Below are 56896 nucleotides of genomic sequence, written 5' to 3'. Positions count from 1 at the left end.
CAGTGATGACCGCCCGGGGCGCACCACATGGTGAGCCATGAGGAACAAGGTCATTGGCTTTTGAAGATCATTGATACTGGCGTCCGGCGACGCCGCTGCGATTGGACAAAGATTAAGTGGCCGACCATGCTGAACCCGGCGTCGCACACTGCTTTCCAGGCCAGCCACCCGCGTGACGCGCGCGCGCGTCCGCCAATCCAGGTGGGCTAGATGCAGGCATCCGAGCAGCAAGCGCCGGTTGATGCGCCGCCACCGCGCAAGGGGGCGGTCCGGCCGATGACCGCTGCGGATTTACCCGCGGTCGCCCGACTTTTCATGAAGATTTACAGAGGCTCAGATCGTCCGGCGGATTTGGACCTTCAGAACTATCTGAAGGTGATTACCCTGGAGGCTCCATCCTACAGCGAAGCCGCGGGCGCGCAGGTCTACGAGCAGCAGGATGGGCGCATCCCGAGCGCGATGCTCGCGGTGCCGATGCGTTTCATCGCCTGCGGCACTGTCGTGCCTGGCCGGTTGGTCTGTACACTGATGACTGACAAGGAGGCCGCCGGTGCGGCGCAGCTCGTTCTGACCTTGCGGCCGAGGCGTCCCGACATTCAATTCAGCGACACGGCGTCGCCCACCACCTTTAATCACTGGCGGGCAATTGGTGCAAAGCCGATCCCCGTCCACAATCTGGAATGGACGCGCAGCTTTCGTCCTTTAGGTGCGCTGGCCGGCCGACTTGAAGACCGGTTCTTCCGCGGCAGGAGCCTTGGTCTTGCGACGTTCGCGCGACCCATCGACACGTTGCTACTGCGCCGCTTCAGCGAAAAGAACGCAGCGGAGCCCGGCGGGGCCAAGGTCACGGACATGTCCGTCAAGGCCTTTCTTGAGCAGGCGCCGGGCCTCATCGCCCACTATGCTGTTCGACCTCTGTGGTCGGAAGAGGAGCTCGGCTGGCTCGTGTCGCTCGCGGCGCAGAACACGACACGCGGCACGTTGACGATTCGCTCGGTCGAAGATCGCGTGGGCAAATTGATTGGTTGTTTCGTCTACTACGCGGTACCGGGGCGGACAGCGCAAGTTCTCAATGTGCTGTCGGAGCGCGGCCAGGAGATCGTAGTGCTGAATGCGATGTTCCATCATCTCGAAAGCTCCGGCCACGTCGAAGCCCGCGGTCGCGCGCACCCCGCTTTGATGGCGGGACTGTCGCTGCAACGCTGGCTCGTCTTCCGGCACAAGGCCTTCGCAGTGGTGCTTACACGACTGCCCGACGCAAACGATGCCGTTGCGCGTGGCGACATCTTCGTTGGTGGCCTCGCCAGCGAAGACTGGAGCCGGTTGATGTCCGATTTCCACTGAGGCGGGTGCAGAGATGTCGGTATCGGTTATCCTCAAGGCGCTCAACGAGGAGGCGCGGATCGGTCCGGCGATCGAGAGCGTGCTGGCTGCGCTCGAGGGGATCGGCGGCGAAGTCATCGTGGCCGACGGCGGTTCGCGCGATCAGACGCTCGCCGTCGCCGGCAGATACCCCGTTCGCGTCGTGCAGCTCGAACCTGAGATTGCGCCGAGCTGCGGCATAGGTGCGCAACTCGGCTTCCAGTACAGCCGCGAGCCATTCATCTGCCTGATGGACGGCGACATGCTGCTCGATTCCGGCTTCCTACGCGAAGCGCTCGCCTGGCTCGCCGACAATCCGGATGCCGCCGGCGTGACGGGTCATGTCGTGGAGATGAACGACACCAGCCTTGAATATGTCCGGCGCGGCCGCAGGATCTCGCCCGAGAACCGGATCGGGGACATCGATCGCATGAATGGCGGCGGCCTCTATCGGCGGGCGGCCATCGAGCAGGTCGGCTATTTGTCGGACCGCAATCTGCACGGCTATGAGGAGTTCGACCTCGGCGTGCGGCTGCGCGCGCGCGGCTGGACGCTGCACCGCCTCGACCGCAGCTTCGTCCGGCATTTCGGGCACGCGATCAACGCCTATGCGCTGCTGGTGCGACGCTGGAAGTCGGGTTATCTGCGCGGCATCGGGGAACTGCTGCGAGCGGCGTTCGGCAAGCCGCAGTGGAAGCAACTGGTTCAGGAATTGCCCGAACTGAAGCTCTGGGGCGCAGTTTATCTCTGGCTCGCCGTGATGGTGGCGCTGCCGTTCCTGATCTCACCGCCCGGATTGGGGCTTGCGATCGATGTGGCCGTGATTGCCGGCGTCGTCGGATTGATGAGCCTGCGCCAGCGCAGCCTGACGCTCGGCTTCTACGCGGTCGTCGCGTGGTTGTTCCACGCCGCGGCGTTACCGCTCGGCTTCTTCCACGGCCGCAAGGCTCCGGCGGACTGGATTGACAGCCGGGTCGTCCAGGATAGTCGCTGAGTGCGCAGCAATGCTGCCGGATCCGTCTGCGTCCAGGCGGCTCCGACGCGCGAGCCGCAGCAGAACCAGCCACGCCGAGACCACGAGAGATGCTTCGATCACGTAAAGCGCGACGAAGGTGCCGATCGGAGCGGCGAACCACGTCGCAACGGCGATGAGGCCGCTGCCCGCCAGATTGGTGCTGTTCATGATCAAGGCGCGCGTGCCCTGCCGTCCTGAAGCGCCCAGCAAGTCCATCGCGACCGCCCAGGCGCCGATCAGGACAACCGTGCCGGACAGGCAGCGCACGAAGAACGGAAGATCGTGATACGCGCGGCCGAACAGAAGCGGCAACTCCGGCGCCAGCACGAACAGGATGAGGAATGTCGCAACGCCAAGGCCGAGCGCCGCGATCAAGGCGCGTTTCGCCGCCGGCAGCGCCAGGTGCAGGCCGTCGCGGCTGGCGCGCGCAAAGCGCGGATAGACCAGGCGGTTGAAAGCGTCGATCGAGAGATAGCTGCTGTCCATGATGCGCCGGGCGACGCCATAGCTGCCGACGGTCTCGATCGGCGTGAACAGGCCGATCACGAACAGGTCGACGTTGGAGCGGATCGCCCGAACCACGAACTGGGAGCTGAACAGGGCGCCGGAGCGCAATTCTTCGCGTATGATCTTGAACCGCGGCCGGCCGAGCGGCCGCAGCCACATCAGTCCGACCAGCGCATAGAGCAGGTGCCCGCAGAATTGCCACACGGCCCATTCCGCCAGGCTCGATGCGTGGAACCCGATGCAGGCAAGCGCGGCCGTGGCAGTGCGCGCGATCGCAAATCCGACCACCGAGCGATTTGCCGAGCGAACCTGGCCGAGGCCAAGAAACACGGTCTCGACGAGAAGAATCACGCGGACCAGCACGACGTTAGCGAGGAACAGCAGGGCGATGCTCGAGACGGCGATCGACGGGCCGGAGCCCATGCGCGTCCAGGCCGCCATCGCCGCGACGCCGCCGAGCACGAGCACTGCGCCGGTTGTTCCAATCAGGAGAAAGTTGTGGCCGAGCAGGTCCGGATAGCTCGCGGGCTCGCGCGCAACCCTGCGCAGCAGGCAGTCGGAGGCGCCGAGGCCGCAGATCTGCGCGGCAATCGCGGTCACCGCCGTGATCTGCACGAACAGGCCGAACTCCGCCGGTCCGAGCGCGCGCGCCAGGATCGCAAACGTCACGAGCTGTGCAAGGCTCGCCGCCGCCAGCGATCCGCTCGACAGCAGATAGCTGACGATCATCGGCGTGGCGGTCGAGAATGTCCGGCTAACGGCATTGATGTGCAGCAATGATCCACGGCCTCTGTTGGCGGTCGATCCCCACGATGCACTCTATCAGGCTCGCATACGCGGCGTATCGCGCGCGGCACGCTGTTCGCGAATTGACGTTAACGTCGGCGCGACGGTGCAATCGGCCGTCGTCATCGGCACGCTGATGATGCATCCTTTGTTCGTGAATGCGGTGACGTCCGCAGTGCATCGATGTCTGAAGCGCTTCGACTCCGAGCGCAGATGATTGAATGGTCGTTGCATGGACATGACGTCGACCGACGTGTTGCCGGCGTCATTTCTCGCACGCGCCGCTGGCATAAATCATACGGTCGCCGATTCAATTAAAGGTTGATATTGCCTCACCCATAAGTTCGACGTTCGGCATCAGCTTTTATGGATCTATAATCATGCATGTATTTATCTGCAGAATCGATAGTAAGGTTAACGCTAACACCTAACTCTAAAAACTACTCAAGGTTGTCTGCTCTTTCGAGAGGAGGATAGTGGCCCCAGCCGAGCGAAATCACTGCTTGGGACAGGACATGGAGGTCGTCATGAACGACTTGGCCCCGATCGCCGCTCTGAACGCCAAGGGACTCATCGGCGTGCCGGTGTCGCGTCGCGACACGATCGACGGACCCGGCTCCGCACCGATCGCGCCGAACAACGACAGCATGGCTTCGGATGCCGACGTCCCGTCCAGCAGCAACTAGGCCGAACTTATCCGGCCAGCATGCCCTCCCAGGGAAGTCGACTGACATGTACACAGCAACCGACAATTCAAGGTCACGGCGAAGCGACGCCGCCTATGTCACCGTGAGCGGAGCGGCATCTGCGCCTGCGGCCCTGATCAGCCCGATACAGATCGCGGTCTGGCTGCTGCAAGGCTGGCGGTGGATTCTGGTTGCCGCGCTCGTCGGCGCGATCGCCGCTGTCGGCGCGACGCAACTCGTGACGCCCCGCTTCACCGCGATCACCGATCTCACGATCTCGCCGTCCAACCTGGTGGTGACCCCGAACGATCTCTACGTGACGAACATCCAGAGCGACAGCCAGATCCTGGATGTCGAGAGCAAGATGCGGACGATTACGTCAGGCAACGTCCTGCGCCGCGTCATCGACAAGCTCGGTCTCAGGAACGATCCGGAATTCTCCGACAAGTGGCGCCTGTTCGATCTCAGCTGGCTGTTCGATCGCCGGGCGCCAGACGCCGCCGAACGCAACGATCTGATGGCGGCGCTGGCCAAGCGCATCAACGTGACGCGACAGGAGCGCTCCTATGTCGTGACGATGTCGGTCTGGGCCAGTGAGCCGGCGATGTCGGCGCGGCTTGCAAATTCAATTGCCCAGACGTTCCGCGAGGAGGTCGTTCGCGCCGACGCGGAGCGCGCCGGACGCGCGGCGCAAGGGCTGACGGCAAGGCTGGGCGAGCTCAAGGCCGCGGCGACTGAGGCGGAAGACCGCACCGAGGCGTTCCGCCGTGCCAATGGCTTGCAGCAGGGGCCGTCCGGGCAGCCGCTGAGCTCGGAAGCGATGGAGCGCATGAACGGCAAGCTGACCGATGCCAAGGCGCGCCTCGCCGAGGCGGAGGCCCGCTACAACGAGCTGTCGCGCGCCGTGTCGCTCTATGGCGTGCAAGCCGGCGCGGTCCAGTCCCAGACCCTGTCGGGATTGCTGGCCGACGAGGCGGCGCTGCGCCGGCAGATCGCGACCCTCACGCAGACACTGGGTCCGCGCCATCCGGCGATGCTGAACGCGGTGGCCGAATCGGATGCCCTCACGAAGGCGATCAAGTCCGAGACCGAGCGGCTGCGCCGTGCCGCGCGTTTCGAGGTCGATCAGGCCAAGGTGGCACTCGACACGCTGAACGAGGAAACGCGTACCCTGCGCGGCAATGTGTCGATCGATGACCAGGCCCAGGTCAAGCTGCGCGAGCTCGAGCGCGAGGCAAGCGCCAAGACCGCACTCTACCAGACCTTCCTGACGCGCTCCGGCGAGGCCGCCGAGCGCCAGCAGATCGACGCCACCGACGTACGCGTGATCTCGCCGGCCGTCGCACCGTTCCGCCCGACCTGGCCGCCGCGTCCGATCATCGCCGCCGCTGCCGGAGCGGCGCTGGGCCTGCTGCTGTGCGCGGCCGCGCTCGCCGGCTTCGGCTATCTCGGTGCGCTTCGTCTCGCCAGGAGCAGGGCGACATGATGCGATCGGGCGAGACGCGCGAGGGCGGAACGATCTGCGTGCTCGGGCCGCCGCTGTTCGTGGCAACGCTGCTGTTCTATCTGATCACGCTGACGCCGTTCATCGACCTGTCCGCGGCCGATGCAGGCGATCCCGCCGCCGACAGGTCGAGCACGATCAACCAGATCGTCTTTCTCGGCCTGACCGCAAGCCTTTGGCTGATCGCCATCAGCTCGCCGGCGCGTCATCTCGCGGTGCGTCCGCGCGGCCTCCTGATCGCGACGCTGCTGTGGTTCGCGTTCGTCTCGGCGATGTCGGCGCATCCCGACCTCGCGGTGAAGCGCGTCGTACTGGCGACGCTCACGATCGTCAATGCCGGCATCTTCCTGCTGCTGCCGCGATCGGAGCGGCAGTTCGCCGGCATGCTGTCGATGTGCTGCATCGGCACGCTGGCGCTGGCCTATATCGGCGTCGCGTTGTGGCCGCAGCTAGCGATCCACCAGGCGAGCGAGGTGCGCGAGCCGATGAATGCCGGGATGTGGCGGGGTCATTTCGCACACAAGAACGTCGCGGCGGCGGCGATGGTGATCATCAGCTTCGCCGGGCTCTATCTCTACGGCACCGGCCGGCGCATCGTCGGCGCGGCGATCACGCTGCTTGCGGTCTTGTTCCTCAGTCACACCGGCGGCAAGTCGTCGACCGCGGCGCTGCCCGGCATCCTCGTGATCGCTTGGATCTTCGAGCGCTGGCGGGCGATCCGGATTCCGATGGTGTTTCTCGGGATCGCGGCCTTCAACGTCATCACGATCGGCTGCTCGATCTCGCCTGAGATGCGCGAGCTGGTCGCAAGCCTCGGGATCGATCCGACCTTCACCCACCGCATCGACATCTGGCGGCTTGGCGCCTCCGCGGTCGCGCAAGCGCCGCTCACCGGCTATGGCTTCCAGCTGTTCTGGCAGACCGACGAGATGGTCTACAAGGCCGGCGGCGGCGCCAGCTGGGCGGTCGCTGCCTTCAACGCGCACAACGCCTATCTCGATGCCGCGATCACGACCGGCATTCCCGGCCTGATCCTCACGGTCGCTTTGCTGGTCTGGCTGCCGCTCCGCGACGTGTCGCGCGCGGAGGCGCACGGCAACGATCCCGCGCTGACCCGTCTGTTCACCCGGATCTGGCTCTACGGCGTGTTCACCGCCTGCGTCGAAAGCATGTTCTTCCAATCCGGCAGTCTTGCCTGGTTCATGGTGATCGTCTCGATCTTCGGCCTTCGCCTGCAGGCGAGCGCTCATGAGATTCGCGAGCAGGACGCCGTGATGCATGTCGGGGAGACCGCCCATGCATAGTCCCGCCGTCGCACCCTGCGCGCCGGAGGCTGCATCCCGCCGGCCAGGGACGATCGACCGGCTCGCCGGACGTCTGACCAACGGCTTGATCCGGGCAACGCCGTGGCAGGTCATCCAGGTCCCGACGCGCAAGCCGATCGTCTCCTTCACGTTCGACGACGTGCCGGATTCCGCGCTCCGCGTCGGTGCTGCGGTCCTGGAGGCGCGCGGCGTACGCGGCACCTTCTACATCTCCGGCGGCCTCCAGGGGCGCGTCGAGCCGGACCGCACCCTGATCGATGCGGCCGGTTGCAGGGAGCTCACCGCGCGCGGTCACGAGATCGGCTGCCATACCTACGGCCATCGGGACATCAGGCACGTCGATCGCGCTGAGTTCGTCGCGGACCTCGCGGACAACGCACGCTATCTCGACACGGTCGACCCGCGCCCGGGTCGGCGCAATTTCGCCTATCCCTACAACAGCGGCTGCCTCGGCAAGCGGCCGATCCTGGCGCATGCATACCGGAGCTGCCGCGCCGGCGGCGAAGCGATCAACCGCGGGCCGACCGACCCGACCTTTCTGAAGGCCGTCGAGATCCGCCAGCCCGAGACGCATGTGGCGGGATTGACGCACTGGATCGACGCGCTGGTCGCCAAACCGGGCTGGCTGATCTTCTTCACGCACGACATTGCGCCGATGCCGACGCCCTATGGCTGTACGCCGGCGGGCTTCGAACGGCTGGTCGCGCATGCGATCGAGCGCGGCTGCTGCGTGCTCACCGTCGATGCTGCGCTCAACCGCATGGGACTCCGGGAGGATGGGCGATGACGACCGAGCGGCGGCTGCTGGCGATCAACAATTACTTCTATCGGCGCGGCGGCGCCGAGAGCGTATTCCTCGACCAGATCGACCTGTTCGCCGCGGCCGGCTGGGATGTCGTGCCCTTTGCGATGGAGCATCCCGACAATCTGCCGAGCCCGTGGTCCGACTATTTCGTCTCCGAGATCGAGTATGGCCGGATCAACGGACCGCTCACCAAAGCCAGGCAGGCGGCCAAGATCATCTTCTCGCTGGAGGCGCGCCGCAAGATCCGCGCCCTGATCGGCCGCGTGCGGCCGTCGGTGGCGCACGCCCACAATGTGTACCATCACATTTCACCCTCGATCTTCGACGTGCTCAAGGCCGAGGGCGTGCCTGTCGTGATGACGGCACACGACCTGAAGCTCGCCTGTCCCGCCTACAAGATGCTGAGCCAGGGCGAAGTCTGCGAGCGTTGCCGCGGCGGACGGATCCATAACCTGCTGCTGCGTCGCTGCGTCAAGGATTCGGCCGTGGTGAGCGGGCTGGTCTTCCTCGAGACGCTGGTTCATCGCAGCTTCGGCCTTTACCGCGACACGCTCGACTGCCTCGTCGCGCCGAGCCGCTTCTACCGCGACAAGCTGATCGAGTGGGGGTGGGACGCGAGCCGCATCGCATACATCCCGAATTTCGTCGACGCCGAGCAGTTCACGCCCTGGTGCCACGAGGGCAATTACTTCGTCTATGCGGGACGGCTCGCGCCGGAGAAGGGACTGGCCACGCTGGTGCGCGCCGCCGCACTCGCGCATCAGCGGCTGATCCTGGTCGGCAGCGGCCCCGAAGAACCGGCCTTGCGCCAGCTCGCGTTCGAGCTCGACTCCGACGTCGTGTTTGCCGGCCATATGGCCAAGTCGGAGTTGAAGCAGCTGATCGGAGAATCGCGTGCATTGGTGCTCGCCTCCGAATGGTACGAGAACGCGCCGATCAGCATCCTTGAAGCCTATGCGCTCGGACGCCCGGTGATCGGGACGCGGATCGGCGGCATTCCGGAGCTTATCGTTCACAACAAGACCGGCGCGCTGGTGGAGCCGGGCAATGTCGGCATGCTGGCCGAAGCGTTGGCCGCCATGGCGAAGCTGCCCCGAACCGCAAGGAACAGGCTGGGGGCCGCAGGTCGCGACTGGGTGCTGCGCGACTTCTCACCCGACAAGTACCGCGACCGCACGACGGAGCTCTATGGGACGGTGGTGCACTGATGTACACGTTGATACCAACCGGAGGAGCGCAGCGTCCGCCGAGAAAGGTGATCTTCCTCGGTCTGCGCGGCATTCCCGAGATTCAGGGCGGGGTCGAAACCCATGTCGCCGCGCTCGCGGTGCGAATCGCCCAGCGCGGCTGGCAGGTCGAAGTGCTCGGACGCAAGCCCTACCTTCCGTCGCCTGAGCCTTACGTCTGGAAGAACGTGACCGTGACGCCGGTCTGGGCGCCGCGTTCGAAGAATGTCGAGGCGCTGCTGCATACCACGCTCGGACTGTTCGCCGCAGCCCGGCGCAATCCGGACCTCGTTCATATCCATGCGATCGGGCCCGCGCTGCTGACGCCGCTTGCCCGCCTGCTCGGCCTTCGCATCGTGGTGACGCATCACGGCTTCGACTACGAACGCCAGAAATGGGGACGGGTGGCGAAGGCGGTGCTGCGCAGCGGCGAATGGATGGGAATGAAGTTCGCGCATGCCCGGATCGGCGTGGCGAAAGGCATCGTCGATCAGGTCCGCGCCCGGTTCGCTGTCGGGGCGACCTTCATCCCGAACGGCGTCGAGAGCAACCTGCCGAAGCTCGGGACCTCCTATCTCGACCATATCGAGGTGATCCCGAATCGCTACATCCTGTGCGTCGGCCGAATTGTCGAGGAGAAGCGGCAACTCGATCTGATCGACGCGTTCGCGCGCCTCGGCGATCCCGACAGGAAATTGATCATCGTCGGCACGGCCGATCACAACGGCAGCTATCTGCACGCGGTCGAGAAGGCGGCGGCTGCGACGCCGGGCGTGGTGATGACCGGCTTCCAGTCCGGCGAGAGCCTTGCGCAGCTCTATCGGCACGCCGCGCTGTTCGTGCTTCCGTCGAGCCATGAAGGCATGCCGATGGTGCTGCTCGAGGCGCTGAGCCACGGGGTGCCGTGTCTGGCGAGCGACATCGATGCCAATCTCGCGCTCGAGCTCGGGCCGGACAGTTACTTTCCGCTCGGCAGGATCGAGGCGCTGACCGAAGCGATCCGGCTGAAGCTCGTTGCACCCGACAGCGCGCCGGAACGGGCTACGCGCGCGGCGCGGGCGCTCGACTGCTTCGGCTGGGATCCGATCGTCGACCGGACCGTCGAGGTCTATGAGAGCGCGTTGGTCGCCGTGACGCCGCGCAATGCACATCACGGCAGTGCCGATCTCAAGAACCACCTCGGATTTGGAGGCCGACAGTGACGCCTGCTCTTCGCAAGCTCGAGATGACGGTGCTGGGGCTCGGCTTCCTCGGCCTTGCCTGGAGCAAGGACAAGCTGCGCGGCTATGCCACGCCGAACACGGTGTCGAAATTCGATGTCGAGGGCCAGATCGCCTATCTGCTCGACATCTTCGGCTCGCTTCGCCGCTTCATGCCGCCGGATTTCGATCTGCGCGGACGTGATGTGCTGGAGCTCAGCCCCGGCGCGTCGCGCGGCAACGGCGTGCTGTTCCTCGCTCTCGGCGCCCGATCCTATCATGCCATCGACGTGTTCAATCTCGCCGGCGACGAGGATCCTGTGTTCTACGAGGTGCTGCTTGATCGCTTCACCGAAGGCACCGCGGCGGATCGTCAGCGGGCACGCACCATCGCGTCGACGTCCGGCTCCCGCGATTTCGGCTATGCCGTCGGGCGGGACTTCGACATTCCGCGCCTCGCCGAGGGACGCAGCTTCGATTTGATCGTGAGCTGCGCGGCGTTCGAGCACTATGACAGCGTTCCGGATGCCGTTGCCGGGCTCACACAGGTGGCCCGGCCCGGCTGCGAGGCGATCCACATCATCGATCTCCAGACGCATTCGCGCTGGATTCGCGAGCACGACCCCAACAATATCTATCGCTATCCCGAGACGCTCTACCGGCTGTTCCGCTTTCCCGGGCAGCCGAACCGGCTGCGCCCCGCCGACTATATCGCCGCGTTCGGCGCCGAAGCCTGGAACGACGTCCGGTTCGTGCCGTCGCGGACCATCGATCCTGCGCTCCGCGATATCTCGCTCGACGGTCTTGCCGCGCCCTTTGCCGGCCAGGAGGACATGATCGTGCTCGATGGCGCCTTGACGGCGCGCCATCCCGGCTGGTTTGGCGGTTGAGCGCGATCGGGAGAAGTGCCGTGGCCAGCCGCCGTTCCATTCTCCGCAGCATCGCCGGCGCAGCGATGCTCCTCCCGTTCGGAATGCGGCGCGCTGCGTCCGATCCCGTCAGCCACATCCCCACCTTTCGTCGCGGCATCGCCGTGTCGCATGCGTTCGGATGGGCCGACGTGCAGGCCGACGGCTCCTATGTGGACCCGCCGTTCACGGCGTCGCGGTTTCAGTTCGGCGCGGAGCAGCGGCAAGCGATCCGAGCTGCGGGGTTCGACTTCGTGCGTCTTGTCATCGATGTCGGTCCCTTCCTGGCGTCTGACGGCGCGAGGCGCGATCGGCTGGACAATCTTGTCATCGCGACGGTCCGTGACCTGCTCGCCGCCGATCTCGGCGTGATCGTCGATCTGCATCCGAGCGCGATGAGTCCGGCCTATCGGCCCGCCGAGCTGACGGCAGGCGTCAACACGCCGAAATTTCAGGCCGTGCTCGCATTGCTGACGCGCCTCGCCGGACGTCTGAGCGAGCTCATTGCGGAGCCGGGCAATGCCACTCCGCCGCGGATCGCGCTCGAGCTGATGAACGAGCCGGAGATTCCGGCGGCAGCATGGCAGCCGATGCTGGAGGCCGCTTACGCCGCCGCGCGCCGCGGCTCAGTGACGCTGCCGCTCGTGATCGGCGGCGGCTCGATGAACGCTCCCGGTGCGCTGGCGCAGATCGACATGCGCCGGTTCGCCGGCGATCGGCGCCTGATCTACACCTATCACGACTATTCGCCGTGGCAGTTCACCCATCAGGGTTTGCTCGGCAGTCCTGCCTATGCGCTGGATGCGATCGTCTATCCGGCCCCCACGTCGGCCGACGCGATGATCCGGGCGACCGATGCGCGGGTGATGGCGCTCGGCCTCAGCGGCCAACAACTGGACCTTGCGCGGCAAGCCAGGCGGACGCTCACGAGTTATGTCAATTCCGGCTTCAACCGATCGGCGCTGGAACGGACGTTTCAGCAGGTCACGGCCTGGCGCAAGGCGAATGATCTGCCGGCGCAGGCGATCCTGCTGGGCGAGTTCGGCGTGCGCAAGACGCCTTATCAACACACTGACGCGGGCGAGGTCGCCCGCGCGCGCTGGCTGCGCGACATGCGTGAGCTCGCCGAGACATATGGCTTTGCCTGGTCGTGCTGGACCTATCTGGCGGTCGGCGGCTTCGCGCTGGCCGAGCACGAGACCGGCCCTGGCTTCGACGCAGCGACCCGCGGCGCACTCGGGCTCCGACCTGCGGGAGCACCGCAATGAAACCGCAGCGCTATGCCAACATCGACGGCTTGCGTGCGATCGCAGCGCTCGGCGTCATGGTCGAGCACATGTTCGGCGATCTGCTCAGGCTGACGCCGCATGCCGCCGGGCCGATGAATGCGGCGGGCGATCTGCTGGTTCAGAATGTCAGCCTGGGCCGGTTCGGGGTGGCGCTGTTCTTCCTGATCAGCGGTTTCGTGGTGCCGTTCAGCATCGGCGGCGAACGGCCGCTGTTTCAGTTCGCCGTTTCGCGGGCGTTCCGGCTCTATCCCGCGCTGTGGCTTGCGCTCGCGGTGCTTGCGACCATGGCGTGGCTTGCCGGCGAGCCGCCGCGCGCGGTGACCGTGCTTGCCAACATGACGATGGCGCCGGCGTTGTTCGGGCAGCCCTGGCTGTCGCCGATCTACTGGACCCTGTTCATCGAGCTGGTGTTCTATATCTTGATCGCGCTGCTGTTCGCGGCCGGCACGCTGCGGCGTGTCGGGGTGCTGTCGCTCCTGAGCCTTGCACTCGTCGCCGCGACGGCGCTGCCGGTTCAGTTGCGGACGCATGGCATGGCCAATCTGCCGGTGCAGTATCTCGGCATGCACCTCTCATTCCTGTTCCTCGGCCTGCTGTTGCGGCTCTGGCTGGTCGAGCGGGTGCCGGGCGCGCGGATTGCCGCGCTGGCGCTGGTCCTTGCGCAAATCGTCGCGGTGCCGTCGGTTGCAGCGTTCTCGCTGGCGCGCGGCGACAATTTCATCATGGAGGGCTTGAGGCCCGTCCTTGTCGCCTATGCGCTCGCCTTCGTGATGTTCCTTGCCGCCGCCAGGTTCGATCGGCCGCGCTCGCTGCTGCTGTCGCGGATCGGGCTGATCAGCTATTCGATGTATCTGTTCCACTGGCCGGTGAATGTCACGGTCTACCGGTTCCTGCCGTTGACCGGACAGATCGGCGACATCGCCACGATGCTGGTCTGCACCGGCCTCACTCTGCTGGTGTCCTGGATGGTCTACCGGCTGGTGGAGCGCCCGATGATCATGTTCGGGCGCGCCATCGTCTTGCGGCACGGCGTGGCGAGCCGGCCGTGACGCGTTGCGGCATCAGTGGATCGCCGCGTACATGATCTTCTCCTCGGTGGCTTCGAGCGCGGAGAATTCCTCGACCACCTTGCCTTGGCGCGAGACCAGGATGCGGTCTGACAGCGCCATGATCTCGGGCAGATAGGATGAGATCACCACCACTGCCTTGCCCTCGTCGGCGAGCTGGTTGATCAGCTCGTGGATCTCAACGATGGCGCCGACGTCGACGCCGCGGGTCGGCTCGTCGAAGATGATCAGCTCGGGCTCCTGCACCAGCGACTTGGCGATCACCACCTTCTGCTGGTTGCCGCCCGACAGCTCGACCACCTTGGCCTCGTCGCCGATGGCGCGGACCTTCAGCCGCTGGGTCCAGGTCTTGCCGACCGTGTTGGTCTCGCGTCGCGACAGCAGCATCCGGCCGCCCGGAAATTTCGAGAGCAGGCCGAGATAGATGTTGCGGGCGATCGAGGCGGTCTCGAAGAAGCCCTCGACCTTGCGATCCTCGGTGACATAGGCGATGCCGGCCTTGACCGCCGGCGCCGGCACCCGGTAGCGCACCGGCTTGTCATGCAGCAGGATCTCGCCGCCGTGGAAGAAGTCGCGCTTCAGGACGCCGGACACGATCTTGAAGGTCTCGGTACGGCCCGCGCCGACCAGGCCGAACACGCCGGTTATCTGGCCGGCAAATACCGACAGCGAATTGTTCTTCACCATCGGCGCCATCTTGAGATTCTGCACCGTCAGCACGCGCGCCCCGGCCGAGCGGACGCTGGTCTTACGCGCGCCATACAGCGTGTTGGACAAATCGCGGCCGACCATCGCCTGCACGATCGCGGCGCGGTCGAATTTCGCCGCATCATCGGTGATGACGTGCTTGCCGTCGCGCAGCACGGTGATCCGGTCCGCCAGCAGCAAGGCCTCTTCCAGCGCATGCGAGATGAAGACGATCGAGACGCCGCGCTTCTTGAGGTCGCGGACCAAATCGAAGAAATACTTCTTCTCTTCCGGCGTCAGCGACGCGGTCGGCTCGTCGAAGATGATGACCTTGGCCTTGTGCAGGACGGCGCGCGCGATCTCCACCATCTGCTTCTTGGCCGCGCCGAGCCCGCTCACGGTCGCGGTCGGCGTCACGTCGAAATTGAGCGATTGGAGGAATTGCTGGGCAGCGATGTAGATGCCGCGCAGCCGGTTGTAGAACTTCTCCTGCCCGAGAAACAGGTTCTGCGCCACGGTCATCGTCGGCACCAGGCTGTTCTCCTGAAACACCATGGCGATGCCGAGATTGCGCGCCTCGAGCGGCGTGCGCGGCGCGACCGCTGCGCCGTCGACCGTCATGTCGCCGGAGGTCAGCGTCACGACGCCGGCCATGACCTTGGTCAGCGTCGACTTGCCGGCGCCGTTCTCGCCGACCAGCGCGTGGATTTCGCCGCGGCGAAGGTCGAAATCGACGCCCTCGATCGCGGGGACGCCGGCATAGAGCTTGGTGGCCTTGCGCAGCGAAAGCACGGTGTCGCTCATGAGCCTGTCTCCTCGGCAAGCCCGGCGAGGGGTAGTTTCAGCACGCGGCCCGGTCCCTTGGCGATCAGCACGAGGTCGCCGCCCAGTTCGAGCGCGGCGACGACGCCGTGATTGACGCCGTCGACCCGGCTGTGCAGCGAATAGAGCGGCTTGCCGTCCTCGCCCAGCCGGATGACGAGGCCGTAGGAGCGTGGCGGCGCCCATGGCTTGATGACGCCCATCGTCTTGATGTGCGCGCCCTGCATCGGCTCCTTGAACGAAAAGCCCGAGCGCAGCCGCGGCGCCACCCAATAGGCCGGGTCGATCTCGGCCATCATGCGGCGCCTGTAGGCGGGCTCGCGCAGCACGAATTCGATCAGCTGGGTGCGTGCGGTGAACGCGGTGAGCCAGTAGCCGCCGCCTGTGGCCTTCGAGAGCCGCGATGGATAGACGGGCAGGTGGCCGAGCACGATCTGCGGCGCCTTGCGGTCCGCGACGAGCACGAGACGATGCCGCCAGCTCTCGCTGACCAGCACGCCATCGTCGCGGGCGCAGGCGCCGAAGGCGTAGCCGAGTTTTGAGGCCAGCAGTCTCACCGATCTCGTCTTGGGATCGAGCCGGAACACGCGGCCGCTGCGGTTGAGCTCCATCAGGTCGCGCGCCCAATCGTCGACGCCGCAGGTCGCCGAACCGTCGGTCGCGATCAGAGTACCGTCGCCCGCCGGCGCCAGCGCGTTGATCGCATGGAAGGCGGCGTCGCTGAACGTCACGCTCGGCTCGCTCGCCGAAGGATTGGCATAAAGGTGTACCTCGCGGCCGCCAAGCGCGACGGCGATGCCGCCGTCAGCGAGCGCGCACAGCGCCGAGATCGGCAGCGCGAAGCTGCGGAACTCGGTCGCCGCGCTACCGTCGAGGCGCAGCAGACGCCGGCCGTCGGCAACGTAGAGGTTGCGGCCGTCGGTTGCGAGGTCTTCCGGCGCCTCGCATTCCAGCAACGTGGTCGCGGACTCCAGTTTCTGATTGGGCTTGAGTGCGCCGTCGAACGACGGCACGGTGATGGTGGCCTCGCCGCGGCCGAGAAAGCGGTTAGCGAATTCCCTGACGGCCGCGATCACGACAGCCTCCCCCAGCGCTTGTCATACTGCACGAAGTTCGGATCGGCATTCTCGAGCTTGTAGCGGCCGATCCGGTTGTTCATGATGCCGCCGAGATAGAGGTAGCCGCGATGCTCGCGCATCGAGGTGATCATCGGATGGTTCTCGCCGCGCAGGTCCCAGAACGATTCGAGGATCTTGCCCTGCTCGTTGAACTTGACGACGCAGCCGGTGTTGATGTTCGGGAATAGCCATTCGTCGACCGGGACGCGCTTGGCCATGCGGCGGCGGAAGCCCGGCATCTTCCAGGCGAGGTCGAGCGAAGGGCTGCGCATGCCGACCAGCGCCAGCCAGTAATTGCCGTCGGAGGCGAGATTGATGTTGTCGGGATAGCCCGGCAGATTGTCCATCACCACTTCCACCCGGCCCTTTTTCGGTCCGGCGAACCACAGCCGCTTGATCGAGCAGCCGAAGGTTTCCGCGAACAGGATCGATTGGCCGTCGCTGGCGACGCAGATGCCGTTGGGGAATTTGAGGCCGCGCAGCGCGGTATGCGTGGCGCCGGTCTTGGTGTCGTAACAGATGATGCGGCCGTTGCCGCGGGCCTCGAGACCGTCGATCGGCCATTCGTCCATCTCGTAGCGCACGGTCGCTTCCGAGAAGAAGATCAGGCCGTCGTCGGTGATGTCGAGGTCGTCGGCGAGCCGCAGGCGGCTATCGTCGTTGACCGAATGCATGCTGCGGTTGGTCTCGTCGGTCGCCTTCTCCACGGCGCCGTCGGGCGTGATGCGGTAGAGGCCCATGCCGCCGATGCAGACATAGAGATTGTCCTGCCGGTCGAACGCCATACCGAGCGGCTGGCCGCCGATATGGGCGAACACCTCCATCCGTTGATAGTCGGGCGCGAAGAAGCGCATGATGTCGCCATGGCGCGAGCCGGCGTAGAGATTGTTGTTGCGATCGAGGATCACGTCCTCCGGCGCCTCGATACGGCCGAGCCCGATCAGTTCGACGTCGCGCAGCTTGTCGTTCTGCTCGAACGGTCCGCCCTGGCCGATCTCGGTGGCCGGTGGCGGCGGTAGCGCATGATAGGTCGGTGCGACATAGACCTTGCTGATGATGCGGGTGCGGTTCTTCTGCCAGCGGATGTCGACCATCGCGGCGACCAGCAGGATGCCGGCGAGCGCCATGCGGTTGATGCCGCCGCGCGCATTGAGCGTGGTCAGGCCGTTGGTGATCAGGAGCACGATCAGCACGCCGACCAGCGATTTGGCGACCGAGCCCTTGCCGCCGCCGAGCGTGATGCCGCCGAGCACGGTTGCCGTCAGCACGATCACCTCGAGACCGACGCCGATGTCGCCGCCGACGGTACCGAGCCGTGCGGCAAAGAACAGTGCGGCGATGCTGGTCAGCGCGCCGCTTGCGACGTAGCAGAGCGCGATGGTGCGGCGGACCGGAATGCCGGAATTGTAAGCCGAGCGGCGCGAGCCGCCGATCGCCGTGATGTGCCAGCCAGGCCGCAGCCGGGTCATGAAGATATGGCCGAAGATCGCGATCGCGATATAGACCAGCGCAACGCTCGGAATCCCGAACACGTCGCCGCCGCCGATGAAATTCCAAGACGGGATATCGGGAAAGGCCGCGGCGATCGCGTTGGAGTAGCGCTGGATCAGAAGATCGAATGCCGACCGGTAGATGATCAACGTGATCAGCGTGGTGATGAAGGCGCGCAGCCGCAAGTAGCCGATCAGGACGCCGTTGACGGCGCCGAGCAGCGCGCCGCAGGCCAGGGTCGCCACCACCACCGCGGGCACCGGCCAGTTCAGCACGTCGAGCAGATAGAGTGCGCAGAAATCCGTCAGCGCGAAGATCGAGCCGACCGACAGGTCGATGCCGCCGACGATGACCACCAGCGCCATGCCGAGCCCGATGAAGCCGATCTCGCCGGCTTGGCGGGCGGTGTCGGCAAGGCTTGCCGGCGACAGGAAGTGATCGATGGAGCGGCTCAGCGCGAAGCCGACGATCAACAGCAGGATCACCGGGATTGCGGTCTCGGTCCAACGCTTCGACAGGATCTCGCCGAGGAGATGGTCCGGCCAGTAGCGGTAACGCAGGCTCGTCAAGGTGTCGCGCATCGGCATTCCAGCAAGGCGTTGGATTTCGGGAGATCGACGTCCCGGGCAGGTCACGCCCGGGACGTCAAGCGGGAATGGTTGTGGCTATTTCTTCAGGTCACTGAGATTCCAGCACGCAGTCTGGCTGTCCGCGTTCTCCTTGGTGATCGGAATCAGGGTGGTGTATTCCGATCCCTTGATCGAGCCGGCCTTGGCGCCGGACGACAGCAGCCACTTGATGGTGCCGGCCATCTGCGCGGCCTGGGTCGGCACGTCGTAGCTCAGGTTGAGATCGAAGGCGCCGGACTTCACCAGCTCGCAGGCGCCCTTGCGCTCGCCGCCGCCGGAGGTCGCGACGAACACCTTGCCGGTCAGGCCGGCTTCCTTCACCGCGGCAGCGGTGCCGATGTCCATGCCGTCCCAGAAGCCGACGATGCCGCAGAGGTCGGGATTCTGCTTCAGCACCGTCTGGGTGATCGCCTTGGCCTTCGCCGCATCCCAGTCGGCCGCCTGGCTCGAGACCACCTTGATCTCCGGATGCTTGGCGAGCACGTTCTCCACTCCCTTGAGCGTGTAGGCGCTGGCCGCGGCCGAGAGCGCACCCTGCACGATGGCGATCTTGTTCGACTTGCCCTGGCAGGCCTTGACCACGGCGTCGGTGTCTTTCTCGCCGATCTCGATCCAGTTGGCGCCGACAAAGGCCGAAGAGCGATAGGCCGATCCCATGTTGATTTGGATGACGTAGATGCCTTCGTTCTCGGCACGCTGCAGCAGCTTGGCGTAGGTCTGCACGTCCGGATTGTGGATCACCATCACGGCCGGCTTCTCGGAGATCAGCGAGGTCACCGCCTGCGCGCCGGCATTGGTGTTCCAGTTGGGATCGCGGATCTCGAACTTGACGCCGTAGGGCTCGAGCTCCTTCTTCATGCCGGCGTACCAGCCTTCGGTGAGGTCGAAATTCATGGCGACCGGCACGTAGGCCACCGTCTTGCCGGCGAGCGACTCCTTGAACGGCTTCTGGAACGGCTCGTCGAGGCCCTGCTGGGCCAGAGCCGGGGCGGCAATGGCCGCGAGTCCGAGCGCTGCGGCGATCACTTTTGCAGTCCTGACAGCGTATTTCATTGCTTCCTCCTTGGTCGTGTTGATCTTCTGTGGCTGGTTCAGATGTCGCCCTGCTGTGCCGTTTCTTCGTTGCGCGGATTCAGGAACGAATCCGTGATGACGGCGAGCAGCAGGACGACACCCTTGACGAGGTTTTGTCCGGCGTAGGAGATGTCCATGATGGTCATGCCGTTCAGCATGGTGCCGATCAGCAGCGTGCCGATGATGACGTTGAGCACGCCGCCGCGGCCGCCCGACAGGCCGATGCCGCCGAGCACGACGACAAGGATGACGTCGTAGATCAGGGTCGAATTGAAGATGCGGGTCGGCATCGAGTTGACGGAAGCCGCCATCACCAGGCCCGCGAAGCAGCCGATCAGCGCCGCGACGACATATTGCAGCACGATGATCGGCCGCGACGGAATGCCGGTGACGCGGGCCGCATAGGGATTGTCGCCGATCGCGTAGATATAGGCGCCCCAGCGCGTCTGGCGCAGCAGGAACGCGACCACGATGCAGGCGATCGCGAACATCACGATCGAGGTTGGGATGCCGAGAATAGTGCCCTGTCCGAGCCGCTCAAAACCCTTCATGCCGTCGCTCCACTGCACGACGTCGAGCTGAAACAGCGCGGCCTGGCCGAGGCCGGCGAGCAGCAGGCCGGTCGCCAGCGTCGCAAACAGTGACGGCACCTCGGCGTAGGCAATCAGCCAACCATTGACCAGGCCGAACGCGATCGTGAGCAGTACGGCGGTGAGCAGCGAGGCCGGCAGCGAATGGCCGTTCTGCACCATCTGCAGCACGAGTCCCGGAGGGACCGCGAGCGCCGCGATCAGCGAGATATCGATGCCGCGCCCGATCACGACGATCGCCATCGCAAGCCCGAGGATGCCGAGCACCGCGACGTTCTGCAGCAGCGTCAGCATGTTCTCCGGCGTCAGGAAGCCGCGCAGGAAGATCGAGAAGGCCAGGAACAGCACGGCAAAGACGGCGAAGACGATCTCCTGTTGATTGAATCGCAGCCGCTTCATTGCCTCGTCCCTCCTGCTTCTATGGGTGCGCCGTCTGCCTGGATTTCGCGCGGGAGCCGGTCGCGACGCGGCCGGGCCGCGTCCTGGCTGCGACCGCGGCGTCGACGAACGCACCGACGGCGTTGATGTAGGTCTCGATCGAGGTGCCGCGTCTGCGGTACTTGGCGCGCTTGACGTACCAGTCCTGCAGCAGTGGCTTGATCAGCGAGGCGGTCAGCGTGACCTGATCGATCGCGAACACCCCGCTGGCGACGCCCTGCTTGAGGACGTCGGCGATGATCTTCTCGGTCATCACCTCCATCTCGATGGCGCGCTGGCGCTCCGCGGGCGGAAACGACTTCGCCTCCATGAAGGAGAACACGAACCAGGGCTGCATCGCCTCGCTCATGCGGACATGGGTGGCGATGATCCAGTGCAGATGCTTGCGCGCATCCTGCTTCACGCTGGCGGGGGGCGCGGTGAGAACCTCGGCCGCCGTCTCGGCGACCTCGCCGAGGATCATCGCCAGCAGCGTCGGCTTGCTGTCGAAATACGTATAGAGCCCGCCCATGCTGAGGCCGGAGGCTTCGGCGAGCTGGCGCAGCGTGGTGGCATGAAAGCCGTGCTTGTTGGAAAGCGTCAGCGTCGCGCCGATGATGCGCGTGAGGTTCGGAACGGCGAGATGCGATTTCTGAACCCGGATGGAATCGCGATGTCGTTCGAGGATACGTGCGCAAAGCACGTCCATAGCGAACGCATTCGTCCCCGGCCGCTGGCGCGCGAGACCCAAATTGCCTCCCTAGCTATGTCCTGGACCGTTTCATTTTGTTGCCGGTCTGGGCTGGGCTTGACGCCCTTGCTCAATTCCTAGCGCACGGACCGGCATTCGGAAAAGGGGGATCGTGAAAATTTCTGAGAGAGCGCTCGCTCGTTTTTCGCGGACAAGCGTGCGGCTTGCCTTTTGCTGCGCGCGGCTCCGGCGGCCGTCGGGAACTTTTCATGCTGAAAGCTCAGCACAAATTCCCGGCGGCGCGTCGACGAACATCCCGGTTAGACGGCCGTCACATTCCAGATATAAAGAACGCAGGTTCGCTGGCCGGAAGGCTAACCCGCACTGCTGGCCGAATTTCACCCACGGTCAGTTTGGGCCGAAGCAAGGCATGACGGCAGTTGGATCATATGGTGCGCGCGGGAGCGCTGCGATTAGCGCCGGGCCGAGAGCGGGCGCAGGCGCGCGATATCTGTTCGGGATTTGTGCTGCGCTGCTGATCGGCGGCATCTGTGCCGTCGGCGCGCAGCAGCGCGAGACGGTTGCCGCACCCGCGCCGATCGAATTCAACATCCCCGCACAGCAGCTTGCCAGCGCGTTGCAGGCTTACGGCGAGCGCACCGGCGTTCAGGTGCTCTATGAGAGCAATTCCGCGACCGGCCGGAAGTCGACGTCGGTCGAGGGAAGCCTCACGCCCGGGGATGCCTTGAACCTGCTGCTGACCGGAACCGATCTGAAGGTCCAGTATATCCGCCCCGACGCCATTACCCTCGCATCGCGCAGCGCGCGCGCCGACCGCCCGCCGGCGAGCCCGCTTGCTTCAGCGGATCTGTCGCTGGGCACGCTGCAGGTGCGGGCGAGCAGCGACGGCAACGACGCCGGCGCGCTGCGCGACTACAGCGAAAGCCTGCAGCTCGACATCCAGAAGGCGTTGCAGAAGAATATCGGGTCGCGCGGCGGCAGCTATCAGCTGGTCGTCGATCTGTGGATCGACCCCTCCCGCACGATTCAGCGGACCCAGCTGATGCGGTCGACCGGCGACCAGCGCCGCGATGCGGCGGTGACCGCGGCGCTGCAAGGATTGACCGTCAGCCGAACGACGCCCGCCAATGCCTCGCAGCCGGTGCGGATCGCGATCCGGGTGAAATCGTTCCAATGAGCGCCAACGAAACCAGCGGACCCGATGGCATGCGCGGCGTGGGTCCGGGTCCGGCAAGCCTGCTGTTTCATCCCGAGGATCCGAGTGCCTGGACCTCGGGCGAGGTGCTGCGCCTGCTGCTGGCGCCGGCGATCGCCGCTTTGTTGTTTGTCGGGGGAATCTACTGGATCCGGCTGCAGCCGCAGGCTGGATCGTCAAGCCGTGAGCAGAACTCGATCGTGCAGGTTCGGCTGCTGCCGAGCCCATCGCCCGCGCCGATACCGGTCGCTCCGGTTTCGCAGCCGCAAACCGCGACCCTCGCCAGCCGGACCGAGGTATCGCCGGAAAACTCCGATCCGTCCCTCGACAATCTGACCGCGGCCCCGGCGCGGGAGCCGATGCCGGCGGAGTCCGCCGTGCCGAGCCTCCGTGCGACGCCGTCGCCCGCCGACACGCCGCCAGACAGTGTTGCCGTCAAGTTTCAGCAGACGCTGCTCCGCCATGTCGCGCGCTATCGGCGCTATCCCAGTGCGGCGCGGTCCGGCCGCTTGCATGGCTTGGTCGAGACGCTGTTTTCGATGCAGCGCGACGGCTCGGTGGTGGAGGTCTGGGTCAAGACCAGTTCCGGAGAGGCCGTTCTCGACAAGGCCGCGGTCGACGCGATCCGCCGCGCCCAACCGCTGCCGCCGATTCCGTGGGGATTGCCCGACCGGCTCAACATCCAGATCTGGCTTGAATTCGATCCGTCCTGATCCGCGCTTTCCGGTCCGCAAGCACAACCCGTTCAACTTTTGGATGTGACCCGCATGCACCAGCTCGTGTGTCGCCCGGTGTCGACTTGTTATCGTCATAAATGTGTTGTGCGCGGCCGTTACGAGATGGGCAGCTTCAAGAACAATTCAATCTGGATATCGGGCTGGTGTCTGGGAGGCCGCGGAACGTGGCTGAAATCAATCGAGTGCGGCTGCGGGGCCAGCTTGCAGTCAACTACGACGGCCTCGTCAAGAAATTGACCCGCCGTCTGGGATCGTCGGACTTCGCTTACGAGGCCCTGCACGAGACGTTCCTGCGGCTGGAGCGCGTCACTGACGCCGTGCCGATCCGCAGCCCCGCCGACTATATATTCCGCATCGCAATCAACATCGCGCGGGACCGTCAGAAGGCGCAGAATCTTCGGGTCAGTGCCGCCGAGATCGATTCACTGCTCGACCTGAGTGACGAGGGACCGAGCCCGGCGAGGATCGTCGAGGCGCGTTCCGATATTGACGCCTTCAAGCGGGCGCTGGCCGAATTGCCGGAGCGGCCGCGCGACGTACTCTATAGCATTACGATCGAGGGCCGGACGCCGCAGGATGTCGCGACCCGCCTCGGTGTCAGCGTGCGAACCGTGGAAAGCGATTTGAAGTCGGCCCTGAGCCATTGTGCTGATTGTCTCGACTATACGTTGATCCGCCGCCTCGGCGGTCCGCGCCCCCGTTCGTGATCGCATTCGCCGCGGCCGTAGCGCGCGCCGGTGAAATTCGTTGCAGAGGATTATTTGCAGCGGCCGCGGCCGCTTGATCCGAAATCGACACTGACAATCTGCAGGATTTCAACCTCAATTCTGCGGGATAGCGGGTTTTCTGTCGTCTATAGAGTAGAGAGCGATCTCATGGGGGCCGCTGGGGCGCCTGGGAAAGGTTCGCTGCACGTGTTGCACCGCTTGAACACAGCTTCAGACGTCATCGACCCGGCATGTGGTCGTCGTGCGGTCTCGCCGCGCGTGCCGCAGTTTCCGGATGTTTCTGCCGGCGTTGTGCGCAACGGCCGATTGCGGTGCCCTGCTGCCGTCGGAATCGTCTATATAGCGACCTTCGCTATGTGCTCGACGCGATCGGGAGGCTGAGGTTTGGCGCGCAGGGTGATGAGCAGTCCGTCGTGACCGAGCCGACCGGCACATCCGGGCCCGATCCGTTGCTGGATGAGGCGCTTGATTGGGTTGTTCGGCTGAAGGCCGGCGAACCGACACGCGCCGATGTCGCCGCGTTCCAGCGCTGGCGCGCGCAAAGCCCTGACCACGAGGAGGCGTTCAGATCGGCTGCCCGGCTGCTTCGCACCGCTACGGCTGCGGCAAAGGAGCTCGCCGAGGAAAAGGCCGCCACGGTGGTGACATTGCCGCCTCGGCCGCTACGTCCTTTGACACGTCGCATCATGCTGGGCGGCGCGATTGCCGCCGCGGCCGGCTATGTGATGATCCATCCGCCGCTCGACCTGTGGCCGTCGATCGAGGAACTGTCGGCCGATTACCGGACCGGCAAGGGCGAACAGCGCAAGGTGATGCTGGCGCCGGACATCTCGGTCGAATTGAACACCCAGACCAGTCTCGCGCTGCGGCCGGCGCCGAACGAAACCCGGATTGAATTGATCTCGGGCGAGGCCTCGGTGGTTGCCCGAAGGTCGTCGTCGATGCCGCTGGTGATGCTGGCGCGCGACGGCCGCATCAGCGCGCTGCAGGCGGATTTCAACGCGCGCTGCATCGAGGGCGTGGTTTCGGTGACGTGCCTCGACGGCATCGTCACGGTCGAGCAGGACGGCCGCTCGGTGCAGCTTCGCAAGGCCGAGCAAGTGACCTATTCGCGCGCCGGGTTGCAGGCGTCGCTGCCGGTCGATGCCAGGCAGGTCGCGGCCTGGCAGACCGGATTGCTGATCTTCCGTGACCGGCCGCTGGCAAGCGTGGTGGACGAAGTGAACCGGTACCGCGCCGGAAAGATCATCATCACCAACGCAGAACTGAAGCGCAGGCTCGTCAACGGCACGTTCCACGTCGACAAGCTCGACAATTTCGTCGCCCAGGTCGAGCAACTGTTTGGCGCGCGGATCACATCGCTGCCGGGCGGTGTGGTGCTGATGAGCTGACCACGCGCGCTTCGCAAAGCGGATATCCGGTTCGCGTGAAGAAAAAGCGTCACAAAAAATCAGTCGGCCCGGCCTCGTTCCTGTTCGCTCGGAATGGATCACGCTCTGATCGAACGAATCGACCCTGCGCCGCTCGATTTCCTAACAAACCAAAAATTTCTTTCGCGGTGCCGCAGATTCTCTTGCGGGTTTGCACTCGCCCAGACGTCTTCTGAGTAAGGCGTCGTCATCGCGGCCTTCCCGCTGCGATGGCGCGCGCCTGCGCGAAGTAAGTGGGACGTCTGTGCGTAATCGAAGAGATCATTGGGTTTTCGGGTATCGGGCGCGATCCCGGATCGGGTTGCGCGGATCGGCTGCGGCGCTGTCCGTGATCGGCTGCGTGGTGACCATCGTTCCTGCGCACGCAGCGAAGGATACTGCCGCGCCGGCCGCAGCGCCGGCGGCGGGCAAGCAGCCCGCCCAGGCCAATGCGCCGGCGCAAAAGCCGGCGGCGCCGTTACAGCGTTTCGATATCGACGATTTCGAGGTGCAGGGCGCCGACACGCTGCCCCAGGTCGAGATCGAGGAGGCGATCTATCCCTTCCTCGGCCCGAACAAGACCTCGGAGGACGTCGAGAAGGCGCGCGCGGCGCTGGAGAAGGCTTATCACGACAAGGGCTTTCAGACCGTCAGCGTCGCGGTCCCGCAGCAGAACGTCACCGGCGGCGCGGTCACCCTCAAGGTGAGCGAGCTGAAGGTCGGGCGGCTGCGGGTCAAGAACTCGCGCTATTTCGATCTCGACCGGATCAAGGACAACGCGCCTTCGCTGAAGGAAGGCAGTGTTCCCAATTTCACCGATGTCACCAAGGACATCGTGTCGCTCAACCAATGGCCGGATCGTCGTGTGACCCCGGCGTTGCGCGCCGGCGTCGCGCCCGGCACGGTCGACGTCGATCTCAATGTCGAGGACAAGGCGCCGATCCACGCCAGCCTCGAGGTGAACAACCGGCAGTCGCCGTCCACCACGGCAAGCCGCGTCTCCGCCACCGTGCACTACGACGATCTGTGGCAGCTCGGCCATTCCCTGAGCTTCACCTATCAGGTCGCGCCGGAACGGCCGAGCGATGCCGAAGTGTTCTCCGGCTCCTACATGGCGCGGATCCCGAACGCCGACTGGCTCAACCTGCTGTTCTACAGCGTCAAGTCGAACAGCAACGTCGCGACCATCGGCGGCACCAACGTGGTCGGTCCGGGCCTGATCATCGGCGAGCGCGCCGTGATCACGCTGCCGACCCGCGAGGGCCTGTTCCACACGCTGTCGGTCGGCATGGACTACAAGCATTTCGACCAGACCGTGAACCTCGGCACCGACGGCTTCTCGTCGCCGGTCACTTATTATCCCGTCGTCGCGACCTATGGCGCGACGTTCCAGCAGGAGAAGTTCACGACCCAGTTCAACGCCGGCATCACCTACAACATCCGCACGCTGAGCAGCCCGTGGGACGAGTTCGACGCGAAGCGCTACAAGGCCTCGCCGAGCTTCACCCATTTCAACATGGACGTCTCGCATACCCAGGAGCTGCCGGAAGGCTTCCAGCTCTACGGCAAGGTGCAGGGGCAGATCGCCGACGGCCCGCTGGTCTCGAGCGAACAGTTCAGTCTCGGCGGTCTCGATACCGTCCGCGGCTATCTCGAATCCGAGGTGCTCGGCGACAATGGTGCAGTCGCCAATCTGGAGCTGCGCACGCCTAATGTCGGCAGCATGCTGCAGGGCGAACTCAAGAGCGAGACCGGCGACGGCAAGCCGCGCTTCATCACCTTCAACGATTGGCGCTTCTTCACGTTCTTCGATGCCGGCTACGCGTCGATCCAGCAGCCGCTGCCGGAGCAGCAGCCGTCCTTCGTCGCATGGAGCTACGGCGTCGGCACCCGATTCAAGACGTTCGAATATTTCAACGGCATGGTCGCGCTTTCGGTGCCCGGGGTCGCTCAACAATACACGCACGCAAACAGTCCGCGCGTGAACTTCCGAATCTGGGGTGAATTCTGATGGGGATGGGTCTTACTTTCGATCGACGCACGCGCCGGCCGGCGCTGCGCCGAGGCGTTGTGAACGCCGCGACGGCATTGTTGTTCGGGCTCGTCGCCCTGGTGACGTCGCTCGCGCCCGCGAGCGCCTGGTGGAACGACGAATGGTCGCTGCGCAAGAAGATCACGATCGATGCCAGCGCGTCGGGTGCCAGCGTCACCGATCCGATCGGGACGACGCCCATGCTGGTCCGCCTGCATGTCGGAAATTTCCGCTTCAGTTCGGCCAAGGACGACGGTAGCGATCTGCGCTTCGTCGCCGGCGACGACAAGACGCCGCTGAAGCACCACATCGAGAAGTTCGATTCTCTGCTTGGCGAAGGCCTGGTCTGGGTCGCGGTGCCTAATCTCGCGCCGGGCGCGCGGACCGACATCTGGCTCTATTACGGCAACAAGAAAGCGATCGCGACCAGCGATCCCAAGGGCACCTACGATCCGGATACCCTGACGGTCTATCACTTCAACGAGCGCGGCACGCCGGCGATCGATTCCTCGGTATGGGCCAACAACGCGCAGAGCGTCGGCCAGCCTGCGGACGGTTCGCTGATCGGGACCGGGCTGCGGCTCGACGGCCGCGCGCCGGTGACCATGCCGGCCTCGCCGTCGCTCGCCTGGGCGGATGGTGCGGCGCTGACCTGGTCGACCTGGATCAAGCCGGCGACGTTGCAGCCCAACACTGCGCTGTTCAGCCGGCGCGATGGCGCCAACGCGCTGGTGATCGGTGTCGACAATGGCAGCCCGTTCGTCGAGGTCACCAATGCGGGATCCGTGCAGCGCTCGACCGCGGGCGCGCCGGTCGCAGCCGGCAGTTGGCACCATGTCGCCCTCGTCGCGGCAAACGGCCAGGTCACGCTCTTTCTCGACGGCGTATCCTACACCGCGCTCAGCGCGAGCCTGCCGGCTCTCAATACCGTTGGCCTGATCGGAGGAGACTCGTCGACCTCCAGCGCTTCTCCGATCGCGCCTGCGACGGCCCCGTCCGCAGCAACACCGTCAGTGCCCCCTGATGCGTCGGCTGCGGGCGGCGGCGCCGCGCCCGCGGCGACGCCGGATGCGGCGGCAACGCCGGCACCGGCACCCGCGGCTGCGATGGCCGGCTTCGTCGGCGACATCGACGAACTCGAGATCAGCAAGGTCGCGCGTCCCGCCGGACTGATCAAGGTGATGGCGATCGGGCAGGGCCCTGACCAGGGCAAGCTGATGTCCTTCAGCGTCGACGAGGAGACCGCGAGCTGGCTGTCCGGCTACTTCGCGGTGATCCTGAAGTCGGTGACGCTCGACGGCTGGGTGGTGATCGGCATTCTGCTGATCATGGCTGTGATCAGCTGGGTGGTGATGATCGACAAGGCCTCGTATCTCAACAAGCAGGCCAAGGCGAATGCCCAGTTCATGAAGGGCTTCCGCGAGATCGCCGCCGATCTCACCATGCTGGATCGCGGCGATGCCGACGATGTCTCGACGCTCGGCGGACGCCTCACTGAAGCCGACGCCAAGATGATGCGCTCGTCCTCGCTCTACCGCATCTATCACATCGGTGCGGCGGAAATCCGCCACCGCTTCGGCACCAACAATGCGCAGCGCGTGCCGGTGCTGTCGGCGGTATCGATCGCGGCGATCCGCGCGGCGCTCGATAGCGGCGTCGTCAAGGAGATGCAGCGGCTCAACCGTCTGATGGTGGTGCTGACGATCGCGATCTCCGGCGGTCCGTTCCTCGGCCTGCTCGGCACCGTGGTCGGCGTCATGATCACCTTCGCGGCGATCGCAGCGAGCGGCGACGTCAACGTCAATGCGATCGCGCCCGGCATCGCCGCCGCGCTGGTGGCGACCGTCGCCGGTCTCGGCGTCGCGATCCCGGCGCTGTTCGGCTACAACTATCTGATCTCGCGGATCAAGGACCTGACCAACGACATCCAGGTCTTCGTCGACGAGTTCGTGACCAAGATGGCGGAATTCTATTCCGCCGACCGGCCGGACCCGATCGAACACCGCATCGCCGCGGAGTAACGGCGATGCAGATCCAGGCCGATTCCAAACCCTATGACGACATCAACATCACGCCGATGTTGGACCTCGCCTACGTGCTGCTGGTGATTTTCATCATCATGACGACGGCGACCGTACAGGGACAGAAGGTCAACCTGCCGAAGGCGTCGGCGGCGCCGAGCCTTGCGACCCAGACCACCAAGGCGATCACCGTCGCCAATGACGGCAAGATCTTCCTCGACACGATCCCGGTCACGCTGGCCGAGCTCGAACAGCGGCTGATCCAGCAGAAGGCGCTGACGCCGGAATTCCCCGTGGTGCTTCGCGGCGATGCGCAGGCGCAGTACCAGAGCGTGATGGATGTGTTCGATCTGCTCAGCCGCATCGGCCTGAGCCAGGTCGGGCTCGCCACGAAGCCGCTCGTGAAGTGAGCTAGCCGGAAAGCGACGCCATGTTCACGCAGCCAGCACCCTTTCCACTGACCGAGCGGAAGACGCTGCGGTCGTGGCTCAGCGGCGTGATGCGATCATTCGATCCCGGCTGCGATGCCGCGGCGGGTGCGGAGCATCCTGTCCCGACTGTTGTCGCAGAGCTGCGCGAGGAACCGCGCGGCGAGGTGGTGGCATTTCCCCTCCATGGCGAGGCCTTGCTGGTGAAGCTGGCGGAACTGTTGCGACGGCAGGTTGCAGGCCGGCAACCCGCCGACAATCCGCTGCGGCTGACAATCTCGCGATGCCCGTGGGCCCGCCTCTCGATCGATGAGATGGCCTATGTGGACTATCTGAGCGAGATCGAGACGTTCCATGCGGCGATCGAAGCCGGCCCCGACACCAAGGTCATCCTGAAGACCACGGATTTCGGCGCGCTCGCCAGCTTCGTGACGCAATATGTCAATGAGAGGCTGACCGACCGTGCCGCGATGAGGGCCGCGCCATGAACGCGCCGCTTCGGGATCAGAACGCGCAGGCTGCGCGCGCCACGCCCTCTGCCGAAGATCAAGCCGCCGTCGCACCCGCAACGCCGCCCCGCAAGGCGGTCGCGCGGAAGAGCGAGCGCAGCGCGCTGCTGCGCTACGGCGCGGCGGTGGCCGTGGTCGCGCTGTTGATCTGCGGCATCGTCTATTTCTTCCTCGGCCATGACGACCTGCCGCCGCCGCGCCAGGTGCGCGATCTCACCATCGTCAATGTGACGCTGCCGCCGCCACCTCCGCCTCCGCCGCCACAGCCGCAGCCCGAGCAGAAGATGGTCGAGCAGCCCAAGATGGCGGAGCCCGAGTTCAAGGAAGAGAAGCCGGTCGACAAGCCGAAGGACGAGCCGGTCAAGAACGCCAAGAACGACGAGCCGCCCGGTCCGCTGTCGCTCGATGCCAAGCCGACGAGCCCCGGCGACCTGTTCAATCTCGGCGGCAAGCCCGGCGGCAATCCGTACGGCGGCGGCGGTGGCGGTGGTAGCCGCTGGGGCTGGTACGCCACGATCGTCACCTCGCAGATCGAGGCGGCGATCCGCGCCAACCCGAAGACGCGCAACATGGCGACGCAGATCCAGATGCGGCTGTGGGTGGATGGCTCCGGCCATATCAGCCGCGTCGTCCTGGCGCCGTCGTCCGGCAATCCGGAGGTCGACGCGGCGCTGCGCAACGAGGTGATCGGCAGCCTGACGCTGCGCGAACCGCCACCCAAGGACATGCCGATGCCGGTGGTCACGCGCGTCACCGCGCGGCGGCCGAGCTGACCAGACCAACCAAACGACCAACCTTGAACTGAAATGTGCGAGTGAGAACTGGGGGACTGATGTTTAAGAAACGAGCTCACGCAGAATGGCGCGCGCTACCGCTTGCGGTGTCGCTGGGTGCGCTCGCCTGCGCAACGCCGGCCATGGGCCAGAGCGCGGACCAGGCTCCCGCCGCCGCAACCAAGCGGACCGATGACAAGAAGCCAAAAGTATCGAGCACGAAGCCGACATCGTCGAACGCCACCGTCAACCTCGTCAATCTGCTGGTGCAGCAGGGCGTGCTGAAGGAAGAGCAGGCCCAGGCGCTAATCAAGCAGGCCGAAGACGAAGCCTATATTTCGCGTCAGGCCTCCAAGGACGCCACCGCCAAGGCCGATGACGCCGCCAAGGCCGCAACCGCCGCCGCTGCAGCGGCGCAGCCGCCCGGCACCAAGCACGTCACCTATGTTCCCGAAGTCGTCAAACGGCAGTTACGGGAAGAGATTAAGCAGGAGGTGATGGCCAAGGCACAGAAGGAAAACTGGGCGTCGCCCGGAACCTATCCGGAATGGGCGCAACGCATCCGCTTCTACGGTGACGCGCGCGTGCGCTATCAGGGCAATTATTTCCCGACCGGCAACGACCAGGCCGGCGCCGCCAATTACAACGCGATCAACACCGGCTCGCCGTATGATATCACGAGCACTGCGTTCGGGCCGACATACGACGCCACGCAGGATCGCAACCAGTTCAGGCTCCGCGGCCGGCTCGGCATGGAAGCGGACTTGCTCTATGGGTTCACGGCCGGCCTGCGCATCGCAACTGGCGAGAACAGTTCGCCGGTGTCCACCAACCAGACCCTTGGCGGTGGTGCAGGCAACTTCTCGAAATACGGCGTCTGGCTCGATCGCGGCCACATCAACTGGCAGACTTGGGGCGACGATCTCCGGATCTCCGCCGGCCGCTTCGACAATCCGTTCTGGTCGCCGACCGATCTCGTCTGGTACAGGGAACTCGGTTTCGACGGCTTCGCCGTTCAGACCAAGCACGAGGTCTGGGAAGGCTTCACGCCATTTGCCGTGGGCGGCGCGTTCCCGCTGTACAACACCGATTTCAACGCCGGAATCAATTACGCGGATCCGGTCACCGGCGCGCCGATCAAGTTCGTGAGTCATGACAAGTGGCTGTTCGGAGGCCAGGTCGGCTTCAACGCTCGCTTCAGCCCGGAATACTCATTCCGGTTCGGCGTCGCCTTCTACGACTTCGACAACGTCCAGGGCCAGTTCTCCAGCCCCTGCATCGTCAGATCGTCGTCCGATGTCTGCGATACCGACCTGACGCGGCCAGGCTTCGCGCAGAAGGGTAACACCTATTTCCCGCTGCGTAACATCATTGCCGATGCACCCGGGGTTACGAACGGCAACAATGGCGGCACGATCAATCAGTTCGAATATTTCGGATTGGTCAGCCAGTATCGCCCGGTGGTCGTGAGCGGGCAGCTCGATCTCGGACAATTCCATCCGACCCACATCGTGCTCGACGGCGAGTATGTCTACAACACCGCGTTCAGCCGCTCCTACATGAATGCGCAGGCTGCGATCTACGGCGTGCTGATGAACAACCGCGGACCGAGTCCGGACGGCGGCACCACGCCCGGTCCGTTCAACGGCGGCAATCAGGGTTGGCTCGGCCGCGTCACCGTCGGCGACCGGGAGATCAGGCATCTCTGGGATTGGAACGTCCATGCCGGCTACAAATACCTGGAGTCGGATGCAACTCTCGACGCGTTCGCAGACTCCGACTTCGGCCTCGGCGGCACCAACCTCAAGGGCTACTTCGTCGGCGGCAATATCGGTCTCGGCGAGAATGTCTGGGCGACATTGCGCTGGATGAGCGCCAACAGCATCGCCGGCAGTCCCTATGCCGTCGACGTCCTGCAAGTCGACCTCAACGCGAAGTTCTGACCATGCGCATTGCACTGTTTGTTCTTGTGATGGTGATCGGAGCCTTGAGCTCCGGCACCGCATTCGCCCAGTCCGAGACCGACCGTCTGCGCGACGCGCTGCGCAGCGCGACGGCGCAGACCCGCGCGCTGGAAGACCAGCGCACGGCGCTGCAAGCGAAAATCGCCGACGCCGATCGCGAAAAGGCGGCGGCCAAGAAGGAGGTCGACGACCTCAAGGCGCAGCTGAAGAAGGCCGACAAGGAACATCGCGACGCAGTCGACGAGTTCAATCAGCGGCTCGCCGAACGCGATGAGACCCTGGAGAAATGGAAGTCGGCCTATGAGGAGGCGGCCACCGTCGCCCGCAGCAAGGACGCCGAACGCGCCAAGTTTGAAGGCGAGGCCACCGCCTACAAGGCCAGCACCAAGAGCTGCATCGCCAAGAACACCCAGCTGGTCAAGGCCGGCAAGGAGGCGGTGCAGCGCTACAAGGATCTGACGATCGGCGAGATCGTGGTCTCGCGCGAGCCGATGATCCAGCAGCGCCGGGTCGAAATCCAGAACCAGCTGCAGGAAAGCACCGACAAGTTCCTCGATCAGAAGGTGAACCCATGACGACCGCCACCATCGTGAAGTCGCTTCGGTCGATCAGCCTTGCCGCCGGAATGACCGTCGCTTTGGCGGCTTTCGTTGCGCCGATCGCGGTGCAGGCGCAGACCCAGGCTCCTGCGCCGCGGACGGTGCAGGCACCGGTCAGGAAGCCGCAGCCGCAGCCCGCCGCGCAGGCGCAAGCCGCCGCGACGCCCGCGCCGGCTCCAGTCGCGGCCGCGCCGAAGGCGACTGCGCCCGAGAACGTCATCGCGCGTGTCGGCGACACCAACATCTCGGCCGATGATCTCCGCAGCTATGTCGCAGCGCTTGCGCCGCGCGAGCAGGCGGCGCTCGCCAAGGATCCGGCGATGCTCAGCCAGGCCGTGCGGCTGCTGCTTGCCAACCGCCTGGTGCTGCAGGAGGCGGTGGCGAAGAAATGGGATCAGCAACCCGCTGTCGCCGCCCAGCTCGAGCGGGCGCGCGAGGGCGCGGTGGTCGAGCTCTATCTGCAATCGGTGTCGACGCCGCCGGCGAATTTCCCGACCGAGGACGATCTGCAGAAGGTCTATGAGGCCAATCGCGCCGCGTTCCTGATGCCGCGCCAGTTCCAGCTGGCGCAGATCTTCATCGCCGCGCCGAAGGAAGCCGACAAGGCCGCCGAGGACAAGGCGAAGCAGGAGCTCGACGACGTGCAGCGCAAGCTGAAGGCGCCGGCAGCCGACTTCGCCGCGATCGCGCGCGGCGACAACAATGCCGCCAAGGACGCCGGCGACCTCGGATGGGTCGCGGAGACCCAGATTCGTCCGGAGATCCGCAGCCAGGTGATGGGCCTTGCCAAAAACAGCGTCTCCGAGCCGATCAAGCTCGACGACGGCTGGCACATCATCAAGCTGATCGACACCAAGGCGTCCTACACCCGCACCCTGCCGGAAGTGCGCGACCAGTTGGTGCTGCAGATCCGCTCCGAGCGGTCGAACATGATGCGGCGGGCCTATCTCGCCGAGCTCTTGAAGCAGCACCCGCCTGTTCTCAACGAACTTGCGCTGTCGAGCCTGCTCGACCCATCGAAGAAATAATACGGAGACCAGGATGTCCGAGATCATCACCAAGCTCACGCTCGAAGGACTGCGCGACAGCTTCCAGAACGGCGGCTATCGCGTCGAAACGCTGACCGATCCGGTCGCCAACACCACCTATCTGCGCTCGGCGACGGCAGGGCTTGGCTTCGAGATCCGGCCAGGAAACCAGCTGGTCGGCGGGGAACAGGGATTTGTCGACGCCACGCTGTTCACCACGCTTCAGGTGCAGGGTGAGCTGCCGCTCGACCTCGTCAATCGCTGGAACGCGACGCGGCGGTTCGGACGGCTGCAGTTCAGCCATCCGTTCCTGATGTTCTGCCTCGACGTCTCCGTTGCCGGCGGCGTCACGCCGAACTTCGTGCGGGCGCAGATCGAGGTCTGGGACCGGCTGGTTCAGGAGCTGATCGCCTATCTGCGCGAGGAGCTGCCGAAGCTTGCCGCCCGGAACAACGGCGCGGCGGCTGCCGCGCAACCCGCCGCGCCTGCCCAGCAGCCGGCGCATGAACACACCGCGGAAGCGGCCGCCGTTCCCACCATCCAGTAAGTCGCGCCCGCCCCGCGACGGTCAGGCCCGCAAGCGATCATGAACGACGCTGCCTCCACGATGCAGGCGAGCTGCTTCGGCCGATGGTCGAAACGGTTCGGTCCTGTTCGTCGCCGGGGCGGCTGCATCGCAGCCGGTGGTCTTGCGCTCGCGCTCGGTCTGGCGCAGCCCGCGCACGCCGAGGGCGAGACGCCGGCAACGTCATTCAGCACGCGCTTTGCTGCCGTCGCAACGGCGGAGCCGCCTGCCGCCGCAGCGAAGCCGCCGGCGGAGGCCGCGACCAATCCGGCCGCGCCGGCCAAGGACACGACCAAGGATACGTCCAAAGACCCGAGCAAGGGTGCTGCGAAGGATGCCGGCGGCAAAAACCTGCCGCCTCCGCCCGCGAGCCAGCCCGCGATTTCGGATGCACGCATGCGCTATCGCGCGCTGATCGAGAAGGAAGCGGCCGGGACCGGGCTCGCGCCCGAGATCGCCGAGGCCGTGATGGGCGTCGAAAGCGGCTACAATCCCGATGTAATCGGCGGCGTCGGCGAAATCGGGCTGATGCAGCTGTTGCCGTCGACCGCGCGCATGCTCGGCTTTTCCGGCTCGCTCGCCGAACTTGCGATTCCCGAAACCAACATTCACTTCGGTGTCATGTACCTTGCGGAAGCGTGGCGCCGTGCCGGCGGCGACCTTTGCACCGCGGTCATGAAGTACCGCGCCGGCCACGGCGAGACCCGCTTCTCCTATCTCTCCGTGAATTATTGCGTGGCGGTGCGCGCCCGGCTGTTTGCCCGCGGCTTTCGGGTGACCGGAACCGTGCCGGCCGCGACGTTCGGCGAGCCGGGGCGCGGCAGCGGGGGTGGCGGATGCGGCCGCAAATGCCTCGGCGGCGGCGGGCGCATCGGTCGTGTCGATCTCGTCGCGCTCAACACGCGGCTGAACGCGCTTGTGATCCAGGCCCGGGGAGGGAAGTAGCAAGGCCGAGCCGCTCTGATCGACCTTGCTGCCTTGATATCCTGCTTGAGCTTCCTATCGTTTGAAACAGTTCTGGTTCTGCAAGGAGCAGCACCGATGAAAGTCATCATGTTGGCCATTGCCGTTGCCGGATTGTCGGCGATGCCCGCACCAGCACAGACGCCGACGCCGCAACACACGCCGCTGCCGGAGATCGTCTTCGGCACACCGCCGCCGGCGCTCAACCTGAACCGCGACACCAGCGGCGGCACCGGCCGCGCTACGGCAAGAGGCAGCGGCAGCGCGCCCGCCGAGCGCTGCGGCGATGCGTCTTCGCTTGGCTGCATCAATGAGCGGCTGAGGAAGCAGGTCGATCAGGTCAATCCGCCGGTGACCAACACGACGCCGATCGACGCGAAGTCGCAGGATCTCAAGGTCGGCGTGGTCAACGTCCCGGCGGTGCAGCAGCAATATGGCCGCAACTTCGGGGTCTCGGCGTTTCCCTATCGCCCGGCAGCGCCGGTTTTCAGCCATCGATAACGACGCGCGCCTCGACGCTTGTTTCGCGGAGATCGTGACACCGTCACATTTCTGACCATGGGCGTGTGGAAAATAGACAGAGCAACGGCTTGCTGATTCGATGCGAAAATCTGACGTGACCTGCCCCCATTGCCAGGCCGGCTATCGCCGGATCGAGTTGACGTCGAAGGGCGGCGTCGCCGGCGAGTTTCGCTGCCTGGTGTGCCACCACACGATCGAGCTGATGGACGGCTCGACCGATGTTGCGTTTCGCCTCACCGTGCAGCCCGGCAAGCCGTCTTACGCGTATTAGAGCCGTCTCGGGCGAAACGGACGCCGGTTCGCGTGACGCATCATCAACGCTGCTGCGGCAGGTTGACTTCGCTCCTTCGCGTCTCCTGGCTGCGAAGTTCGGCTTCGCGGCCGGATCGCGACAGCATGCCGAGCGCGACCAGTGCCGCGGCGAAGCCGGCGGCAGCGCCGACGCCGAGGGCCCAGCGCGGGCCGAGGTGATCGGCGACCCAGCCGACGATCGGTGCGCCGATCGGCGTACCTCCCAGTGCCACGCCGAGCCGCAGCGCCATCACGCGTCCGCGCATCGCCGGCTCGGTCGAGAGCTGCATCAGCGCATTCGAGGTGTTGGTGACGGTCAGCGCGGCGACGCCGATCACGACGAGTGCTGCGGCAAACAACCAGTAGCTCGGCGCCAGTGCGGCCAGCGTGCAACCGAGGCCGAAGATCGCGGATCCCAGCATCAGCGAAGCGAACCGCGGCTGGTCGCGGCTCGCCGCAAGCAGCGCGCCCGACACCGTCCCGAGCGCCATCATCGACGACAGCAGGCCGAAGCCGCGTGCGTCGGTGTGAAACGCGCCGACCGCCATGGTGGAGATGAAGATCGGAAAGTTCAGTCCGAAGGTCCCGATCAGGAACAGCATGATCAGTGTCGCTCTGAGATCGGGCCTGGACCAGACATAGTGGAAGCCCTGCATGATGCTGCCCTTGGTCGGATGGGCCCGCGCATTCGGACGCAGCTCGGAGGTGCGCAGCAGGGTTAGCGACGTCAGCACGGCCAGGAAGGATGTGCCGTTGAACAGGAACGCCCAGCCGGTGCCGACAGACGCGATGATGAGGCCGGCGACCGCCGGGCCGATCATGCGCGCGGCGTTGAACGAGGTCGAGTTCAGTGCGATCGCATTCGACAGGTTGGTATCGCTGACCAGCTCGGCGACGAAGGTCTGCCGTACCGGCGCATCGAGCGCGGCGGCACAGCCGAACAGGAAGGCGAAAGTGTAGACGTGCCAGAGCTGCACCAGCCCGGTGACGGTAAGAATGCCGAGGCCGAGTGCGAGCGTGCCCATCGTCGCTTGCGTTGCCATCAGGAGCTTGCGCTGGTTGAAATGGTCGGCGGCAAAGCCGGTCCACGGCATCAGCAGCAACTGCGGGCCGAATTGCAGCGCCATCACGATGCCGACGGCGGAGGCGCTGTGATTTGTCAGCTGCGTGAGGACCAGCCAATCCTGGGCGCCGCGCTGCATCCAGGTGCCGATGTTGGACACCAGCGCGCCGGCCGCCCAGACCCGGTAATTGAAGCTTGCGAGTGATCGAAAGACACGTCTCATGTTCGCTGCGGATCATTGCCGCCGTGAAACCGTCCGAAATGCCGCGCGAGGAAGAGACCGATCAGGACGCCGCCCAGACCGAGGGCTGCGACGTCGGCTGTGGTCCTCAAGCCGAAGTCACCGACGCGGCAGACCAGGAGATATCCGACCGCGAGGTTGAAGAAGCCCCCACACGATGTTGACCGACGACGACGACAGGCCTTCGCCTCGCGGCTTGGCGAACGGGCTCTGGAACGATTCGCCCATCGTGCCGGCGACGACGTGCGGAATCGCATTGGTGAGGAAGGCGCCGCCGAAGAAATAGGCGACGAGGTCAAGCCAGTTCATGCGCATGGGTCCTTTCAAGCAGATCGATGATCGCCTGCGTCGAGCCGGTTTCGCCAAGCCGCGGAAACACGTGCTCGATGCTGTAGTCATGTGCGTGCGGCCGCGCGTCGGTCATGGCGTCGATCGCAAGCGTGACGTTGAAGCCGGCCTCATAGGCCTGCCTTGCGGTCGATTCGACGCCGGTGCCGGTCGCAACGCCGGCAATCACGACATGGGTGACGCCGCGGGTGCGCAGCTCCTGCTCGAGATCGGTGCTGGCGAAAGCGCCCCATGTCCGCTTGGTGACGACGATGTCGCTCGCCTGCCGGCCGAGCTCCGGGATCAGGTCGGTCCAGCCTTCGGGAAACGCCGTACCGAGGCGCGGCCGCTCGGTTCGTCCGGGCGCTGCGCCGTCGACATTGACCAGCGCGACCGGCAGCCGGCGTCGTCGAAACGCGGTGAGCAGGACGCAGGTGCGTGCCACGATGTCGGCGAACGGATGGATGAAGGGCGCGCCGACGAGGCCTGCTTGCAGATCGACGACGATGAGGGCGGTGATCGGATCGAGCGTCGTCAGGGCCATGATCGTTCCTTTCAATCGAGCATGCTCGCAACCATCGCGGCGCAGCCGGTATCAATCCTCGACCAGCCGCTTCAGCAAGCCGACGGCGGCGGCGAGTTCGTCCTGCTCTCGCGCCGACAGCCGCACGGCGATGGTGCGCGACAGCCAGTCCTGCCGCGCGGCGCGGCCGGTGCGCAGCCGCTCACGGCAGCTCTCGGTGAGCGACATGATGGTCTGCCGGCCGTCGTCCGGATCGGGCGCGCCACGCACCAGGCCCGCGGCCTCGAGCGCCGATATCGCCGAGCTCATCGACTGCGGACGCATTCCCTCCGACCGCGCCAGACTGGACACGGTCGCGGGGCCGTCCTTTTCGAGGCGAAGCAGCACCGCGACCTGGGACGGCGGCAGGTCGTCACGCTGGCCTTGCTCGCGCAGCCGACGCTTCAGCTTTCCAATCAGCAGGCGGAGGTCTTCGGCGAGCGCGGAGGTGCGCGCCGAGCCGATGCGGGTTGCCGGTGCATTGCTCATGCCGAGCTGGTAGCAAATATGAAGGTAAACTGTAAAGATTACCTTTGCAGATTGGCTTCATATTCCCGTGATCGTCAGCAGCGCGGCAGAGCATTGCCGGACGAGGCTTCAAGTCTGAACCGCGTCTGAACCCGGTTCTGCTACGCATCACTTTCAATTTGGTTGTCTTCCTGCCTGCGATGGCGCGGCCAATCCGGCGCAGGCGACCACGGCGTTCCGGCGCAAGGCCGCGATGCTCGGCGCCAAGGTGTGCGAGGGCATCGCCGCCAGCAACATCCGGCAGCATGATGGGCTGTGGCAGGTCGACGTCGGCGCCGGCAGCTACGCCGCGCCGGTGCTGGTCAACGCCGCCGGAGCCTGGGCCGGGCGGATCGCCGCCAGCCTCGGCGAGCCGGTCCCGGTCGAGACGGTGGCGCCGATGCTGATGATCACCTCGCGCGTGCCGCATTTCATCGATCCCGTCGTGATCCTGCGCGGCCGCAAGCTGTCGTTCAAGCAGTTCGCCAACCGCACCTTGCTGATCGGCTGCGGCGGCCATCTGGCGACGCCGGATCAGGATCGCAACGAAACCGTGCTCGACTGGCACAGCCTTGCGGTGAGTGCGCGTACTGTGTTCGAGCTGTTCCCGGTGATGCGCGCCGCGACCATCGTGCGCGCCTGGGCCGGCATCGAGGCTCGCACCAAAGACGAGCTGCCGGTGCTCGGGCCGAGTGCCCGTCACAAAGGGCTTGATCACCAGTTCGGCTTTTCGCTCCACGGCTTTCAGCTCGGTCCCGCCGCCGGCGCTGTCATGGCGGAGCTGATCGCGAACGGCGGCACCCAGACCCGGATCGGCGGCCTCGGCGTCGAGCGATTCCACACCTCCCAACCGCAAAGATGAGGACATCATGACCATCACCCGCAGCATCCGCACGCCGATCATGCATCGCGCCGTCGAGGCCAACGGCTTCGTGTTTGTCGGCGGCACCATCGCCGACGACACCAGCGTCTCGATGGGCGAGCAGACCCCGCAACATCCTCGGCAAGATTTCGGGCTATCTGAAGCAGGCTGGCACGGACATCTCGCGCGTCGTCAGTGCCTCGATCTTCGTGACCGATTTGTCGAAGAAAAAGGAGATGGATGCCGTCTGGACCGAGGTCTTCGCCGACGACCTGCCGGCGCGGGCGACGGTCGGCGTGGCGGATCTCGGCGGCGGCGCGCTGATCGAGGTGGTGGTGACCGCGCTCAAGGGCTAGTTAGGGCCGTCCAGCCCTGCGGGCGCCGAGCTTCCGGCGTCAGGCCTCTTGCTCCGCCGCCGGCGCCGCGTAGATCTCCCGCGCGCGCCGGGTCACGGCCGCGTAGCGCGCCGTCGCGCTGAGGCTCATCAGCCCGGCGCGGACCAGGCCGAGAATGGCGCGCCGCGAGTGGAACGGTCCGGTCTTGCTCGCGGCATATCCGCGCGGGTAGAGCTGCAGGCGGCCGGCCAGCGCTTCCTGCAACGCCAGCTTCTGGGTCGCGCTCAGCCGCCGGCGCCGCGCGGGCTTCTCCGCTTCCGCCAACATGCGCAGCTCAATGCGCGACGATTTCCGTGGCGCAGCCTTCATTGTCAGCTCACGATCCGGTCGACTGGCGCGGCCTTCCGCGAAACCCGGCGCACGGCCGGCATCGTCATGGACGCCGGCATGTGGCACAACATCGCTCGCGTTGTTGCTCATCCCCGAACAGAACCGCATTTCGAGCGGCAGCGGCATCTGACGAAGGTCAGGATCAGTTGTGACGAAAGTCATATTCGTTTGCGGTCGCTGCCGGCTTACGCCAGAGTGGGCTGCTCGCTGAGCTGATGGGCAACGCATGATCGATCTGGGCAAGGATTTGCTTGCGGCCGCAGAAGCCGACGTCATCGGACTTGCCGTCATCGGTGCCGACCGGAGCATGCAGCGGAAAATCGGGCGGCTGGTCGAATGGCTTCCCGCAGTCGGCATCGATTGCTGCGAGTGCATGCTGCTGGTCGGCATGGAAGCCGAGCTGGCGGCGCTCGCGAGCGGCCAGCGGAACATGATCGCCCTTGCCGGCGTGCGCGGCGCATCGCCTGACATCACCCAGCCGATGACGGCGGTCGTGCTGTGGAACGGCGCGCAGTCGCACTACTTCGTCATCGCCACGCCGGATTTCTCGGGCCGTCAGGTCGAAACCTTGCTCGGCAGCGAGCGCCGCGCCCGGCGCCTGATGGAGCAGCAGCTCGAGGCGGCCAGCGCCGAGGTGCGCTTTGCCTCGCTGGCGCGGACAAGGCTGCGGCTGGCGCGCGATCTGCACGACACGCTGGTGCATTCGATCGTGGCGCTGCTGACCCAGATCCGGCTGATCAGGCACTATCTGACCGCCGATCCCGCGCGCATGGCGGACAGTCTCGCAACGGCGGAGGATGCAGCCGCAAGCGGCCTCAGCCGCGCCCGCGAGGCGATCGCACGCCTGCGGATGCCCGACGACTGGAAGCTCGATCCCGACGTCGAGGGGCAGCTCAGCGACTTCGCCACGCGCAGCGGCGTCAGGGTGTCGATCCAGATCGACGACGCGGCACGGGCCGGCTTGCGCGATTGCGGCTTGACCGTTCAGCGCATCCTCAGCGAGGCGCTGCGCAATGTTCAAACCCATGCGCAGGCGCGGCGCGTCTCGTTTCACGCCTTCGACGAACCGGCCGCGGTCGGCCGGAAGCTCATCGTCGAGATCCGCGACGACGGCCGCGGTTTCGATCCAGCGGTGCCGACGCCCGGACATTTCGGATTGATCGGAATGGCCGAATTTGCTGAACTCGTCGGCGGAAGCTGCGCGGTGGAGAGCGCGCCCGGACAGGGAACGCTGGTCCGGATATCGCTCCCCGTGGCGGTGCCGCCGGCAGCATCTGCCGGCGTGCTGGCCGATTGATGTGGTCGCCATGTTGAGGTGGTCGCCATGCAGACCTTCGAGAGGATGAAGGAAGCCCGTGAGCAGGATTGAGAAGGTGCGGGTGCTGATCGCCGAGGATCAGACCCTGATCAGGGAAGGTATCGCCACACTGCTGGCCCAGCAGAACGACGATTTCGAGATCCTTCCCGGCGCTGCCGACGGCGAGCAGGCGATTGAGTTCGCGCGGCGCTATCGGCCTGATGTCATCCTGATGGATCTGCAGATGCCGCGCGTCGACGGCATCGCGGCGACCCAGCGGATCCTGCGCGAGCTGCCGCAGACCCATATCGTGGTGCTGACGACATTCGAGACCAACGATCTGATCTTCGAGGCGGTGAGCGCGGGCGCCAAGGCGTATCTGCTGAAGGATGCCAGGATGGAGGAGATCGCCTCGACGATCCGCGCCGTGATCAACGGCCAGTCCGGGTTGTCGCCGAGCGTCGCGGCGCGCATCCTCGACGAGTTCAAGCGGCTGCGCGGTCCGCGCGTTTCGGCGAAGCTGCCGGTGCGCGACGGGCTGACGGCGCGGGAGAATGAAATTCTCACGCTGATCGTCGAGGGCAAGAGCAACACCGAGATCGGCGAGCGGCTACATTTGGCCGAGGGCACGGTGAAGAACTATGTCAGCACTATCCTGGAGAAATGCCAGGTCAAGAACCGTACGGAACTGGCAATAAAGGCAATCACTTACTAGAAATAATTGCTCTTGTCCGGACAACCAGACGGCTGATCTGGCTGAGATTGCTCGCCTTTCTCTGGGCCGCGCCCGCAAAATTAGCTATAGGGTTGTTTCGGATTTGCTTTTTGACACGGCAGGTCCGGATTGCGCAGCTTTGAGTAAGCAGGAAATGACCATGAAGGGTATCGAGCGCCAGACCAAGGATACCGATGGACTGGCAAACGCGGCGGCCGGCAACGGCGCGGATGCCGCAGCGCATGGCATGGCGGCGATCGATCAGGTCCGCGACCTCCTGTTCGGCGGCGCGCAACGCTCGCTGGAGACCAACCTCTCGGGCCTGCGCGAGGAGATGCAGGCATCGCTGAAGCAGATGCAGGCGGACTTCACCAACGAGCTCACCGCGCTTGCTGCGCGGCTGTCCGACCTCGAGCGGGATACCGAGCAGAAGCGCTTGGACTCGCTGAAGGATGTCGGTGCGGCCATCACCCAGCTCGGTTCCGTCATCAACGGATTGGGATCGGGCCGCACGGGCAAATAGCCATGGCAGCCGCTGCCGGCCAGAACCGCGAGATCGAGCAGCTCAAGACATTGCTGTTTCAGCCGGAGGCGACGCGTCTGACGTCGCTGGAGGCCGATCTTGACTCGCTGCAGCGTTATGTCGGCAATTCCGATCGGCTGGAGACCGCCACCGCCGGTATTCTGGTCGAGGCGCTGGAGCGCGCCGAGGTCAACCGGCCGCGCGAGCTCGCCAGTGCGATCGCGCCAGTCGTGGTCTCCGCGATCCGCAATGAGATCAAGAATTCGCGCGAGCAGATGATCGAGGCGCTGTATCCGATCGTCGGCCGGCTGGTCAGTGCGGCGGTCGCCAATGCATTCCGGGAACTGGTTGCCTCGCTTGAGCAGCGCATCAATGCCCTGACCTCGGCGCAGCTGTGGGTCGGGCGCGTCAAGTCGTTGGTGACCGGACGTCCGATCAGCGAGTTCGTGCTCGCCGATGCCCCGCCGCAGATCAACCGCCTGCTGATCATCGAACGCGGCAACGGCCGCCTGATCGCCGACTGGAAGCGCGAGGCGACCGCCGACGAGCGCGCCGATCTGCTCAGTGCGATGGTCGCGGCGATCCTCGAATTCTCGGTGCAAGCGCTGGCCGGCGAAGGCAATCTGCAAACGCTCGATTTCGGCGGACGGCAGCTCGCGCTGCGCGCCTCGCCGCGCTACATCCTGGCCGCGGAGTGCCTCGGCCCGCTGCGTCCTGCCGACAATGCGAGGATCAACTCGCTGTTCTTCGATGCGATCGAACGCATCGATCGCGGCGCGGATTGCGATGGCCCGATGCTCGCTTCGCTCGCCGCTGCGATCGAGACCGACGACACGCCGCGGCGGATCGCGAGCCGGCGCGGCAAGGTGATCCTGTTTGCGGTGCTCGCGGCCCTGGCTGCGCTGTTGCTTTACCTTGCCGCGACCGCGGTGACGCGAAGCCTTTTGGAGCGGCGGACCCATGCCGCGCTGGAGCAGCTCGCCGCCAAGCAGCCGTTGCTGGCCAGCTTCCCGCTGCGGCTCGACTTCGATCACGGTGGTCGAAGCGTGGCCGTCACGGGCCTCGAGCCGAGCCAGTTGGAAACCGCGCCATTGATCGACGCGCTCGCTGCGGCTGCGGCGCCGTACAAGGTCGTCGACCGCATCGGGCTGGTGTCTGCGCCGGATCAGGTTGTGGCATCGCAGGCCGGCATCGCCGAGAGCCTGAAGCGGCTGCAAGCGAGTCTCGACCAGATGCGCGAGGCAATGAGCGCGCAGGCCAAATCGGGCGACCAGAAACTTGCCGCGCTCGCCGAGCAGTACGACAAGGTCGGCGACCAGTCCGCCAAGCTGGGCGAGCAAGTTGCCAGGCTGCAATCCGTCGCCGACGGCCCGGCGGCGCGGCTCGACCGCTTCATCGCCACGACCGCGATCTTCTTCGTCAACAACGCCGACGAGTTCCTCGACAACGACCTAGCCGAGCAGCAGCTGCGCGAGCTCGCCGGACTGATGGTGAACAATGATCTCAGGCTGCGGATCGTCGGCTACGCCGATCAGAGCGGCACCGAGGGTACCAACAAGACGCTGGGGCGCAAGCGGGCGGAGCAGGTTCAGCGCAGGCTGACCGCGCTCGGGGTCGATCCGTCGCGGCTGATCCTGGTGTCGCGCGCCGCGACGATGCCGATCACCGACCGGCTCGATGCCACTGTCGGCGGCAACCGCCGCGTGGCGTTCGAGACGGTCTACCGAGGCGAAGTGGCGCGCTGATGCTCACCGCAAAAGTCATGCTGCTCGGCGATATGGGTGTCGGCAAGACGTCGATCCTCTATCGGCTGATCTACAACCGGTTCGAGGGCCAGTACAAATCGACGCTCGGCGTCGAGATCCTGAGCCATGACGTGACGCCGGCGGATGGCAGCGATCCGATGCGCCTCGTGCTGTGGGACACCGACGGCGATTTCGGTACCCAGATCTTCGACACGGTCTATGTCACCGGCGCCTCCGCGGCCATCATCGTGTCCGACGTGACGCGGCCGCACACGGTGACGCGCATGGTCGAGCTGGTCCGCGGTTTCGAGGAGCGCTTCCCGGGTCGGCCCTACCGGGCGCTGCTCAACAAGATCGATTTGCCGGAAGCCGCGGGAAGCGCCGGCCTGATCGCCGAGCTTGCGAAGTCGAGCGTGAAATCGGTCAGCGCCAAGACCGGCGTCGGCATTGCCGAGAGCTTTGTCGACCTCGCGCAGACGATCCGTCGTCGTCAGTTCTAGTCCAAAACGCGCAACGGACGTTGGTGTCAGCCGTCCCGACTTCTCGGGGCTGGCGAATCGGGCCGGGACGGCTGACTTCATCGCACGTGGGGCGTACGATGAAACGCGCGCGACGTGCGGCGCACGACCGCACGAATCTCCCCGACTGCACCACGCGGTCCCACACTCCGATAGTGACGATGGTCATCTTCCGCTCGGCCAATGGCCTGCCTATCGTCCGCCCCGTCACCGGAACCAGCCACGGGACCGACGCTGTCTCGGGCATACGGAGTGAGAGACATGAGCATTTTTGGAAGCATCATGGGTGCAATCTTCGGCCACGGCGCCCAGGCCAAAGCACCTGATGGCAAGACACCTGATGGCAAGACACCTGAGACGACAATGACGGCTGCGCCCGGCGCGGCACCGGCAACAACGTCGACCGCCGCATCCGCTGCGCCCGGCGCGCCCGCCGCACCGACCGTCGACGTCGCTGCGATCGTCGACAAGGCGGCGGCAGCCACCGGCGAGAAGCTCGACTGGCGCACGTCGATTGTCGACCTGATGAAGGCGCTCGGCCTCGACTCGAGCCTTGCGGCGCGCAAGGAACTCGCCAAGGAGCTGCACTACACCGGCGATACCAACAACACCGCCACCATGAATGTCTGGCTGCATCAGCAGGTGATGGTCAAGCTCGCCGCCAATGGCGGCAAGCTGCCCGCCGACATCAAGACCTGACGATTCGTATCGGGCCGTGCGCGCGTTCTCGCCCGCACGGCTCCGAACCATGTGTATTGCGTGAGGAGCAGTGGCGATGACCTCATCTCATCTTGCCATCCTGAACAGGTGGCGCACCGGCGTCACCGCCGCGTCGCTCGGCGCGGGGCTCGGGCTCGCAGCGCTGGCGCTGGGCATCACCATCGCCATCGCCCGCGCGGATAATTCCGGCGACGAGCAGCATCCGGCGAATGCAAATGTGCAGCGCGCTGCGCAGCTTCCGCCGCCGGCGCGGGTCATCTTGCCTGCACCATGGGAGCAGGCGACGCCCGCTCAGCCGGTCGCGGCGCCGGCGAAGTCGGAAGTTCGCAAATAATCTTCGCGCCTTTGCGGCGGCCGGCGATCCCGTCGTCGAGCCGGGCCATACCCTTCTTGAATCAGGAGATCACATGCTGAAGGAATTCAAGGAATTCGCCATGAAGGGCAACGTCGTCGATCTCGCCGTCGGCGTGATCATCGGCGCGGCGTTCGGGGCGATCGTGACGTCGATGGTGGCCGACATCATCATGCCGATCATCGGCGCGATCAGCGGCGGCGTCGACTTTTCCAACCATTTCACCGCGTTGTCGAAGTCGGTGACGGCAACCAATTTGGCAGATGCCAAGAAGCAGGGGGCGGTACTGGCCTGGGGCAACTTCCTGACGCTGACGCTCAACTTCCTGATCGTCGCCGTTGTGCTGTTCATCGTTGTCCGTCTCATGAATCAGCTCAAGCGTGAAGCGCCCGCCGCGCCGGCCGAGCCGCCGAAGCCGACCCGGGACCAGGAGCTGCTCACCGAGATTCGCGATCTTCTCAAGTCGCGTGCGTAGCGGTCGCCACTTGTATCCTGCGTACTGCCCAGCTCTGGAGCCTCACGATGCCAGAACAGGTCAAGCTGCCCCGAAAGTTATCGCAAGAGCCCGGTGGTCCGTCCAGGCTGCGGCCGAGCCACCGGCGGGTGATCGAGGAACTCGACCGCTGGGCCAACAGCCCCGGCCTGCAGCCGCCGAGTGACGCAGACGAGCGGGACGACGACAAGCGCTAGGGCATGATCCGGAAAAGTGCGAAGCGGATTTCCGAAAAGATCATGACCTAACAAAGAGCTCACGCAGGCAGGTGCCGTCTCCGATCGATTGACCGGCACGCGCGCCCTGGCCGAGAACGTCCAGATCTGCGCTGTGCCGCCGAGCCCGCCATACTCCGCGCCGAGACCGAGCATGACGCCACCCGCGACCCTGGCGTTCAGCCCGCCGGTGACGCGCGCCGACCAGCCCTCCAGCACCAGCGTCGGGTTGACCGGGATGCCGTTCACGGCCAGCGCCGCGGCGTCATCCCGGCTGAAGTAATAGTCGCTGTAGACGCCGAGATAGGGCGTGACCACCGCCGCGTCGGTCGTCGCCGGCCGCTCCCACAGCGTGTAGAGGCGCGCGGACGGCTCGATCAGTAGGCTGCCCATCCTATAGCTGCCGGTCAGCCCGGTCGCCCGTTCTCACCGCGCGCACGCAATGGGGCGATTGATAACGGTTATCGCCGGAGGGCGAGGTCAGAGCCGACGTGCGGTGGCGATCAGCGCGGTCGAGGGAATCGCAAAACTGTCGCCGACCCGTCCGCGCTCGATCTCGGCGCGGAAGGCGCGCGCGACGGTGGCGCTCTGGTCGGCATCGAGGCCGCTCCAATGCGGCATGAATTCGAACAGTTTGTCGACGTCACCGGGATTGCCGACATTGAGTTTGAAGTCGTGGGTGATCTCGGCGATGGCGGGATCGGAGAAGCCGGCAGCGATGACCTCAGCCGCGAAGCGGCTGGGGTCGGCGAGCTCGGCAAGGCCCGTGCAGGGCATCGGTGTGACGTTGTCGGGATAGAGCCGCCGGATGATCTGCGCGAGTAGCAGACGCACGGCCGCACCATCGGCGCTTTTCCAGACCGCGATCGCAGCCGATCCACCTCGCCGCGTCACCCGCGCCATCTCGCGCAGTCCGGCGCGCCAATCCGGAAACAGCATCACGCCGAACACCGACACCGCCGCATCGAAGGAGGCATCCGGCAGATCGAGCGCCTGGCCGTCCATCTGCCGGGCTTCGATATTCGGTTGGCCATGCGCGCGGACCCGCGCCACCATGCCGGCGGAGAAATCGATCGCGGTGACCGCAGCGCCAATGCGGGCAGCGGCGAGCGCCGCAGCGCCCGTGCCGGTCGCGACGTCGATCACCCTGGATGACGGGCCAATCGGCAGTGTCGCGACCGCGGCGTCGGCGAACAGCGTCGTGAACGGCTGCGATTGCGCCTCATAGGCGGCGACCATCTTGTCCCAATGCGCGGGATCATTGTACGGCAGCGGCTTCGCCGGCTCACTTGACTGCATGAATCTGGTCCTCGAGGCTTTGCTTGTGCTTGGCGAGCCGGCGCTTGAAATCTCTCGCCAGCGCGTCGAGCGTCACCGCGCCGAGCCGCTTCAGGAACAGCGCTTCGACCTGGCGGAAGGTGTCGCCGAGCGCATCGTTGACGGCCTGCTCGACCAGGCAGCCGGGATTTTCCGAGCGGTGGCCCATCGCGACGATCGTGGGTTCGCCGACCGCGCGATAGATTGCCGCAAGCGTGATCTCGGTGGGATCGCGCGCCAGCGTCCAGCCGCCGCCATGGCCCTTCTCGGAGCGGACCAGGCCTTGCTCGCGCAGGCCCGCCATCACCCTGCGCACCACCACCGGGTTGGTGGCCATCGCTCTTGCAAGCTGCTCCGACGTCACCGCCTGGCCCGCTCCGATCATGTGGAGCAGGCCGTGCAGGACGCTGGACAAACGGCTATCGCGTATCATGTAACTTCATATGTTACATGATCGGGCGAACGTCAAGAGGGACCATGCGCCGTGAGAAACGATGCGCCGATTCGAACTTCGCGTGCCGGATTTGGCGGAGCCGTTCGTTTAATCCCCATCGGGGTCTTTGGGGGGCTGTATCGTGGGCAGTGTGGCGGTCGATCGGATGTTGCAGGATGCGGTGGCGCATTATGGCGCGGGCCGTGCGACGGAGGCCGGCACCTTGTGCAGCGACATTCTCTCCGCCGATCCCGATCATATTCCGGCACTGCATCTGTCTGCCGTGATCGCCTTCGTGACCGATCGCGCCGCCGAAGGCGCGGTGCTGCTGAACCGGGTGTTCAGCCTCGATCCGCTTCATGGACCGGCCTTTGCCACGCTCGGCGATGCGCTTGCGGTGAAAGGCGAGCATGATGGCGCGGTGGCGGCGTTCCAGCGTGGCGTGGCGCTGCGGCCGCAGGATGCCGGCCTGCAGGTCAAGCTCGGCGTCGCGTTGTGCGATCTGTTGCGCTTCGACGAAGCCGAGACGGCGTTTCGCCGCGCGATCGCGCTCGATGGCGGCCTGACGCGCGCGCGCTTCAACCTCGCCGTTGCGCTGGGAGCGCAACAGCGGCCGGTCGAGGCCGAGCAGGCCTATCGCGAGGTGATCGCGCGCGATCCGGCCTATCGCGGCGTCTGGCTCAACCTCGGCAACGCGTTGACCGATCAGAAAAAGCTCGACGCCGCCGTCACGGCCTATCGCCGCGGGCTTGCCGCCGAGCCCGATCATCCGGGGCTGCATAGCGGCCTTGGCGCGGCGCTCTACCGCCAGGGCCGGCTGGAGGACGCAGTCGTGCATTATCGCCGCGCGATCGCGCTCGATCCCGACAATCTCGTGCCGCAGCGCCTGCTGGCCATGGTGCTGCACGAGCTCGGCGAGCGCGAGGAGGCGGTCCGAATCTACCGGCAGGTCTCGGCCCGCGACCCGTCCGACCACGTCATCCTCAACAATCTCGGCGCCGGCCTGTTCGAGCTCGGACAAGTCGACGACGCCATCGCCTGCGCCGAGCTCGCGCTGGCGTTGAAGCCGGACTACGCCGCCGCGCACACCAATCTCGGGATCATCTTCGAGGCGCAGAATCTGGTCGAGGCGGCGGTCGCGGCGCATCGGCGCGCCATCGAGCTCGATCCGCTCTATGCCAAGGGCTACGCCAACCTTGCGGTCGCGCTGCGCAATGCCGGCGAGATCGATGCTGCGCTGGTGGCCTCGCGCCGCGCCATCACGCTCGATCCCACGCAGCCGCTCGCGCACTACAACCACGCCCATTTCCTCCTGATGAACGGCGAGTTCGAGGAGGGATTCGAAGAGTATCAGTGGCGGCGCAAATCCAAGATGCTCAGTGACGGCGATCCGGTGTTCGACGAGCCGGAATGGCAGGGTGAGCCGCTGGCGGGACGCACGCTGCTGTTGTTTGCAGAATACGGCCTCGGCGATGCCATCAATTTCGTCCGCTATGTGCCGATGCTATCCGGCACGGGCGGCCGGATCATCCTGCAGGTTCAGCCGGCGCTGGTCGCGTTGCTGCGGCCGATGCTGCCCGATGTCGCGATATTCGCCCGCGGCGAGCCGCTGCCGCCGTTCGACCTGCAACTGCCGCTGCTGAGCCTGCCGCGGATCTTCCGCACCACCGTCGAGACCATTCCATCGGCGGTATCCTATCTGCGGGCCGATGCCACCAAGCTCGCGCGTTGGCGCGAGGCGCTCAGCAGCGTCTCCGCGCTGAAGGTCGGCGTGGTTTGGGCCGGCAATGCCAGGCACAAGGGCGACCGCCAGCGCTCGCTGCCGGCCGATGCCGTGCTGCCGCGGCTGGTGATGCCTGGCGTGCAGCTCTACAGCCTGCAGAAGGAGCCGAGGCCCGACGATGCGCCGGTGCTGCGGCGTCTTGGTAATGACGTGGTCGACCTCGCGCCGACGCTCGGCGATTTTGCCGACACCGCGGCGGCGGTCTGCGCGCTCGACCTCGTGATCGCCGTCGACACCTCGGTGGCGCATCTCGCCGGCGCGCTCGGCCGCCCGGTCTGGATGTTGTGTCCCTATGCGCTCGACTGGCGCTGGCTGCGCGATCGGGCCGACACGCCCTGGTATCCGACCATGCGGCTGTTCCGTCAGGACAGGCCGCAGGCCTGGGAAAACGTACTGGCGCGGATGTCGGACCAGCTTGCCCGGCTCGCCGGCGGCGAGCGGGAGCTGCTGCTGCCGGCGTCTTTGACGCGCTGACCTGGTATCACCCCGTGCTCATTCCCTGCGCGCCGCCGAGCAGCTTGACGTTGAGCCGGCCGCCGTCGAACAACATCTCGTTCAGTGCACCGTCGATGTCTTCGGCGGTGACATCCTGGCCGCCGCCGCGGGCGATGCTGGCCTGGGCGATACGGCGCATCAGCTCCTTGATGAAGGCGGCGCTGACGCCTTCGGTACGTTGCACCGCTGCCTCGATGACGGGCGGCTCCAGCGGCAGGCCGCGGCCATAGAGCCGGATCAGCTTGCCGCGCCCCGGCTCGTCGGGCAACGGCACCTCGATTGCCTGATCGATGCGGCCGGGCCGGCCGGCGAGCGCGCCCTCCAGCTCTTCGGGCCGGTTGGTGGTCAGCACGAACAGGATATCGCAATCCTCCTTCAGGCCGTCCATCTCGTTGAGCAGCTTGTTGAGCAGGGATTCCTCGCACGGTCCGCCCATGTCCTCGCGGTCGCGCGCGATCAGATCGACGTCCTCGATCACGACCATGGTCGGCTGCAGCAGCCGCGCCAGGCTCATATAGGCGCCGAGCAGACCGACCTGCTCGGCGGTGATGATCAGCGTGGTGTGGTTTGGCAGGTTGGTGGCGAGATAGCGGATGGTGTGGGTCTTGCCGGTGCCGGGCGGCCCGTACAGCAGGATGCCCTTGCGGGTCGACTGCCCGAGCTTGCGCAGCCGGTCGCGGCTTTCGACGAAATCGAGCACGTTGCGGTCGAGCAGCCGCAGCGTCCGGTCCGGCAGGATCACGTCGCCGCGCGCGACCGTCGGCAGCCGATGCACGGTCAAGCCTTGCGAACGTCCGCGATAATTGGCGCCATCCTCCAGCGACAGGATCTTGCCGCGATAGGAGCGTGCCGCGTGCACGGCCGTTTCCAGCTCGGCGAACGTGCGCTGCACGAAAGCGTTGCCGGCCGCACCGGCGGGCAACGCAAGCTCGATCCGCAGCGACGGCTCGTGATTATATTCGCGATAGAATGTCAGCAGCACAGCGTAGCGCAGTTCACCGGTTCGACACAGCCATAGTCCATTGGCAAGGCACTTCACCGGCTCGGCCTCGCCGATATCGACGTCGCGATATTGTGGCGGCGCGATCGCTGGTGCATGCCGGCCGGCCTTCATCAGCGCCGCGAAGTCGAGCGTCTCGTAGCGATATTCTTCATGGATGCCGAAAAAGTGGATTGGATCGGTGAACAGCTTGTCGATCGCGACCTGAACGTCGGCGCGCATATGGCCCGGAAACTGTCGCGCCCGTGTCACGATCAGGTTGCGCGGCACGCCGGCGAAATGCCAGTCGAGCGCGACGTAAGCGGATCGAAACGTCTCGCCCGGCAGTTCTTCCGAGCTGCGGCGTGCCGCGAGCAGGCAATCGCTGCACAGCGATGCGGTCGTCGTACCGGGGATCAAAATCTCCGTCACGGCCCTTGGCGCTTCGCAGAGATCGCAGGGGCGGCTGGCGTCGGCGGATTCGGTGCTGATCATCAACGGCTGGCCGTTGGAGCGGATCAGCCACTTCGCCGAGTTGAAGATGGCCCGTGCGACCGGCCCCGGATATGGCCCGCAGGGAACAGCGCCGTTGGCCTCGATCAAGGCAGCGCAGGCAACGGCTTCCTGCTCGGATTTCCCGAACACCGTACGCAATAAATCCTGCACGAATTCCAGCGGGGTCTCATCGTCGTCATGAATGAAGAGCCGGACCGGACCATCGTCGCTTAACACGTCGTGCATGATCACCTCGAAACGCAATCGGAACCAAAAGAACAAAATAAGAACATCATGGCCGCCGGCCTTCGTCAAGCGAAAGATTCCCCCGCCTCATCCCTGACGTGTGGCGTGATCGGCCGGCTCGGCTCAGCGGAGAAGCGCATTGCATGCGTAAACGCCGCTCAACACCTGTGACGTTTGTGTTGCGGCAAATGCCAAAACATGGCCGCCACAGCGGCAAACTTCCGACACATCATCGGGGCGAAAAGGAGCATCCGACATGGCACGAGCGCGTGAGCTGATTCCTTTCAGGGATGAGCCGTCGCGCAATGACTTTTCATAAGAGGGCCCTCGTGTCGCACACATTTCGTTTTGCGATCCTTCTCGTCCTCGCTTTGTTCGTCTCTCCCGCGCTGGCTCAGCCGGGCGCCAAGCCGGCGCCGCCGCAATCCGGTACCAGTGACAATCTGACGCCGGAGCAGGCGAAGCGCGCGCTCGAGACGCTGCAGGACGACAAGAAGCGCGGCGAGATCATCAACACGCTGCGCGCCATCGCCAATGCCTCGCCGCAGGCTGCTGCCCAGCCGGCGGCTGCGGAGCCGCCGCCCGAGCAGCATTCGCCGATCCCGCTCACCGCTGACAGCCTCGGCGCACAGCTTTTGCTGATGGTGTCCGAGCAGGTCGGCGAGATGTCGCGCGAAGTCGCCGACGTCGCGCGCACGCTGACGCATTTTCCCGCGTTCTATTACTGGTTCGTGCGCACCGCGAACGATCCGGCGGCCTATGGCCTCCTGATCGACATCGCCTGGAAGTTGGCGCTGGTGTTCGGCTGCGCGCTCGTGGCCGAATGGGTGGTGTTCCGCCTGATCAAGCGGCCGGTCGCGTTCCTCGAGGCGCGGCTGCCGCAGACCGCGCGTATGCCGGTGCAGACGCTCGCGAGCGTCGACCCGCCGTCGTCGGTCGCCGACGTCACGCCGGAACCGGAGCTGCATCGGCGCCGGCTCAGCCTGGCACGGGCCTGGCAGTCGCTGGTCCGGCTGCCCTTCGTGCTCGGCCGCCTGCTGCTCGAATTATTGCCGGTGGTGGTATTCGGCGGCACCGCGACCGCGCTGCTCGGCACCGAGATCGGCGATCAGTCGACCACGCGGCTGGTGATCCTCGCCGTCGTCAACGCCTATGTGTTCTCGCGTGTCCTGATCTGCGCGGTGCGCGCGCTGGCAGGGCCGTTCGGCCTGTTCCGGGTCCGTGCCGAGACCGCAGCCTATATCGAGATCTGGGCAAGGCGCATCGTCGCCGTCGGCGTCTCCGGCATCGCCTTTGCCAACGTCGCGCTGCTGCTTGGCCTGCATCGCGCCGGTTATGCCGCGCTGATCCGGCTGGTGATGCTGGTGGTGCACCTCTTCATCGTCGTCATCATCCTGCAATGCCGCCGCCAGGTCGCCGATGTCATCCGCGCGCCGGCCGATCGCACCGGGCTTGCGGCGCGGACGCGCAACCGCCTCGCGGCGCTCTGGCATGTGCTGGCGATCGCGCTCGACCTCGCGCTGTGGGCGGTGTGGGCGCTCAACATCCGCAACGGCTATTCGCTGCTGCTGCAATATTTCGTCGGCACCATCGCGGTGCTGCTGGTCACCCGTCTCGTCACCATGGTGGTGCTGAGCCTGATCGATCGCGGCTTCCGCATCAGCCCCGAGTTGATCCAGCGCTTCCCGGGGCTGGAGACCCGTGCCAACCGCTATCTGCCGCTGCTGCGCAAGGTGGTCACGGCGGTGATCGCCCTGATCGGATTCGTCGCGCTGCTCGAAGTGTGGGGCGTCGATGCCATCGTCTGGTTCTACGGCGGCCAGATCGGCTCGCGTCTGATCTCGGCGCTGGTGACGATCGGCATCGCCGCGCTCGCGGCGGCCGTGATCTGGGAGGTCGCCAACGCACTGATGGACCGGCAGATCGACACGCTGTCGCGCGAGGGGCATTACGCCCGCGCCGCGCGCCTGCGCACCTTCCAGCCGATGCTGCGCACCGCGCTGTTCTGCATGATCGTCGCGGTGGTCGGGCTGACGGCGTTGAGCGAGATCGGCGTCAATGTCGCGCCGCTGCTCGCCGGCGCCGGCATCGTCGGCATCGCGATCGGCTTCGGCTCGCAGAAGCTGGTGCAGGACCTGATCACCGGGCTGTTCCTCCTGATCGAGAACACCGTGCAGGTCGGCGACACCGTCACGGTGTCGGGGCTGTCAGGCGTGGTCGAGAACGTCTCGATCCGCACCATGCGGCTGCGGGCCGGTGACGGCTCGGTGCATGTCGTGCCGTTCAGCGCGGTGACCACCATCACCAACGCCAGCCGCGGCGCCGGCAATGCCGCGGTCAGCGTCAACGTCTCCTACAAGGAAGACACCGACCGCGCCGGCGAGGTGCTGAAGGACATCGTCGCGCAGATGCGCCAGGAGACGGCGTATCGCGCGCTGATCCGCGGCGATCTCGAATTGTGGGGCGTCGACAAGGTCGACGGCTCCGTCGTCACCATCGTCGGCCAGATCCGTTGCACCGACGGCGGCCGCTGGTCGGTGCAGCGCGAGTTCAACCGCCGCATGAAGCGGCGCTTCCAGGAGGAAGGCATCGAGATCGCCTCGATGGGCCAGACCATCCTGATGCAGCTCCCGCCGCCGTCGGAGCCCGATAGCAACAACGCGATGCCGCGCCGCGCGGCGGGCTGATCTGACACGCTAGCTGCGCGTCTCACCGTTGCGACACGTCTCGCGACGGTGAGACGGTCGCAGCGCTACTGAGCCCGGCGTACGGCCGCAGCCGGCCGAAATCCGGCCGTTCCCGTCCATTCCCTGCGATTTCCTCTCTGGCACAGCGCTTGCTGATTGTCGCGTGAATGCGCGGCAAGACGCATTGCATGACTGAACCCAACGCGAAGGAAGGAACGCACATGGAGCTTGGCTACTTCACCATGCCCTCGCACCCGCCGGAGTGCGGATTGAAGGAGGGCCACGACTGGGACCTGCAAACGCTGCGCTGGCTCGACGAGCTCGGCTATCAGGAAGCCTGGATCGGCGAGCATCACACCGCGCCGTGGGAGCCGCACCCGTCGCCTGATCTCTTGGTGGCGCAGGCGCTGCTGCAGACCAAGAATCTGCGCATCGGGCCCGGCGGCTTCCTGCTGCCGTATCATCACCCGGCCGAACTCGCCAACCGCGTCGCGATGCTGGACCATCTTTCGAACGGGCGGCTCAATTTCGGCGTCGCGGCTTCGGGGCTGCCGAGCGACTGGGCTATGTTCAACGTCGACGGCATGTCCGGCCAGAACCGCGACATGACCCG

General features: G+C 65.6%; 54 protein-coding genes and 3 pseudogenes (1 of these 57 running past the window's edge). 41 read left to right on the top strand and 16 right to left on the bottom strand.

Annotated features, from left to right (window positions below; all coding sequences use genetic code 11):
• Positions 1-210: 210 nt before the first annotated feature.
• Both ACVINW_RS08600 and ACVINW_RS08595 read left to right on the top strand, forming a co-directional pair.
• Positions 211-1344 (top strand): GNAT family N-acetyltransferase, encoded by a 1134-nt coding sequence (locus ACVINW_RS08600; RefSeq protein ID WP_456750893.1) that lies wholly within the window; start codon positions 211-213, stop codon positions 1342-1344.
• A gap of 13 nt (positions 1345-1357) precedes the next feature.
• Positions 1358-2356, top strand: a complete 999-nt coding sequence (locus tag ACVINW_RS08595) for a glycosyltransferase family 2 protein (protein ID WP_456750892.1) — start codon at positions 1358-1360, stop codon at positions 2354-2356.
• On the opposite strand, the gene ACVINW_RS08590 is transcribed toward ACVINW_RS08595, so the two are convergent.
• A complete protein-coding gene (locus ACVINW_RS08590; protein WP_456750891.1) occupies positions 2279-3613 on the bottom strand; it encodes a lipopolysaccharide biosynthesis protein in 1335 nt (444 codons plus the stop codon). The genes ACVINW_RS08595 and ACVINW_RS08590 overlap by 78 nt on opposite strands.
• A gap of 4 nt (positions 3614-3617) precedes the next feature.
• Here ACVINW_RS08590 and ACVINW_RS08585 point away from each other — a divergent pair, with 4 nt between their 5' ends.
• From ACVINW_RS08585 to ACVINW_RS08540, 10 genes are all read left to right on the top strand, one after another.
• Positions 3618-3887, top strand: a complete 270-nt coding sequence (locus ACVINW_RS08585) for a hypothetical protein (protein WP_456750890.1) — start codon at positions 3618-3620, stop codon at positions 3885-3887.
• Positions 3888-4197: 310 nt separating this feature from the next.
• Positions 4198-4356, top strand: coding sequence for a hypothetical protein (locus ACVINW_RS08580; protein ID WP_456750889.1), 159 nt, complete (start codon positions 4198-4200; stop codon positions 4354-4356).
• Between the two features lie 46 nt (positions 4357-4402).
• Entirely contained in the window at positions 4403-5842 is a 1440-nt protein-coding gene (locus ACVINW_RS08575; RefSeq protein ID WP_456750888.1) for a GumC family protein, read from the top strand.
• Positions 5839-7164: an O-antigen ligase family protein gene (locus ACVINW_RS08570; RefSeq protein WP_456750887.1), complete on the top strand. Its 1326-nt coding sequence runs from the start codon at positions 5839-5841 to the stop codon at positions 7162-7164. The genes ACVINW_RS08575 and ACVINW_RS08570 overlap by 4 nt, the downstream gene beginning before the upstream one ends.
• Positions 7157-7972 carry a polysaccharide deacetylase family protein gene (locus ACVINW_RS08565; protein WP_456750886.1) on the top strand — a complete coding sequence of 272 codons (816 nt, stop codon included), beginning with the start codon at positions 7157-7159 and terminating at the stop codon, positions 7970-7972. The genes ACVINW_RS08570 and ACVINW_RS08565 overlap by 8 nt, the downstream gene beginning before the upstream one ends.
• Positions 7969-9198 carry a glycosyltransferase family 4 protein gene (locus ACVINW_RS08560; protein WP_456750885.1) on the top strand — a complete coding sequence of 410 codons (1230 nt, stop codon included), beginning with the start codon at positions 7969-7971 and terminating at the stop codon, positions 9196-9198. Before ACVINW_RS08565 ends, ACVINW_RS08560 begins: the two co-directional genes overlap by 4 nt.
• Positions 9198-10418 (top strand): glycosyltransferase family 4 protein, encoded by a 1221-nt coding sequence (locus ACVINW_RS08555; RefSeq protein ID WP_456750884.1) that lies wholly within the window; start codon positions 9198-9200, stop codon positions 10416-10418. Before ACVINW_RS08560 ends, ACVINW_RS08555 begins: the two co-directional genes overlap by 1 nt.
• A complete protein-coding gene (locus ACVINW_RS08550) occupies positions 10415-11305 on the top strand; it encodes a hypothetical protein (protein ID WP_456750883.1) in 891 nt (296 codons plus the stop codon). The genes ACVINW_RS08555 and ACVINW_RS08550 overlap by 4 nt, the downstream gene beginning before the upstream one ends.
• A 20-nt stretch (positions 11306-11325) precedes the next feature.
• The gene (locus ACVINW_RS08545) at positions 11326-12591 is read left to right on the top strand and encodes a glycoside hydrolase family 5 protein (RefSeq protein WP_456750882.1); all 1266 of its coding nucleotides are present in this window, start codon (positions 11326-11328) and stop codon (positions 12589-12591) included.
• Entirely contained in the window at positions 12588-13661 is a 1074-nt protein-coding gene (locus tag ACVINW_RS08540) for an acyltransferase family protein (protein WP_456750881.1), read from the top strand. Before ACVINW_RS08545 ends, ACVINW_RS08540 begins: the two co-directional genes overlap by 4 nt.
• Before the next feature lie 12 nt (positions 13662-13673).
• Here ACVINW_RS08540 and ACVINW_RS08535 read toward each other — a convergent pair whose 3' ends face one another.
• From ACVINW_RS08535 to ACVINW_RS08510, 6 genes are all read right to left on the bottom strand, one after another.
• Positions 13674-15170 carry a sugar ABC transporter ATP-binding protein gene (locus tag ACVINW_RS08535; protein ID WP_456750880.1) on the bottom strand — a complete coding sequence of 499 codons (1497 nt, stop codon included), beginning with the start codon at positions 15168-15170 and terminating at the stop codon, positions 13674-13676.
• Positions 15167-16264: a hypothetical protein gene (locus ACVINW_RS08530; protein ID WP_456750879.1), complete on the bottom strand. Its 1098-nt coding sequence runs from the start codon at positions 16262-16264 to the stop codon at positions 15167-15169. Before ACVINW_RS08530 ends, ACVINW_RS08535 begins: the two co-directional genes overlap by 4 nt.
• Positions 16261-18384, bottom strand: a complete 2124-nt coding sequence (locus ACVINW_RS08525; RefSeq protein WP_456750878.1) for an ABC transporter permease — start codon at positions 18382-18384, stop codon at positions 16261-16263. Before ACVINW_RS08525 ends, ACVINW_RS08530 begins: the two co-directional genes overlap by 4 nt.
• A 78-nt stretch (positions 18385-18462) precedes the next feature.
• Positions 18463-19479, bottom strand: coding sequence for a sugar ABC transporter substrate-binding protein (locus ACVINW_RS08520; RefSeq protein WP_456750877.1), 1017 nt, complete (start codon positions 19477-19479; stop codon positions 18463-18465).
• 38 nt (positions 19480-19517) lie between these two features.
• Positions 19518-20489 carry an ABC transporter permease gene (locus tag ACVINW_RS08515; RefSeq protein ID WP_456750876.1) on the bottom strand — a complete coding sequence of 324 codons (972 nt, stop codon included), beginning with the start codon at positions 20487-20489 and terminating at the stop codon, positions 19518-19520.
• Between the two features lie 19 nt (positions 20490-20508).
• Positions 20509-21216: a TetR/AcrR family transcriptional regulator gene (locus ACVINW_RS08510; RefSeq protein WP_456750875.1), complete on the bottom strand. Its 708-nt coding sequence runs from the start codon at positions 21214-21216 to the stop codon at positions 20509-20511.
• 154 nt (positions 21217-21370) lie between these two features.
• Here ACVINW_RS08510 and ACVINW_RS08505 point away from each other — a divergent pair, with 154 nt between their 5' ends.
• The 16 genes from ACVINW_RS08505 (at position 21371) to ACVINW_RS08430 (ending at position 36963) form a co-directional block, all read left to right on the top strand.
• Positions 21371-22396, top strand: a complete 1026-nt coding sequence (locus tag ACVINW_RS08505; RefSeq protein WP_456750874.1) for an STN domain-containing protein — start codon at positions 21371-21373, stop codon at positions 22394-22396.
• Entirely contained in the window at positions 22393-23127 is a 735-nt protein-coding gene (locus ACVINW_RS08500; RefSeq protein WP_456750873.1) for an energy transducer TonB, read from the top strand. The genes ACVINW_RS08505 and ACVINW_RS08500 overlap by 4 nt, the downstream gene beginning before the upstream one ends.
• 188 nt (positions 23128-23315) lie before the next feature.
• Complete coding sequence (locus ACVINW_RS08495) at positions 23316-23858, top strand: RNA polymerase sigma factor (protein ID WP_456750872.1); 543 nt, start codon at positions 23316-23318, stop codon at positions 23856-23858.
• Between the two features lie 434 nt (positions 23859-24292).
• Entirely contained in the window at positions 24293-25270 is a 978-nt protein-coding gene (locus tag ACVINW_RS08490) for a FecR family protein (RefSeq protein ID WP_456750871.1), read from the top strand.
• A gap of 340 nt (positions 25271-25610) precedes the next feature.
• Positions 25611-27299, top strand: coding sequence for a ShlB/FhaC/HecB family hemolysin secretion/activation protein (locus ACVINW_RS08485; protein WP_456750870.1), 1689 nt, complete (start codon positions 25611-25613; stop codon positions 27297-27299).
• Positions 27299-29341 carry a DUF2341 domain-containing protein gene (locus ACVINW_RS08480; RefSeq protein WP_456750869.1) on the top strand — a complete coding sequence of 681 codons (2043 nt, stop codon included), beginning with the start codon at positions 27299-27301 and terminating at the stop codon, positions 29339-29341. The genes ACVINW_RS08485 and ACVINW_RS08480 overlap by 1 nt, the downstream gene beginning before the upstream one ends.
• Before the next feature lie 5 nt (positions 29342-29346).
• Positions 29347-29751: an ExbD/TolR family protein gene (locus ACVINW_RS08475; protein ID WP_092122695.1), complete on the top strand. Its 405-nt coding sequence runs from the start codon at positions 29347-29349 to the stop codon at positions 29749-29751.
• 20 nt (positions 29752-29771) lie between these two features.
• On the top strand, positions 29772-30257 hold the full coding sequence (locus ACVINW_RS08470; RefSeq protein ID WP_456750868.1) for a hypothetical protein: 486 nt from the start codon (positions 29772-29774) through the stop codon (positions 30255-30257).
• Positions 30254-31051, top strand: a complete 798-nt coding sequence (locus tag ACVINW_RS08465) for a TonB C-terminal domain-containing protein (protein WP_456750867.1) — start codon at positions 30254-30256, stop codon at positions 31049-31051. The genes ACVINW_RS08470 and ACVINW_RS08465 overlap by 4 nt, the downstream gene beginning before the upstream one ends.
• Before the next feature lie 59 nt (positions 31052-31110).
• Positions 31111-32994: a putative porin gene (locus tag ACVINW_RS08460; RefSeq protein ID WP_456750866.1), complete on the top strand. Its 1884-nt coding sequence runs from the start codon at positions 31111-31113 to the stop codon at positions 32992-32994.
• Between the two features lie 2 nt (positions 32995-32996).
• On the top strand, positions 32997-33590 hold the full coding sequence (locus ACVINW_RS08455) for a hypothetical protein (RefSeq protein ID WP_456750865.1): 594 nt from the start codon (positions 32997-32999) through the stop codon (positions 33588-33590).
• A complete protein-coding gene (locus tag ACVINW_RS08450; RefSeq protein WP_456750864.1) occupies positions 33587-34642 on the top strand; it encodes a peptidylprolyl isomerase in 1056 nt (351 codons plus the stop codon). Before ACVINW_RS08455 ends, ACVINW_RS08450 begins: the two co-directional genes overlap by 4 nt.
• Before the next feature lie 13 nt (positions 34643-34655).
• A complete protein-coding gene (locus tag ACVINW_RS08445) occupies positions 34656-35189 on the top strand; it encodes a YbjN domain-containing protein (RefSeq protein ID WP_456750863.1) in 534 nt (177 codons plus the stop codon).
• 39 nt (positions 35190-35228) lie between these two features.
• Positions 35229-36152: a lytic transglycosylase domain-containing protein gene (locus ACVINW_RS08440; protein ID WP_456750862.1), complete on the top strand. Its 924-nt coding sequence runs from the start codon at positions 35229-35231 to the stop codon at positions 36150-36152.
• Positions 36153-36248: 96 nt separating this feature from the next.
• Entirely contained in the window at positions 36249-36671 is a 423-nt protein-coding gene (locus ACVINW_RS08435) for a hypothetical protein (RefSeq protein ID WP_456750861.1), read from the top strand.
• 115 nt (positions 36672-36786) lie between these two features.
• Entirely contained in the window at positions 36787-36963 is a 177-nt protein-coding gene (locus tag ACVINW_RS08430) for an MJ0042-type zinc finger domain-containing protein (protein ID WP_456750860.1), read from the top strand.
• A 43-nt stretch (positions 36964-37006) separates the two neighbouring features.
• On the opposite strand, the gene ACVINW_RS08425 is transcribed toward ACVINW_RS08430, so the two are convergent.
• From ACVINW_RS08425 to ACVINW_RS08410, 4 genes and pseudogenes are all read right to left on the bottom strand, one after another.
• Complete coding sequence (locus ACVINW_RS08425; protein WP_456750859.1) at positions 37007-38269, bottom strand: MFS transporter; 1263 nt, start codon at positions 38267-38269, stop codon at positions 37007-37009.
• Positions 38266-38596 (bottom strand): annotated as a pseudogene (locus tag ACVINW_RS08420) (hypothetical protein). Before ACVINW_RS08420 ends, ACVINW_RS08425 begins: the two are co-directional and overlap by 4 nt.
• Positions 38583-39158, bottom strand: a complete 576-nt coding sequence (locus ACVINW_RS08415) for an isochorismatase family protein (RefSeq protein ID WP_456750858.1) — start codon at positions 39156-39158, stop codon at positions 38583-38585. The pseudogene ACVINW_RS08420 and the gene ACVINW_RS08415 overlap by 14 nt, the downstream one beginning before the upstream one ends.
• A gap of 51 nt (positions 39159-39209) precedes the next feature.
• Positions 39210-39665, bottom strand: a complete 456-nt coding sequence (locus ACVINW_RS08410) for a MarR family winged helix-turn-helix transcriptional regulator (protein ID WP_456750857.1) — start codon at positions 39663-39665, stop codon at positions 39210-39212.
• A 160-nt stretch (positions 39666-39825) separates the two neighbouring features.
• Here ACVINW_RS08410 and ACVINW_RS08405 point away from each other — a divergent pair.
• A pseudogene (locus tag ACVINW_RS08405) lies at positions 39826-40545 on the top strand (NAD(P)/FAD-dependent oxidoreductase); the annotation flags it as partial.
• A gap of 7 nt (positions 40546-40552) precedes the next feature.
• Positions 40553-40901: pseudogene (locus tag ACVINW_RS08400) on the top strand (RidA family protein).
• Positions 40902-40940: 39 nt separating this feature from the next.
• On the opposite strand, the gene ACVINW_RS08395 reads toward ACVINW_RS08400, so the two are convergent.
• Positions 40941-41396: a hypothetical protein gene (locus tag ACVINW_RS08395; protein ID WP_456750856.1), complete on the bottom strand. Its 456-nt coding sequence runs from the start codon at positions 41394-41396 to the stop codon at positions 40941-40943.
• A gap of 100 nt (positions 41397-41496) precedes the next feature.
• Here ACVINW_RS08395 and ACVINW_RS08390 point away from each other — a divergent pair, with 100 nt between their 5' ends.
• From ACVINW_RS08390 to mscL, 8 genes are all read left to right on the top strand, one after another.
• Positions 41497-42567: a sensor histidine kinase gene (locus ACVINW_RS08390; protein ID WP_456750855.1), complete on the top strand. Its 1071-nt coding sequence runs from the start codon at positions 41497-41499 to the stop codon at positions 42565-42567.
• A gap of 58 nt (positions 42568-42625) precedes the next feature.
• Positions 42626-43282 carry a response regulator transcription factor gene (locus tag ACVINW_RS08385; protein WP_212021280.1) on the top strand — a complete coding sequence of 219 codons (657 nt, stop codon included), beginning with the start codon at positions 42626-42628 and terminating at the stop codon, positions 43280-43282.
• Positions 43283-43442: 160 nt separating this feature from the next.
• Positions 43443-43805, top strand: coding sequence for a hypothetical protein (locus tag ACVINW_RS08380; protein ID WP_456750854.1), 363 nt, complete (start codon positions 43443-43445; stop codon positions 43803-43805).
• Positions 43806-43807: 2 nt separating this feature from the next.
• Positions 43808-45550, top strand: a complete 1743-nt coding sequence (locus ACVINW_RS08375; RefSeq protein ID WP_456750853.1) for an OmpA family protein — start codon at positions 43808-43810, stop codon at positions 45548-45550.
• The gene (locus tag ACVINW_RS08370; protein ID WP_456750852.1) at positions 45550-46050 is read left to right on the top strand and encodes a Rab family GTPase; all 501 of its coding nucleotides are present in this window, start codon (positions 45550-45552) and stop codon (positions 46048-46050) included. The genes ACVINW_RS08375 and ACVINW_RS08370 overlap by 1 nt, the downstream gene beginning before the upstream one ends.
• A 279-nt stretch (positions 46051-46329) precedes the next feature.
• Complete coding sequence (locus ACVINW_RS08365) at positions 46330-46767, top strand: DUF3597 domain-containing protein (RefSeq protein WP_456750851.1); 438 nt, start codon at positions 46330-46332, stop codon at positions 46765-46767.
• Positions 46768-46843: 76 nt separating this feature from the next.
• Entirely contained in the window at positions 46844-47122 is a 279-nt protein-coding gene (locus ACVINW_RS08360) for a hypothetical protein (RefSeq protein ID WP_456750850.1), read from the top strand.
• Between the two features lie 73 nt (positions 47123-47195).
• Positions 47196-47615: a large conductance mechanosensitive channel protein MscL gene (gene mscL, locus ACVINW_RS08355; RefSeq protein WP_456750849.1), complete on the top strand. Its 420-nt coding sequence runs from the start codon at positions 47196-47198 to the stop codon at positions 47613-47615.
• Positions 47616-47692: 77 nt separating this feature from the next.
• Here mscL and ACVINW_RS08350 read toward each other — a convergent pair whose 3' ends face one another.
• From ACVINW_RS08350 to ACVINW_RS08340, 3 genes are all read right to left on the bottom strand, one after another.
• Entirely contained in the window at positions 47693-48241 is a 549-nt protein-coding gene (locus ACVINW_RS08350) for a hypothetical protein (RefSeq protein ID WP_456750848.1), read from the bottom strand.
• Between the two features lie 87 nt (positions 48242-48328).
• Positions 48329-49147: a class I SAM-dependent methyltransferase gene (locus tag ACVINW_RS08345; protein ID WP_456750847.1), complete on the bottom strand. Its 819-nt coding sequence runs from the start codon at positions 49145-49147 to the stop codon at positions 48329-48331.
• Positions 49134-49598, bottom strand: a complete 465-nt coding sequence (locus ACVINW_RS08340) for an Rrf2 family transcriptional regulator (protein WP_456750846.1) — start codon at positions 49596-49598, stop codon at positions 49134-49136. The genes ACVINW_RS08345 and ACVINW_RS08340 overlap by 14 nt, the downstream gene beginning before the upstream one ends.
• 166 nt (positions 49599-49764) lie before the next feature.
• On the opposite strand from ACVINW_RS08340, the gene ACVINW_RS08335 reads away from it, so the two are divergent.
• Positions 49765-51855 carry a tetratricopeptide repeat protein gene (locus tag ACVINW_RS08335; RefSeq protein ID WP_456756342.1) on the top strand — a complete coding sequence of 697 codons (2091 nt, stop codon included), beginning with the start codon at positions 49765-49767 and terminating at the stop codon, positions 51853-51855.
• Positions 51856-51862: 7 nt separating this feature from the next.
• Here the strand turns inward: ACVINW_RS08335 and ACVINW_RS08330 are convergent, their stop codons facing one another.
• Complete coding sequence (locus ACVINW_RS08330; RefSeq protein ID WP_456750845.1) at positions 51863-53596, bottom strand: ATP-dependent Clp protease adaptor ClpS; 1734 nt, start codon at positions 53594-53596, stop codon at positions 51863-51865.
• Positions 53597-53925: 329 nt separating this feature from the next.
• On the opposite strand from ACVINW_RS08330, the gene ACVINW_RS08325 reads away from it, so the two are divergent.
• Both ACVINW_RS08325 and ACVINW_RS08320 read left to right on the top strand, forming a co-directional pair.
• Positions 53926-56283: a mechanosensitive ion channel family protein gene (locus ACVINW_RS08325; protein WP_456750844.1), complete on the top strand. Its 2358-nt coding sequence runs from the start codon at positions 53926-53928 to the stop codon at positions 56281-56283.
• Between the two features lie 221 nt (positions 56284-56504).
• Positions 56505-56896, top strand: partial view of an LLM class flavin-dependent oxidoreductase gene (locus ACVINW_RS08320; RefSeq protein ID WP_456756341.1) — the 5' portion only. Its footprint extends 709 nt past the window's final position; the window shows 392 of its 1101 coding nt (coding positions 1-392); the start codon lies at positions 56505-56507; its stop codon lies off the right edge, out of view.

Source organism: Bradyrhizobium sp. USDA 4461 (assembly GCF_054055655.1).
This window is presented reverse-complemented; position numbering and strand designations above follow the sequence as displayed.

Coding starts and splice junctions, on each gene's coding strand:
- ACVINW_RS08600 (WP_456750893.1), top strand. CDS start 211: ATGCAGGCATCCGAGCAGCAAGCGCCGGTTGATGCGCCGCCACCGCGC.
- ACVINW_RS08595 (WP_456750892.1), top strand. CDS start 1,358: ATGTCGGTATCGGTTATCCTCAAGGCGCTCAACGAGGAGGCGCGGATC.
- ACVINW_RS08590 (WP_456750891.1), bottom strand. CDS start 3,613: ATGATCGTCAGCTATCTGCTGTCGAGCGGATCGCTGGCGGCGGCGAGC.
- ACVINW_RS08580 (WP_456750889.1), top strand. CDS start 4,198: ATGAACGACTTGGCCCCGATCGCCGCTCTGAACGCCAAGGGACTCATC.
- ACVINW_RS08575 (WP_456750888.1), top strand. CDS start 4,403: ATGTACACAGCAACCGACAATTCAAGGTCACGGCGAAGCGACGCCGCC.
- ACVINW_RS08570 (WP_456750887.1), top strand. CDS start 5,839: ATGATGCGATCGGGCGAGACGCGCGAGGGCGGAACGATCTGCGTGCTC.
- ACVINW_RS08565 (WP_456750886.1), top strand. CDS start 7,157: ATGCATAGTCCCGCCGTCGCACCCTGCGCGCCGGAGGCTGCATCCCGC.
- ACVINW_RS08560 (WP_456750885.1), top strand. CDS start 7,969: ATGACGACCGAGCGGCGGCTGCTGGCGATCAACAATTACTTCTATCGG.
- ACVINW_RS08555 (WP_456750884.1), top strand. CDS start 9,198: ATGTACACGTTGATACCAACCGGAGGAGCGCAGCGTCCGCCGAGAAAG.
- ACVINW_RS08540 (WP_456750881.1), top strand. CDS start 12,588: ATGAAACCGCAGCGCTATGCCAACATCGACGGCTTGCGTGCGATCGCA.
- ACVINW_RS08535 (WP_456750880.1), bottom strand. CDS start 15,170: ATGAGCGACACCGTGCTTTCGCTGCGCAAGGCCACCAAGCTCTATGCC.
- ACVINW_RS08525 (WP_456750878.1), bottom strand. CDS start 18,384: ATGCCGATGCGCGACACCTTGACGAGCCTGCGTTACCGCTACTGGCCG.
- ACVINW_RS08520 (WP_456750877.1), bottom strand. CDS start 19,479: ATGAAATACGCTGTCAGGACTGCAAAAGTGATCGCCGCAGCGCTCGGA.
- ACVINW_RS08515 (WP_456750876.1), bottom strand. CDS start 20,489: ATGAAGCGGCTGCGATTCAATCAACAGGAGATCGTCTTCGCCGTCTTT.
- ACVINW_RS08510 (WP_456750875.1), bottom strand. CDS start 21,216: ATGGACGTGCTTTGCGCACGTATCCTCGAACGACATCGCGATTCCATC.
- ACVINW_RS08500 (WP_456750873.1), top strand. CDS start 22,393: ATGAGCGCCAACGAAACCAGCGGACCCGATGGCATGCGCGGCGTGGGT.
- ACVINW_RS08480 (WP_456750869.1), top strand. CDS start 27,299: ATGGGGATGGGTCTTACTTTCGATCGACGCACGCGCCGGCCGGCGCTG.
- ACVINW_RS08475 (WP_092122695.1), top strand. CDS start 29,347: ATGCAGATCCAGGCCGATTCCAAACCCTATGACGACATCAACATCACG.
- ACVINW_RS08470 (WP_456750868.1), top strand. CDS start 29,772: ATGTTCACGCAGCCAGCACCCTTTCCACTGACCGAGCGGAAGACGCTG.
- ACVINW_RS08465 (WP_456750867.1), top strand. CDS start 30,254: ATGAACGCGCCGCTTCGGGATCAGAACGCGCAGGCTGCGCGCGCCACG.
- ACVINW_RS08460 (WP_456750866.1), top strand. CDS start 31,111: ATGTTTAAGAAACGAGCTCACGCAGAATGGCGCGCGCTACCGCTTGCG.
- ACVINW_RS08455 (WP_456750865.1), top strand. CDS start 32,997: ATGCGCATTGCACTGTTTGTTCTTGTGATGGTGATCGGAGCCTTGAGC.
- ACVINW_RS08450 (WP_456750864.1), top strand. CDS start 33,587: ATGACGACCGCCACCATCGTGAAGTCGCTTCGGTCGATCAGCCTTGCC.
- ACVINW_RS08445 (WP_456750863.1), top strand. CDS start 34,656: ATGTCCGAGATCATCACCAAGCTCACGCTCGAAGGACTGCGCGACAGC.
- ACVINW_RS08440 (WP_456750862.1), top strand. CDS start 35,229: ATGAACGACGCTGCCTCCACGATGCAGGCGAGCTGCTTCGGCCGATGG.
- ACVINW_RS08435 (WP_456750861.1), top strand. CDS start 36,249: ATGAAAGTCATCATGTTGGCCATTGCCGTTGCCGGATTGTCGGCGATG.
- ACVINW_RS08425 (WP_456750859.1), bottom strand. CDS start 38,269: ATGAGACGTGTCTTTCGATCACTCGCAAGCTTCAATTACCGGGTCTGG.
- ACVINW_RS08415 (WP_456750858.1), bottom strand. CDS start 39,158: ATGGCCCTGACGACGCTCGATCCGATCACCGCCCTCATCGTCGTCGAT.
- ACVINW_RS08410 (WP_456750857.1), bottom strand. CDS start 39,665: ATGAGCAATGCACCGGCAACCCGCATCGGCTCGGCGCGCACCTCCGCG.
- ACVINW_RS08395 (WP_456750856.1), bottom strand. CDS start 41,396: ATGCCGCTGCCGCTCGAAATGCGGTTCTGTTCGGGGATGAGCAACAAC.
- ACVINW_RS08390 (WP_456750855.1), top strand. CDS start 41,497: ATGATCGATCTGGGCAAGGATTTGCTTGCGGCCGCAGAAGCCGACGTC.
- ACVINW_RS08380 (WP_456750854.1), top strand. CDS start 43,443: ATGAAGGGTATCGAGCGCCAGACCAAGGATACCGATGGACTGGCAAAC.
- ACVINW_RS08375 (WP_456750853.1), top strand. CDS start 43,808: ATGGCAGCCGCTGCCGGCCAGAACCGCGAGATCGAGCAGCTCAAGACA.
- ACVINW_RS08370 (WP_456750852.1), top strand. CDS start 45,550: ATGCTCACCGCAAAAGTCATGCTGCTCGGCGATATGGGTGTCGGCAAG.
- ACVINW_RS08365 (WP_456750851.1), top strand. CDS start 46,330: ATGAGCATTTTTGGAAGCATCATGGGTGCAATCTTCGGCCACGGCGCC.
- ACVINW_RS08360 (WP_456750850.1), top strand. CDS start 46,844: ATGACCTCATCTCATCTTGCCATCCTGAACAGGTGGCGCACCGGCGTC.
- mscL (WP_456750849.1), top strand. CDS start 47,196: ATGCTGAAGGAATTCAAGGAATTCGCCATGAAGGGCAACGTCGTCGAT.
- ACVINW_RS08350 (WP_456750848.1), bottom strand. CDS start 48,241: ATGGGCAGCCTACTGATCGAGCCGTCCGCGCGCCTCTACACGCTGTGG.
- ACVINW_RS08345 (WP_456750847.1), bottom strand. CDS start 49,147: ATGCAGTCAAGTGAGCCGGCGAAGCCGCTGCCGTACAATGATCCCGCG.
- ACVINW_RS08340 (WP_456750846.1), bottom strand. CDS start 49,598: ATGATACGCGATAGCCGTTTGTCCAGCGTCCTGCACGGCCTGCTCCAC.
- ACVINW_RS08335 (WP_456756342.1), top strand. CDS start 49,765: ATGTTGCAGGATGCGGTGGCGCATTATGGCGCGGGCCGTGCGACGGAG.
- ACVINW_RS08330 (WP_456750845.1), bottom strand. CDS start 53,596: ATGCACGACGTGTTAAGCGACGATGGTCCGGTCCGGCTCTTCATTCAT.